A 55646-nucleotide genomic window follows, 5' to 3' on the forward strand; every position below is an offset into this window, starting at 1 on the left:
CGTTCCTTCAGGAACGGCACCAGCGCACGCGCACGGGCGCGGATCTCGTCCTCCGACGGAATGATGGTCTCGACTTCGCTCGTGCCGTCCATGGCTCGTCCCCGCTTTCCTTCCCCCGCCAGCTCGAGGCCGGCTGTTCTCATGTCGCCAAACTGCCCACACACACAAGTCAAGACATCGTCTATGCGGACTACGCGAAAGAAATTAACGGCGATTCGGGCATCATTATCTATTGCAGTTGCAATAATTTACTGCGGCGCAACATGTGAAATCGCAAATAAGCGCGTATATTTCGTGTATCATTTCACACGAATACACTGTCTTCCGGGTGCGTACCCGAAAGGGAGGCAATCGGCACAATGTTCCGGCCCGTCTTCGGGCCGTCCGTCAGCGTTCGACGAAGGCCCGCTCGTAGACGTAATCGCCGGCTTCGCCCACATGAGGCGAGACGGTGAAACCTTTCGCGTCCAGCATGGCACGCAGATCCTCGAGCATGGCGGGGCTGCCGCAGATCATGACCCGATCGGTTTCGGGGTTCAGTTGCGGCAGGCCGATATCGGCGGCCAGCTTGCCCGTCTCGATCACCTCGGTGATGCGGGCCCGGTTGGGGTGCGGTTCCCGCGTGACGAGGGGGTAGTAGATCAGCTTTTGCCGCGCCCATACGCCGAAGATCTCGTCCGCCGGCAGGTCGCGGGTGAAATAGTCGGCATAGGCCAGTTCGCTGGCGTAACGCACCCCGTGCATGAGCACGATCCGCTCGAAGCGCTCGTACATTTCGGGATCCTTCACCAGGGACATGAAGGGGGCGAGCCCGGTGCCCGTGCCCATGAGGTAGAGATGTCGGCCGGGCCGCAAGTCCGAGAGCAGCAGGGTACCGGTCGGCTTCTTGCCGACGATCACCTCCGAGCCCGGCTCGAGATGCTGAAGGCGCGAGGTCAGGCGCCCGTCCTGGACCTTGATGCTGAAGAATTCCAGATGATCCTCGTGGTTGGCGCTGGCGATCGAATAGGCGCGCAACAGGGGCTTGCCGTCGACCGGCAGGCCGATCATCACGAATTGACCGTTCTCGAAGCGCAGCCCCGCGCTGCGCGTGGTGCGGAAGCTGAACAGCGTGTCGTTCCAGTGACGGACGTCGATGACGCGTTCTGTGCCGAGGTTCGACATGGCGGTACCCTCAGAGACCGAAACCGCCGGAGACGTTGATCGTCTGTCCGGTGACATAGGCGGCGCGGTCCGACGCCAGGAAGACGGCGGCATGGCCGATCTCCTCGGGCCGGCCAAGGCGCTTGATCGACAGCATCTTCAAGGTCTCCTTGATCCAATGGTCGTCGAAGACGCCGCGCGCCTTCAGCTCGAGGAACATGCCGGCCTCGATGACGCCGATCAGGACCGAATTGGCACGTATGCCGTTACGCCCCTCCTCCCGCGCGATGCCCTTGATCAGGGCTTCGTTCGCCGCCTTGGGGGCGACCGACAGGCCGTCCTTGATCGGCCAGCGCATATGCCCGGCGGAACCGAGATGGACGAAGGAGCCGCCGCCCGCCGCGCGCATGTGGGGCACCACGGCCGAGACCACGTTGAAGAAGCCGAAGGTCTCGGTCTCGATCGAGCGGCGCCACAGATCCGGCGTCACATCGGCGATCGGCATCTGCTCCACCACCGGCCCGGCGGCGAAAACCACCGTGTGGATACGGCCGTGTTCCGCCGCCACGCCGGCCACCATGGCCCCGACGGAGTCCGCGTCCGTCAGATCGACCGCATGGCTGCTGCCCTTCCGGCCCATCGCATCCGCCTCGGCCGCGACCTCGGCCGCGACCTCGGCCTTGCGGCGATAGGTGACCGCGATGTCGCAGCCCGCTTCGGCGAAGCATTTCGCCACCGCCCGGCCAATGCCGCCGCTGCCGCCGACGATCAGCGCCACACCTTCGGGAAAATGCCCGTCCCCCATGAACCCCTCGTCTCCTCGAACCCGTCTTTCGTTGTCCGCCCGGCTCAATTGCCGTCCAGGCTTTCGATTTCAGCCCGCACCGCCGGCCGAAGATCGGTCCCGTCGTCGGTCAGCATGGCGACGGCGACGGCGGGGCGGCAGAACTGACGGACGAAATCCGCCATCACCCGGTCGATCACCGATCGATGATCCTCCACCATGCCGCCGGCGACCCAATTGGCCAGCCGCGTCTGTTGCAGCGCCAGCACCATGCGCGCCTGATCGGCGCCCTCGCCCGCCACCAAGAGGCCTTCGCGCACCCCCCAGCCAAGCACGTTCTCGATGGCGACGACGCCCTGCTCCCAGAGGCGCTGCTCCTCGGTCGTCGGCTGGGCGGCGGCGTGATACCAGGCGTAGCCTTCCTGCAGGATGAGGCGCAGGTAGTCCGGCCGTTCCAGCAGGAAGCCGAGATGAGCCTTCATCACCCAAAGCATCTGCGGCAGCGACTGGGGCCGGGCCAGCGCCGCCTGCACCTTGGACAGCACCGCCGCCACCATCTGCTGATGCCGGGCGATCAGGACGGCGCGATGCAGTTCCTTCTTGCCCGGATGAAACTGGTAGAGCGTCGCCAGCGAGATTCCGGCCTCCCGCGCCACATCCTGCATGCGGGCATTGGCGAAGCCGTGATCGGCGAAGACCCGTTCCGCCACTTCCATGATGTGCTCGCGCGACAGCGCATCCTTCGCGGCACGCAGCGCGGCCGCCGCCTGATTGCGCGGACGCGCCGCCGCGCGCAGGACCGGCGTCTCGTCCGCCCCGTCTTCGATCCGGATGCTGTCGTCGATCTGGGTCTTGGCTTCGGCACTCATCTGGCGTTCCGGCTTCTCTCGTTTCGCTCCCGGGCATCATTGCCGATCAGGCATCATTGACAATCAGAACCGCGCTTTTTAGTATGGTAATTGAAATTACTGAGTTTGCAAGAGTGATTACCGAGACGCCCCGGGGGAGGGCGGCGACAGGGCGGCAAGAACCGGCGGAAAGCCGGTGCCCCAGCAGAGGACCGGACAGGGATGGAGAGCGAAGGCTTCGACTATGTCATCGTCGGGGGCGGTTCCGCCGGCTGCGTCGCGGCGGCGCGCCTGGCGGCGGCCGGCTCCGTCCTGCTGCTGGAGGCCGGCGATCCGGCGACCGCGCATCCCGAGAGCCTGTCGTCCGACGGCTTCAAATATGCCTTCGCCAATGACGCCCTGATGTGGCACCGCATGTCCGCGCCCCAGGCCCATTGCGGCGGGCGTTCCGTCTTCATCGGCACCGGGCGCGGCATGGGCGGCAGCGGCTCTGTCAACGGCATGGTCTATACCAGGGGCGACCGGCGCGATTTCGACGCCTGGCCGAAGGACTGGCAATGGGACGACGTGGTGCCCGCCTTCGAGGCCGTCGAAGCCCGCCTGGGCATAAGCCCGCGTCCGCCCACCCCTTTCGCCGAAGCCTTTCTCTCCGCTGCGACCGACGCGGGGTTCGAGCGGCGCGATCACATGAACGACGGCGACCTGGGCGGTGTGGTCGGCTGCAACGACATGAATTACGCCGGTGATCAGCGCCGCAGTTCCTATCGCGCCTTCCTGCACGACGCCCCCGTCCCCGGCCTGACGATCCGGACCGGCGCCACGGCACGCCGTATCGTCTTCGTCGGTTCCCGCGCGATCGCCGTCGAATATGAGTCCGGCGGCAAGGTCACCACGGTCGCCGTGGGTCGCGAACTCGTGCTGGCGGCGGGCGCCCTGGTGACGCCTCATCTGCTGATGATTTCCGGCGTCGGTCCCAGGGCTGAACTCCAGGCCGCCGGCGTACCCTTGGTCCTCGATGCGCCGGGGGTCGGGCGTAACCTGCAGGACCATCCGAACGTCTGCATCTTCTATCGCGCCGATGCGCCGGTCGACTTCCAATATCCGCAAGTCTACGGCTTCGACGCCGCCCGCGCGCCCGAAGGCGGCCAGCGGGGTGAGACGCCGGACACCTGCTATGTCTGCTATGCGGCACCCGCCTCGCTGCAACAGTCGATGCAGCGCATGGTGCCGGTGCTGGCCCTGCCCGGCCGGCTCTATCATGCGCGGACATTACGGCGCCTGTTGCGGGGCATGGTGAACCTGGCCTTCCGCCTGCCGCCGCTGCGCCGCTTCGTCGGCTCGATCTTCGGCATCGTCGTCATCCTGGGCAAGCCGACGGCACGGGGCGCGATCCATCTCGCCTCCGCCGATCCCGCCGTGCCGCCCAGGATAGACCCCGCCTATTACGCGACCGAGGAAGACCGCGCCGTCATGCGCGCCGGGATCGGGCGCGCACACGCCATCGCCGCCAAGCCGGGCCTTCGCCGCGCCGGCGCCCGCCCCCTGTCCGCCGGCGCCAAACCCGTTTCGGAAAAGGCGCTTTGGAAATGGGTCCATGGCGCAACCATGACGACCTTCCATTTCTGTGGTTCGTGCCGCATGGGCGACGAGGCCGAAAGCCCGCTCGACACGCGGCTTCGGGTCAAGGGCCTCGCCAATGTCCGCGTCGCCGATGCCTCGGCCGTGCCGGAAATCCCGGTCTCCGCCCTCAATGCGCCCAGCATGATGATCGCCTGGCGTGCCGCCGATTTCATCCTGGCCGAGCAGGATGCGACCGCCACCGCCGATGTCCCTTCCTTCGAACAACCCCGCCGCATTCACGCAGGAGAACCGGCATGAGCATCGTCACCATTGCCGAGGCCAAGGCCAACACGGGCCCGCGCTCCTCCGCCAGCGTGATCCATTGCATCAATCCGGCGACCGGCGAGTCCCTGGGTGAAGTCCCCGTCGCCTCGCCGGACGACGTGCGCGCGGCGGTGGAACGCGCCCGTGTCGCCCAGGCCGCCTGGGGCAAGACGGATTTCGCCACCCGCCGCGCCGTCCTGCGCCATCTGCTGGACGTCGTCGTCGAGAAGATGGACGACATCTGCGAGGCGGTGGTGGAGGACAGCGGCAAGACCTTCGAGAATGCCCTCCTGGGCGAGGTCATGCCGGTCTGCAACAAGATCCGCTGGGTCATGAAGAACGGCGAGAAGCATCTGAGGCCGGAACACGTGCCCTCCGGCATGCTGATGCACAAGAAGGGGCGGATCGAATATCCGCCGCTGGGTGTCGTCGCCTGCATCGTGCCCTGGAACTATCCGTTCCAGAACATCTTCGGTTCCTTCGTCGCCCCCCTGATGGCGGGCAATGCGGTGGTCATCAAGGCCTCCGAAGCGGTCGCCTGGTCGACGGTCTTCTTCCAGAAGGTGATCGACGAGGCCCTGCGCCGGGCCGGCCAGCCGACCGACCTCGTGCAGATCATCAACGGCTTCGGCGAGACCGGCGCCGCCCTGGTGCGCGCGCGGGTACAGAAGATCCTGTTCATCGGCTCCGTCGGCAACGGAAGGCGCATCATCGAGGGCAGCGCCGAGCACCTGACCCCCGTGGTGATGGAACTGGGCGGCAAGGACCCGATGATCGTCTGCGACGATGCCGACCTGATGCATGCCGTCCATTCGGCGCTGGGCGGCTGTTTCATCAACCTCGGGCAGAATTGCATCGCCTCCGAGCGGATCCTGGTGATGGACGGCATCTACGACCGTTTCGTCCAGGAATTCGCCGGGCGCGCCGGGGCCATGCGCCAGGGCGTGCCCACGGCACCGGGCACCATGGACGTCGGTGCCATCAACACCCGCCAGCAGATGAAGGTGATCGACGATCTGGTGACCGATGCCATCGCATCCGGCGCCAGGGTGCTGACCGGCGGCCGCATCCCCGACGGGCCGGGGCAATTCTATCCCCCCACCGTGCTGGTCGACGTGACGCCCGAGATGCGCATCGCACGCGAGGAAGTCTTCGGCCCGGTCGCCCTGATCATGCGGGTGAAGGACGACGCCGAGGCGATCCGCATCGCCAATGGCACCGATTTCGGCCTGCATTCCTCGGTCTTCACCAGGGACGGGGCGCGGGGCGAGCGGATCGCCGCCGCGCTGGATGCCGGCGCGACCTGCATCAACGACTTCGGCCTCTGCTACCTCAATCAGGACCTGCCCTTCGGCGGCGTGAAATATTCCGGCTTCGGGCGCATGAACGGGCGCGACGGGTTGCGCGCCTACACCGACCCCAAGGCGGTGCTGAGCGACCGCCTGCCCTTCGCCATTCCGCCCAAACTCTATCCCGTGGGGCCCAGGGATTACGCCAGGGCGCGCCACACTATCCGTCTCATGTTCGCACGGGGCCTGGGCGCCAGGATCGGCGCCCTCTTCGGCCTGATGCGCTGACCGGTCACCGACGAGGCATCACCATGGACACCACATTCTTCATCATCTGGGGCGTGACGCTCGCCGTGAACGGCATGATCATGGCCACCTTCAACTGGATGTCGAACAACCACAGTTTCGACAAATACCGCATCCGCATCCCGAAAAGCCCGCAGATCCCGCCATTGCGCAAATGGATCAACGTCAGCCTGAACGGGATGTTCTCCACCCTGCTGATGATCGGGTTCTTCTATTTTTTCGGGAACGCCGTGATCTACAAGGGCCTGCCCGGGCCGGCGGCTTTCATCGGTGAGACCCTGGGCGTCCTCCTCCTCTATGATTTCATGTATTACTTCCTGCATCGCTTCATGCATTGGAAGCCGGTGCTGAAATATGTCCACCGCACCCATCACCTGATCCGCTTCCCCACGGCGCCCGAGAGCATCTATCTCCACCCGGCCGAGAATTTCGCCGGCCTCGCCTTGCTCCTGCTGGCGATGTGGATCCTGGGGCCGGTTTCGGGCGCGTCGTTCCTGATCGTGTTCTTCATCTATTCGGTCATCAACGTGCTGGTGCACACCAATTTCGTGTTCCCGCACGCGGCCTTCCGGCTGTTCAACTTCTGGACCACGAAGCACGACACCCATCACTTCCGCATGAACTACAACTACGCCTCCATCTTCCCGTTCTGGGACCAGGCCTTCGGCACCGACAAGTGAGCGCGACAATGAAGAAGAAGATTCTCATCACGGGAGGACAGGGCTTCGTCGGACGGGCCCTGGTGGACCGCTTCGCCGATCTCGGCCACGCGGTCACCTGCGGCGACATGAACGACCGGCCGTTCCGCGACGACGTGCGTTTCATCAAGCTCGACATCCGCGACAAGGGGGCGGTCGATGCGGCGCTGGCCGGCATGGACAGCGTGATCCACAACGCGTCCCTGGTGCATACCAAGCACAACCGGGTGGAAGACGTCTGGGCCGTAAACCTGGGCGGCACCGAGAACATCCTCGACGCCTGCGCCAAACACGGCATTCCCCGCCTCGTCTACATCTCGTCGGCAAGCGCCGTCTATGAGGGCGGCGACATCGAGAACGGTGACGAAACATTGCCCTATTCCTCGATCTCCCAGGCACCTTATGCCGACAGCAAGATCGCGGCGGAGAAGAAGGCGCTGGCCTTCAACGGCACGGGCGGCACGCTGACCTGCGCCATCCGCCCCCATGTCATCTTCGGGGCCGGCGACAACCGCTTCATCCCGGCGATCCTGGACAAGGCCAGGGCGGGCAAGCTGAACCGCGCCGTGGGCAATCGCGACAAGCTTTCGGACTTCACCTATATCGACAATCTGGTCGATGCGGTCGTGGCGGCCGAGGACAAGCTGGTGCCCGGCAGCCCCGCCGCCGGCCAGGCCTATTTCATCACCAATGGCGAGCCGATCGCCTTCTTCGACTTCATCGAGAAACTGATCCTCGAACTCGGCTATCCGCCGATCAAGGGCAAGGTTCCCTACTGGCTGGCTTACGGCGTCGCCGCGGCGGCGGAAGCGATCGACACCCTGAAGGGCGGCACGCTCAACGCCGAGAACGGTCTGACCCGTTTCTCGGTCCGTTACATGGTGACTCATCACTACTTCAACATCGCCAAGGCGAAGCGCGATCTGGACTGGTCGCCCAAGATCACATTGGCGGAAGGCATCAAGCTGACCGTGAACGAATTGGTGGCGCGCCAGCCCTCGCTCCGCGTCGCCTGAAATGACCGGCGCGGCCCTGGTCCTCGGGGCCTCCGGCTTCCTGGGCAGCCATGTCGTCCGCCATCTGGCGGGCGAGGGGCGAAGACTCCGCGCCTTCGCCCGCCAGACCAGCGACTGCCGCCTGATCGAGGGCCTGGCGGTCGAACGGGCGACCGGTGATATCAAGAACCGTGACAGTCTCGCCGCCGCCATGCAGGGCATCGACACGGTCTTTCACTGTATCGTCGATACCCGCGCCTGGCTGCGCGATGCAGCCCCCCTGATCGCCGTCAATATCGACGGCTTGCGCAATGCGCTTGAGGCCGCGCGCGACGCGGGCGTTCGGCGTTACGTCCTCACCAGTTCCTATTGCACGATCAAGCCTTGCGATGATCGCGCCTCGACCGAGGCGGATCACTTCGACGGCATCGCCCATCTGCCCGCCTATGTCCGAACCCGGATCGAGGCGGAACGCCTGTTCTTCGCCCTGACCCGGGAAATGGGCATGGAAGGTATGGCGCTTTGCATCGCCACGACCTATGGCGCCGACGATGTCGCGCCCACGCCCCAAGGCCAATTGCTGACCGACGTGCTGTCCGGCCGCCTGCGTTTCCATTGGGACGGCGGCGCCGCCAGCCTGGGCATCGAGGACGCCGCCGCCGGCATGGTCCTGGCCGCCGACCGGGGCCGGCCGGGGGAGCGCTACATCCTGTCGGAACGCTGGATCAGCTATCGCGAGCTATTCGAGGGGACTCTGGCCCGTGCCGGCATCCGGCGAAGACTGTGGCGTTTCCCGCCCGGCCTGATGAAAGCAGCCGCCATCGCGACCGAGGCCGTGGCCAGCCGCCTCGACCTCGAGAACCGCTTCAACGTCGACGCCATCCGCTGTTCCAACGAATTGGGCGATTGCCTGAACGACAAGGCAAAGGGCGAGCTGGGCTGGCAACCTCGCCCGCTGGACGCGGTGCTGGATGAAACGATCGCCTATTTCAAGGCGCGTCTGTAATCCCCAAGCCGTCATCCCGGCGAAGGCCGGGATCTTCATCAGGAAAAGGCGGCCTTCCGTCGAAAGGTCCCGGCCTTCGCCGGGACGACGCGTTTGTTTACGGCCTACAGCGATCCCACCCAATGGGCGGCGAAGTCGAGCAGGAAGAAGGTCAGCATGGATGCGGACAATCCGCCGGCCACGGTCTGCATCAGGGACCAGCGCCTGTCCCGGCGCTCGTCCAGGAAATAGTAGATCGGGAAGCTGGCGATGAAATAGGTGGCATAGATCGCCGAGCCATAGGCCAGCATGATCTCCAGCTTCTCGTAATAGAAGCTCTGGGCCATCATGGGATTGGCCATGGCCTTGGTCTCCAGCCAGGCCCAGAAATAGCCGATCACGAAGACGAAGACGGGGAACAGCAGCGCCATCCCCGGCAGGCCCGTGGTGCGCAGGCGGCGCAACACGATATTGGCCGTCGAATGATAGGTCATGAAATAGACGTGGGTGTAGAAATACATGATCAGCGGCACGGTCTGCTCGCCCCGGCCGACGATCGCGCTGTCCAGCACCGTCGTCGCGTGCGGATAGACATAGACCATGCCCAGCACGTCGAAGAAATATTCGGAACCGAAGTAGTTACCGAAGAAGCCGAAGACGAAGAGATAGACGTTCGCCTTGAACCAATAGGAATCCCACCACGGCCGATCGGTGAAGCGCCGCGCCACCAGCATGGGGATCAGCAGGGCCGGCGCCGCCGTCAGGGCGCCGTGCAGCAGCAGGGCGCCATCGCCCCAGGTCTTGTCCCAGCCGGTGAACATCATCATGGCCATGGAGGCCATCCACACCGGGGAATAGATCAGGAAGAATTTCTCGACCCAGGCCTTGTCCGGGTTGGAGGAGAACCAGCGTGCCCCGCCGGTCCCGGCGCGCACGCCCATCGCCACGCTGGTCATGGAGCCCTCACTTGCCGGTCAGGGCGATCTTGGCGATCGCGAAGGTGTTGCGCATCTTCTGGAACACGGAAGGCGCCGGATGCAGGCGGCGATGGCCGGGCAGCAGCTTGCCGCGCGCCTGTTCGTGGATCTTCTGCTTCACCACGGAACTGAGCACGCCGGCGCCCGCGAGCTGGAAGAACATGTCCTTGGCATTGCCGAAGTCGAAGAAGTCGCGCTGCCACTGCCATTGCCAGTCGCCGCCGTATTCGAACCAGGAGCCGCCGATGCCGGCGATCTCGTACCAGGTGCCGTCGGGGCGCTTGTAGGGGGCGCGCTGCTTCCAGAATCCGATCACCGTGCCGCGCGTCTCGTCGATGATGATGTCGTGATAGGGATATTCCCAATCCTCGAAACCCTTCATCTGGTAACCGATGGCGATATCGGCGATCTGCTGGCGGCCTTCGGCGACGAAATCCTCGTTGGGGCCGATGTTCCAGGAATAGACCGCGTCCTCCTTGTAGAAGGGGGTCAGATGGGTCTTCCAGTCGCCCGCCTTCTCGGCGTCGATATTGCCCTGAAGCCAGCGCTGCACCATCTCTTCCAGCTCGGCGCGGGGCCAGGCCCTGTTGGGCGGCGTGATCGAAGGCGACCTCTTGTCGGACATTGTTTTCCCTCCCCCTCAGTGGACCAGTTTTCCGGCGTATTTGGCTTCGAGATGGCCGGCCGCGACGAGCCAGCGAATGGTATCGCCATAGGTTTCCTCGCCCGGGCGGAAGACGAGCTTCGCCCGCGAGGCGATGCGCGAGGAATCGGCGAAGGCCCAGCGGGTGACATATTCCATGGCCTCGGCCGAGACCTGGGTCTCGAACGGTACGAGGCGGCGGAGCGCATCGACGCCGCGCCCCATCGCCCGCATCATCCATCCGGGCATGCGCGGTCCGGCGATGCGCCGCCCGGTGATCCGCTGCAGCAGGTCCCGGAACTCCGCCCAGGTGTAATAGGTGCCGCCGACGATATAGCGCGCCGTGGTGGCGTCGTTCGGCGCCTCGTTCTCGAGGAGGAAGCGATGGGCGAGCGCCAGATCGCGCACGTCGACGCCCTGGAAGCCGCTGGAGGTCTGCGGTACCACCTTCACGAAGGACGCCATGCCGTGATTGGCCTCGGACAATTTGGGATCGTCGGGCCCGAAGATGCCGGACGGATAGGTCATCTGGATCGGCAATCCGTCGGCCTGCATGCGCCGCACGTGTTCGTCGCAGTCGCGCTTCGAGCGGGCATAGGCATTGCCGGGATTGGCCAGCGGCACGCTCTCGTCGATCCGGGAAACGCCCGGCTGGAACAGCACGGAGAGGCTGGAGACATAGACCACGCGCCCGATGCCGAGACGGCAGGCGGTGCCGAGCACGGCGTCGATGCCGGCGACATTGTTGCGATAGATCTCGTCCGCGCGCTTCGGATCGACCGAGACCAGGGCGGCGGCGTGAAGGACGGCGTCACAGCCCCTCATCGCCCCGGCCACCAGGGGCTGGTCGCGCATGTCGCCCAGGACGAGGTCGTCGACCTTGTAGCCGTGGCGGGCGAAATAGTCGGTGACCGCCGCTTTGGACCGGACCAGGAGACGCACGTCGTGGCCCGCGTCCAGAAGGGCCCGCGCGCTATGGGCGCCGACGAAGCCGGTGGCCCCGGTGACGAAGATCTTCATCAGCCGTGCCGTTCGAGGCGCAGCGCCGCATTGGGGCAGTAGTTCACCGCCGATTGCACCGCCTGCATCTCCTCGGGCGAGACCGCCTGCCTGACGATCTTCAGCACGCCGTCGTCACCGACCTGGAAATGGGACGGCGCCTCGCCCATGCACATGGCATGGCCCTGGCACAGCCCGCGATCGACCACGACCGTGACCGAGGGCATCTCGGCCTTGGCCATGGCGGCGTGATCGACCGGGCATTTGGCGGCCGGCGGCTCGCCCCTGCCGTAGTCGCCGACCGAGGCATCGGCCTTGCGGCGGCGATAGCGCACGCGGCACGGCTCCACCGGCTGGACGATCATGTCCTTGTAGTTGTCGACATAATTCTCCGGCGGATCGACCAGTTCGAATTCGTAGCGGCGCAGCAGGATCGCGAAGATCGCCTTGATCTGGAACATCGCGAAGGCATTGCCCGAGCATTTGTGCTTGCCGCCACCGAAGGGCTGATAGGCCATCAGGTTGCGGTCCTCGCGCCGTTCGGGCGAGAAGCGGTCGGGATCGAAGGCGGTCGGATTGGAGAACAGGCGCGACAGGCGGTGGGTGACCGGCGGGCAGGCCCAGACCATGTCGCCCTTCTTGATCGTGTAATCCTTGAAGCGCAGATCCTCCGCCACCTGGCGCATCAGGATGATCAGCGGCGGATGCAGGCGCAGCACTTCCTTCAGCACATTTTCCAGCATCGGCATTTCGCGGAGACTGGCGAAGGTGACCTCGCCCCTGGTGCCCAGCAGATCGTCCAGCTCCGCCCGCGTCTCGCGCAGGATGGCGGGATGTTTCAGCAGTTCCAGCAGAACCCAGGCGGCGGTGCCCGACGAGGTGTGGTGACCGGCGAAGATGGCGCCGATCAGCATGCCCGTGATCTCGTTGTCGGACAGGCGGGTGCCGTCGTCGTAGCGCATGTCGATCAGGGACTGGAACATGTCGCTCGGCTTTTCGGCCTGGGCCTCGCGCTTCTTCACGATGCCGCCGACCAGTTCCTGCAGGCGTTTGCGGGCCTTGTCGCGCTTCCTGAACTTCGGGATCGGCAGATTGGGGAAGTGATAGGCGAGGGGATGAACGCCCTGTTCCAGATCGTGATAGATATGGGCGAATTCCTCGCTCAGCTCATAGCGGAACTCGCGCCCCAGCAGGCAATGGCTGGCGGTGTTGATGGTCAGCTGCTTCATGAAGTGGACGAGGTCGATCTCGCCGGCATCGCCCCAGTCGGCGATGATGTCCTCCACCTCCTGCACGATCTTGTGGGAATGCTCGCGCATCGCATCGACCCGGAGCGACGGCATGAGCATGCGCAACTGTTCGTTCTTGCGCTCGATCGGGGCGTCGAAGATCAGCCCTTCGCCGAAGATCGGCGTCATCAGCTTGTAGGCGGCGGACTGGTCGAGCTGTTCGTCGGAGGAGCGGTAGAACAGCTCGCTCGCCTCGTCGCCGGTCAGCAGGATGATGCGCTGGCCCATCAGGGTGAAGGAGACGATCTCCCCCCCTTCGCGGGCGATGCGCTCGACGAAGCGGAAGGGATTGCCGGCGAAAGACATCATATGGCCGAACCAGGGGATCCCCCCCTTGGCCGCCGGCGGCGTGCCGCCGCTTCCGGTCGCGCGCATGGATGCCTGCATGGTCATGCCGATCCTCCTCCCTCTTTATCGCTGCAAACTATACAATATTACTTATTATGTAAAGTCGTATTGCAGCGCGATGCCGAACCGGCCCCCGTCTGGGGCATGGCGGTCCTGGGGGAAGTGCATGTATGGTCCTCGATCGGACCCATTCCGGCCGCATCCCGGCCGGACCAAGCGAGTGCGCGTTATGAGCATGACGATCGGAACCCGGCCATGAGCGGCATCGAATCCGGCGACGATGCCGGGATGTTCGATCTCGCGCCGGTCTCCCTCTGGCTCGAGGATTTCAGCGCCGTGCGCCGCCTGTTCGACGACTGGCGCGCCGCCGGCGTGACCGACCTCGCCGCCCATCTGGCGGCGGATCCCGCGCGGGTCCGGGCCTGCGCCGAGCGGATCGTGGTCCTGAAGGTCAACGCCCGTACCCTGCGCCTGTTCGAGGCGGCGGATCTGGCGGAGCTGACCGCCAATCTGGGCAGGATCTTCCGCGACGACATGCTGGATCGCCACGCCGCGGAACTGACCGCGCTGTGGCAGGGCCGGACCGAATTCCTCAGCCATTCCGTCAACTACAGCCTGTCGGGGCGGCGCATCGACATCCAGATGACCGGCCGCGTCCTGCCCGGCCACGAAGAGAGCCTGGACCGCGTCCTCATCGCCATCGAGGACGTCACCGCGCGCGAGACGGCAAGGCGCGAGGCCGCCGCCAGCGAGAATTACGCCCGCGGCCTGTTCGAACATTCGCCCGTGTCGCTGTGGGTGGAGGATTTCAGTTCGATCAAGCGCCTGCTCGACGAGGTGCGCGAGCGCGGGATCGAGGATTTCCGCGTCTTCACCGACGTGCATCCGGAATTCGTGCAGCGCTGCATGAGCGAGATCCGCGTGCTCGACGTCAACCGCCAGACCCTCGAGATGTTCATGGCGCCCGACCGGGCGACGCTGCTGCGCCGGCTGGGTGACGTCTTCCGCGACGACATGGAACGGACCTTTCGCGAGCAATTGATCGACCTCTGGCACGGCAAGCTGTTCCAGCAGCGCGAGGTGGTGAACTACGCCCTGAACGGCAATCCGGTGCATGTCCTGTTGCAGCTTTCGGTCCTGCCGGGTCATGAGGACGACTGGTCCCTGGTGCAGGTCGCGCTGACCGACATCACCGCGCGCAAGAAGGCCGAAGCCTATCTCGAGTATCTCGGCACCCACGACGTGCTGACCAAGCTCTACAACCGGTCCTTCTATACCGACGAATTGAACCGCATCGAGCGCAGCAAGCTGCGGCCGGTCACGGTCATCCTGGCCGATCTGAACGGGCTGAAGGTCGCCAACGACACCATGGGCCACGCGGTCGGCGACGGCCTGTTGCGTCGGGCCGGCGAAGTGCTGGGCAAGGTGGTCGAGAAACCGTCCTGCGCCGCCCGCATCGGCGGCGACGAATTCGTCCTGCTGCTGCCCGGCGTCGACGCCCATGGCGCCAAACTGGTGATGGAGGAGGTCGAGCGCCTGACCGACCTGAACAACCAGTTCTATCCCGGCACCCGCCTGTCGCTCGCCATGGGGGTCGCCACCAGCCTGCCGGACGAGCGGCTGGAGGACGTGGTCCGCCGCGCGGATGCCGCCATGTATGAGGCGAAGCGCGACTTCTACGGCGATCTCGCCCAGGAAGCCTGACGCGATCCACGACGAATCCTGATTTTCGCCACGCTGGAAACGGGTTTCGACTCGACCTATTTCAATGCAATGTCGCGACATATTATTCTATGCTCGCACGACGTGATTCAGGGTTCGGGCGGGGTTGCATTGACAGGATCGGGAACGACGGAGACCGGACCGGCGGCCGCCGGATCGGCGGCTTCCGGACCGGACTTCGCCTGGGCCGCGCCGGCCCTGGCGACGGCCTGCCTGGTGCTGGCCGCGGCAATCGTTCTTCTGCGCCAGCGGCGGCATCGGCGTCGTGAAGCCGGCGGGCGGGCATAGACGACAGGCGCTCTCCTCCGCGCCCGGCGCCGCGGCGGCCCGCGGCGCGGGCGACGGCAATGGCCTGCTGGCCGGGCCCGTCGGCGACCGTCTGGTCGCGCGCCGCCTGATCGACCCCGACCGGCGCGAGGCGGCCCTGGATATCCTGCGGCATCGCGACGCCGATCCCGTGGATGTCCTGCTAGGCCTCGACCCCGCCGGCGACCGGGGCACGATCACCGACACCATCGCCGATACCCTTGATATTGCGCGCATCCACCCGGACCGGACGCCGCCCGACCCCGGCCTCGGCCGCCTCGAGGATCTGCCGACCTATTGCCGGCACCTGATCATGCCCTGGCACGTCGCGCCGGACGCCGCGACGGTCTTCGCCTGCACCGCGCCCGGCCCCGAACGGCTGGCGCTCGCCCGGACCATGGCCGATGGCCCCGTGAGGCTGGCCGTGATCCCCCGCCCCGACCTGATGACGGCCCTGGCCGCTGTTTTCGCCGACGCCCTGTCGGATGAGGCGCGGCACGGCCTGCTGCGCCGTGCGCCCCGGCTGTCCGCCGGGCAGCCGGCGCCGGCCTGGCAGCGCGCCCTGCCGACCGGCCTGGCGCTCGCCCTTGCGGCCGGTCTCGCGCTGGCGCCGACCACGACCCTGGGCATCATGGGGGGCGCCGTCGCCGCCTTTTATCTGGCCAATCTGGCGCTGCGGCTGGTGCTGGTCTTCGCGTCGCTGCCCGCCGAATCCGTCCCCGCGCCGCCCCTCCTTGCCGATGCCGATCTGCCGAGCTACACCGTCCTCGTACCGCTCTACGGCGAGCCGGAAGTGCTGCCGCTGCTGGCGGATTCCCTGTGCCGGCTGGACTATCCGCCGGATCGTCTCGACGTGAAGCTGATCCTCGAGGCGGACGACGGCCCGACCCGCGCGGCCGCGGCCGCCCTCGATCTCGACGGGCGCTTCGACATCGTCGTGGTGCCGCCGTCGATGCCGCGCACCAAGCCCAAGGCCTGCAACTACGCCCTGCCCCTGGCCAGGGGCGATCGCATCGTGATCTACGACGCCGAGGACCGGCCGGAGGCCGACCAATTGCGGAAGGCCGCCGCCGCCCTCGCCCATGGCCCGGCGGACCTCGCCTGTGTCCAGGCGCGCCTGAATTTCGACAATGCCCAGGAAAACTGGCTGACGCGCATGTTCGCGCTCGATTACGCGCTGTGGTTCGACTATCTGCTGCCCGGCCTCGGGCGGCTCGGCATGCCGGTGCCGCTGGGCGGGACGTCGAACCATTTCCGGCGCGACGCCCTGGAGGCGGTGGGCGCCTGGGATCCCTTCAACGTGACCGAGGATGCCGACCTCGGGCTGCGCCTCCATGCCGCCGGCTATCGCGTCGGCGTGATCGATTCGACGACTTTCGAGGAAGCGACCTGCACGCCCATGAACTGGCTGCGCCAGCGCAGCCGCTGGATGAAGGGCTACATGCAGACCTTCGCCGTGCAGATGCGCGATCCCGCCGGCCTTTGGCGCCGCGTCGGCCCCTTGGGTTTCCTGGGTGTCACCGCCTTCGTCGGCGGCACGGCGGCGTCGAGCCTGCTCAATCCCGTGGTCTGGGCGCTGTTCCTGATCTGGGCCGTGGCGCCCGGCGCCGGCTGGCTGGACCCGCTGTTTCCGCCGGCGGTCATGGCCATGAGCGTCGTCAGCTGGGGCCTCGGGAATTTCAGCCTGCTCTATCTCGCCATGATCGCGCCGTTCCGGCGGCGCTGGTTCGGCCTGTCGCCCTGGGCGCTCACCGCCGGGATCTACTGGGGCTTCGTTTCGGTGGCGGCCTATCGGGCTCTCTGGCAGTGGCGGCGCCGCCCGTTCCACTGGGAGAAGACCCGCCACGGCCTCAGCCGCCATTTCGGCGCGGCCCTCGCGCGGCACCGGCGGGATCCGTGACGGCGGCGCGGCGCTCCGCCGGTCTCGGGCGCCGCGCCGCGCCGCTGCTGGCACTGCCGCTTGTCTTCGCGCTGCTGCGCCTGATGGTGCCGCCGGGGGCGGAAACCATCGCCGTCGACGGGGGCCTGGGATCGGCGCTGACGGTCCGGCTGGCCGGCATGCTGGCGTTCTGGCCCGGGCCGAACGGCCCGTCGGGCGCGGACGGCATCGCCATTCTCGCCGCCCTCGCGACCGCCGCCCTGGTCGCGCCGTGGTCGTCGGCACGGGCGGCGGCGGGCCCCGCGATCGCGCTCGGCGCCCTGGCGGGGCCGGGAACGGCGTTGCTCACCCTGCTCTCGGTCGCGCTCTGGCGCGGCTTTCGCCATGCCGAGGGCCGAAGCCTTTCGGGCCGGAACGGGGTCGGCGGCCTGGCCGTCATGGGGATCGCGCTGGCCCTGATGCCGCTGGTCCATGGCGCGGGCGCGGCCCTGGTGGTGGCCCTGGCGCCCGTTCTCGCGCTGACCCTGCCGGCCCCCCTGATCGTCGGTCAGGCCCTGGCCGGGGTCGCGCTGATCCTGGGCTTTCCCCTGGCTGTCGCCGCCGCCGGCCACGGCTTTGCCTGTCTCGTCCATGGTTGTCAGATCCTGGCGCCGGTCGCCGGCCTTCTCGGCCTGACCTCGGCCGGGGTCGGCGACTGGCCGAGGGCGATGGCGGCGGGCGGCGCCGTCGCGCTGCCGGCGGTCGTCGCCGGGCTTGGCCGGCGACGCGCGGCGCCAGCCGCCCTGTTCGGCCTGACGCCCGTGGCGGCCGCGCTGATCCATGGTCTCGGCGGGGGTGACCCGACGCCGGCGCTGATGGTCGCCCCCGCGATCGCGATGGTCGCCGCCGCCGGCATCGAAGGGCGGCGCACGGCGCGGGTGGTCGCCCTGCTGACGGCGGTGGGGGCCATCCTGCTGATGGTGGAGCCCTCGTGGACGTCCTCGTGATTCCCGACGATCGCGCGGACGGCGCCGAATGGGCCGAAGGCCTGCGTGGCAACGGCTTCCTTGTCGCCGCCGCCGCCTGGCCGCCGGACGCGGCACGGCCCGCCGCCGTCGTGATCCTGGACCGTCCGGCACCCGAGATGCTGGGTCAGCGCCTCGCCACCCTCGCCGCCCATCCGGCCCTGGCCGAAGCGGTCGTCCTGGTCCGGACCGACGACGCGGACAGCCGCCGCCACTGCCGCCTGGCCGGCGCCTTTCCCCTGCCGGTCGGGGCGGGTGGCGACTGCGGCGCCGCCACCCTTCTCCTCGCCCTCCGCCTGTGGGGCGAGACCGCGCGGCGCCGGACCCTGGAGGACGATCGCCAGCGCCTGGCGGCGGAACGGGCGGCGCTGAGCGCCCTGGCCCCTTTCGCCGGTGCCGGCGAGATCCTCTCGCCCGAGACCGGACGCTACCGCGCCCGGCGCCTGCTGACCTACGGGCCGGCCACCGTCCTGGTCCTGGCGATCGACGATTTCGACGGCCTGCGCCGGGGTTTCGGCCTGGAGACGGCAGCCAGGGCCGAGGACGCGGTCGCCGCCCTGCTGGCCGAAACGCCGGCCCGTCTGGGCGACATGGCCTGCGGGCGGGGTCCCGGCCTCGGCTGGATCATCTGGCTGGCGGGCGATACGCGGGCAAGTGCCAGCGCCCTGGCCCATGCCCTGCTGGACCGGGTGCGCGCCGCCGGACTGACGGCGTCGCCGCTACGCGCCGAAGCCCGCATCACGATATCCGCCGGCATCGCCCCGGCCCCGGCCCGATCCGACGCGGAGGCGGCCGAAGAGGCGGCGGAGGCGGCGCTTCGCCTCGCCGCCAGCCTCGGCGGCGACCGCATCCGATGGGCCGGCTGACGCGGCCCGGGCGCGGGGTGGGGTTTCGCGCCTTGCACGTGCGCGGCCGGGCCGCCGCGGTTAATGTCGCGCCATGTCCGATGCCGCCAATTCCAACAGTCCCCATGGATCGACCGCGACACCGGCGCCGCTCGGCCGCCTCGGCCTGATCGCGCTGCTCGGCGCGCTGACCGCCTTCGCGCCGCTGTCGATCGATATGTATCTGCCGGCCTTTCCCGCCCTGCAGGCCCATTTCGGGGTCGGTCCGGGCGCCGTGCAGGCGACCTTGGCGGCCTTCTTCGTCGGCCTCGCCATCGGCCAGTCGATCCATGGCCCGCTGTCGGACCGGCTGGGCCGGCGCCTGCCGCTGATCGCGGGTGTTCTCGTCTATGTCGCGACCTCGATCGCCGCCGTCTTCGCGCCCGACGTCGAAACCCTGACCGTGCTGCGCCTCGTGCAGGGGCTGGGCGGCTGCGCCGGCATCGTCATCGCCCGCGCCATGGTGCGCGACCTGTTCGACGAGCGCGACTCGGCCCGGGTCTATTCCATGCTGATGCTGGTCATGGGGGTGGCGCCGATCCTGGCGCCGCTGCTCGGCGGACAATTGCTGACGGTCGCCGACTGGCGCTGGATCTTCGTCTCGCTCGCCCTGTTCGGGATCGCCTGCCTCGCGGCGGCACTCTTCGTCCTGCCGGAGAGCCTGCCGCCGGACCGGCGCCAGCGCGGTGGACCGGGGCCGGTGCTGCGGGCCTATGCCCGCCTCGCGCTCGATCGCGAATTCATGGGCTTCGCGCTCGCCAGCGGGTTCGTGCTGGCCGGCATGTTCGCCTATATCACCGGCTCGCCCTTCGTCTTCATCACCCTGCACGGCGTCAGTCCGCAGGATTTCGGCTTCCTGTTCGGCCTCAACGCGGCGGGTCTGATCGGCGCCAGCCAGCTCAACCTGCGCCTGCTGAGACGGTTCGAGGGGCGGCGCATCCTGACCTTCGCCCTGTTCGCCAACGGCGCCTCGGCGCTGGCGCTGGCCGCGGTGACCCTGTGGGACGGGGCGCCGCTGGCCGCCGTGCTGGGGCCGCTGTTCCTGACCATCGCCAGCCTCGGCTTCGTCACGGCGAACGCCATGGCGGCGGCGATGTCGCGCGCCGGCGCCCATGCCGGCGTCGCCTCGGCCCTGATCGGTCTGATGCAATTCGTTCTGGGAGCGGTGGCCGGCGGCCTGGTCGGCGCCTTCGAGGACGGCACCGCCGCCCCCATGGGCCTGACCATCGCCGGCTTCAGCCTGGCCGGCATCGCGGCGCACCGGCAATTGACCGGGCGCCGCGGGGACTGACGATCACGCCTCGTAGGCGGTCTTGTACTGATCGATCAGGTGACGGGTGTCCTTCTGCCAGGGGTGGAAGCCCGGCTTCAGGTAAGCCATGTAGTGGGGCAGCGTGCGCAGGAAGACGCCGGGGCTGACGAAGCTGAAGCGCAGCATGCCCAGCACCAGGTTGCGGAAGCCGCCGTAACCCCGCGCGCGCATGAAGTGGCGCGCGTTGAAGCGGGTGTGACCGACGAAGATCCGCGTCGCGAAGGCGAGCGCGCGCATCCGCATGGCATAGCCCTTCAGGCCCTTCGGCCCGACCGCGTTCCAGACGTCGAAGGCGACCGACTTGTGTTCCGCCTCCTCGATCGCGTGCCAGCGCCAGACCCGGGCGAATTCCGCCTCCGCCCCCTCGAAGAATTCGGGGTGCTCGAGCACATGCTCGGCCAGCATGGCGGTGAAATGCTCGAAGGCGCAGGTCACCGCCAGGCGATACTCGGGCGACTCGTCCCGGCGCAGCTTGTCGGCCTCGGCCGCGAGGCGGGCTTCGAGGGAGGCGACATTGCCGCCGAAGGCCTCGACCGCCTTGTTGTAGCGGCGATGCTCGCGCGAATGGATGCCTTCCTGCTGCTGGAAGCCGGTGATGTCGGCCTGGAGCTGCGGATCGGCGATCCGGTCGCGGAAATACACCACCGATTCGATGAAGAACGTCTCGCCGATCGGGAACAGCACGGACGCGCCATCCATGATGGCGGTGGCGACCGGATCGCCGGCGAACCAGTTGCGCTTGTCCTCGCCCGCCAGGGCGAACTTGATGTTGCGCGGAACGATTTCGTGAGCAGTCATCGTGTGAGCCCTTTTACCTTCAGGCCTCGTAGGCCGACTTGAATTTCTCGATCAGGTGGCGGTTGTCGTGCTGCCAGGGATGGAAGCCGGGCTTGAAATAGGCCAGATAGGCCGGCAGCGAGCGGCGCAGCACACCCGGCTTGATCAGCGAGAAATAGAGCACGCCGAGAACCGTGGTGCGGAACCCGCCGTAACCGCGGGCGCGCAGCAGGGCGCGGGCGTTGTAGCGGCTCTGGCCGACGAAGACGGAGGTCGCCTTCATCATGGCGCGAGCACGCATCCAGTAACCCTTCAGGCCCTTGGGCCCGACGACGTTCCAGACGTCGTAGGCGACCGACTTGTGCTCGGCTTCCTCGATCGCGTGCCAGTGCCAGATGCGCGAGAATTCGGGATCGGCGCCGGCCATGAAGTCCGGATGGGCCAGCAGGTCGTCCGCCAGCATGGCGGTGAAATGCTCGAAGGCGCAGGTCAGCGCCAGCTTGTATTCCGGCGAGGCGTTGCGGCGCTCCAGTTCGTCGATCTCGGCCTGCAGACGGCCTTCCAGCTCGGCGATGTTGCCGCCGAAGGCTTCGACCGCCTTGTTGTAGCGGCGGTGCTCGCGCGAATGGATGCCTTCCTGCTGCTGGAAGCCGGTGATTTCGGCCTGGAGCTGCGGGTCGGCGATCCGGTCGCGGAAATGAACCACGGACTGGATGAAGAAGGTCTCGCCCAGCGGGAACAGGATGGAGGCGCCGTCCATGATGGCGGTCGCCACCGGATTGCCGGCGAACCAGTTGCGCTTGTCCTCGCCCGCCAGGGCGAACTTGATGTTGCGCGGCTTGATTTCTGCCAGGCTCATGTTCGTTTCTCCTCGCAAGGCCACGGGGCTCAGGGCCGTGCCGTGGCGGCGTTGGTGTTCTTGTTCTTCGCCCCCCGCGCGACGCCACCGAAGGCCATGCGCACGAGCGAGGCGTAAGCAACAGGCAACAGGCGCGCGAGACCCGAGATCACCCGGGCGTCGGGGCCGATGAGGATCCGGGGGGAGCGTTTCTCGATGCCCCGGATGATGGTCGCGGCCGCCTGCGCCGGCGTGGTGCGGGCGACTTCCTCGAAGCGGCGCGCGATGGCCTCGGCCGATTCGGCGCCTTCCGGCAGTTCGATCACGCGCGCCGACTTCGCGATATTCGTCTTGATGCCGCCGGGATGGACGCAGCCGATATGGACGCCCGATCCGTGCATCTCCTGGCGCAGGGTCTCGGTGAAGCCGCGCACGGCGAATTTCGCCGCGCAATAGGCGCCCTGCCCGGGCACGCCGATCAGGCCGAAGACGCTGGAGACATTGACGATGGAACCGGCCTTCCTTTCCGTCATATGGGGCAGGAAAGCCTTGGTGCCATGCACCACGCCCCAGAAATTGATGCCCATCAGCCAGTCGATCTGGTCGATCGGCAGGCTGGCGATGGAGCCGACCAGGGCGACGCCGGCATTGTTGATCACCACGTCCGCGCCACCCATCTCGCCGATCACCTTGTCGGCATAGGCGAAGAAGGCGTCACGGTCGGCGACGTCCAGGCGATCGGCCAGGACGGTGGCGCCGCCGCGCCGCAACTCTTCGGCCAGAGTGTTCAGACCGTCGATGTTCACGTCGGAGAGGGCGAGCTTCGCGCCGCGGCGGGCGAAGTCCCGGGCGAGCGCCTGACCGATGCCGGAAGCGGCGCCGGTGACGACCACGACCTTTCCCTCGAACATATCCTGAGCCATCCGTCTCTCCCTTTATGGCGATGTTTTCTCACCTGACCAAACTTATGTCAATCGACAAATAAAACCATTTTGCGGCGAATGCTTGAACCCACCGGGGCCTTGACGCATTGTGCCCGGGAACTGGAAAGCAAACGGAGTGGCGGTGTCGCGTCCCGTCTTCGATGACCTGCAGGCCCGCCTGCGCTCGCTGGCGCGGGGCGATCTGCCTTCGGCGGTGGCCCTGCCGGGCAGCCGCGCCGAACGCTCGGCGGCGCTGCGCGCCCGCATCATCGAGGTCGCGAAGGCCGAATTCGCCGCCAAGGGCTATGACGGTGCCTCGGTGCGGGGCATTGCCGCCACGGCCGGCATCGAACAGGGCCACCTCGGCTATCATTTCAAGACGAAACGCGCGCTTTGGGAAGCGACCGTCGATGTCGTCTTCGCCGATTTCCCGGAAACCGTGCAGGAAATGCCGGTACCGCGCACCTATGACGACGCCCGCATGGTCATGCGCGCCATGCTGCAGAATTACGCGACCTATTGCATCGCGGCGCCCGAGCACGCACGCTTCGTCTTCAACGAGGCCTCGGCCGGCGGCGAGCGCCTGGAATGGATGGTGGAGCGCCACATCCGCAAGCGGGTGAAGGCGATGGAGCCGGTCTTCCGCGCCGCGCGCGACCGGGGCGCGGTGGCCGCGACGTCGTTCGAGGCCTTCATGGTCTCGTTCCTCGCCGCCTTCGGCCTCACCTATGCGCTGCACACCTTCCAGGCCGCGATCTTCGGCCCGCCCGGCGCCGATCCCGGCACGATCCCGCCCGTGCCGATCGACGAGATGATCGCCCTCTTCGTGAAATAGGCCGGAACCGCCTCAGGACGCCTGCGCGACCGGCATCAGGCCGCCCGCCCGCTCGATGAAGGCGGCGATGTCGGCGACCCCGTCGCCCTTGGCCGCGCGGGCGAAGACGAAGGGTTTCTCTCCCCGCATCAGTTTGGCGTCCCGGTCCATCACGCCGAGGTCGGCGCCGACCAGGGGCGCCAGATCGGTCTTGTTGATGACCAGGAGATCGGAGCGGGTGATGCCCGGGCCGCCCTTCCGCGGGATCTTGTCGCCCGCCGAGACGTCGATGACGTAGATCGTCAGGTCGGCCAGTTCGGGGCTGAAGGTGGCGGCCAGATTGTCGCCGCCGGATTCGATCAGCACGAGATCGAGATCGGGGAAGCGCCGCCGCATCTCCGCGACCGCCGCCAGATTGATCGAGGCATCCTCGCGGATCGCGGTATGGGGACAGCCGCCGGTCTCCACCCCCAGGATCCGGTCCGGCGAAAGACTGCCGGCGCGGGTCAGGAATTCCGCGTCTTCCTTGGTGTAGATGTCATTGGTGATGGCGGCGATGTCGTAGCGCGCCCCCAGGAGCTTGCACAGCTTGTCCATCAGCGCCGTCTTGCCCGAGCCGACGGGCCCGCCGACGCCGACACGCAGGGGACCATGGGGGTTTCGGTTACTCGTCATCGGGCACATCCAACAGAAATCGCGGGCAGCCGAAAGAGTAGCGGGGTTTCGCCGGCCCAGGCAACAGGACCGCCGTTCCCAAAAAATGCGCCATGCTGTCGGCACCGGCCCGCCGGCCGCGTCGTATCGACGGAAAGGGCGACGGGCCCGAGCGAAGGAGAGCGACATGCGCGTGATGGTGATCGTCAAGGCCACGGCGGACAGCGAGGCGGGCGTCATGCCCCCGACCGAACTGATGGAAGCCATGGGCCGTTTCAACGAGGCGCTGGTCGATGCCGGCGTCATGCTGGCCGGCGAAGGCCTGCACCCGTCTTCGCGCGGCAAGCGCGTGGTCTTCGAGGGCGAGGGCCGGGAGGTGGTCGACGGCCCCTTCGGCGCGGCCGAGGATCTGGTGGCCGGCTTCTGGCTGTGGCAGGTGAAGGACATGGACGAGGCGCTGGCCTGGGCGCGCCGCTGCCCCAATCCGATGCTCGGCCGGGGCGTCCTCGAAATCCGCCCGCTGTTCGAGATGGCGGATTTCGGCGACGCCATGACCCCCGAGATCGCCGCCCAAGAGGAACGCCTGCGCGAAAAGCTCGGGAGCTGAACCTCAGGTTCGGAAATTCAGGTCCTGAACAGGCGGGTGTATTGCGTCTCGTGGCGCATGGCGCAGATGTCGGAGACCAGGGTGGCGCCGCCCAGGTGATCGAAGGCATCGGCCGTGGGATCGAGGGCCAGCGCCCGTTCCGTCACCGCCTCGACCGTCGACATCAGATCGGCGATCGCCTTCTGCCCGTCGGTCTGGCCCAGCGGCACGAGGCGCTGCGCCGCCGACACCAGATTGGCGGCGAAGGCGTGGAGATAGGCGGTCAACGCCGGCGCCACGGGAATGCCATGCGCCGCCGCCAGGGCGCCGACCGCGACCGGATAGGCGACGTCGGCGGGCAGCGCCGCCTGCCCTTCGACGGGCCAGCTCGATTCCGAGATCAGGCGGAAGGCCGTGCCCTGGGCCATGGTCTCCACCCGCCGTTCCCGGGCCGGGGCATTGGCCCGCGCCAGATCGTTCAGCGCGGCCAGCCGCCCGGCGTCGCCGCCGGCACCATGGGCATGGACGAAGATCACCGCATCGTTCCAGCCGCTGCCCGCTTCCAGCAGCCGGCTCAGCCAGTCCACCAGGGCGGCGCGGTCACGCACCCAGCCCATTTCCACCGCCCATTCGAGACCGTGGGAATGGCTGAAGGCGCCGACCGGATAGGACGGCGACAGCCAGGCCATCAGGCGATAGAGCGCACCCTCAGTGGTCATGCCCGCAGCCGGGGCCGTGGACGTGACCGTGGTCGTGGTCGTGATCATGATCATGGTCATGGTGGTGATCGTGCCCGTGATCATGGCCGCAGCAGGCGCCATGCCCGTGATCGTGGTCATGGTCATGGTCATGATCATGGCCATGATCATGATGGCCGTGGCCGCCGGCATAGGCCCCGCCCTCGGGATCGAAGGCGGCGTCGATCTTGGTCACCGTGGCGCCCAGACCGACCAGCATGTCCTCGATCACATGATCCGGGCGGATGCGCAGGGCGTCCGGCATGAGCTGGGTCGGCAGGTGACGGTTGCCCAGATGCCAGGCGATGCGGACCAGGTCGGCCCGGCTCTTGGCGGTGATTTCGACCAGCCGCTCCGGCGCCGCCAGCACCTTGATCACGCCGCCGCCGTCGAGGGCCAGACCGTCGCCGTCGTTCAGCGGCACCAGTTCCGGCAGGTCCAGCAGGAATTGCTGGCGCCCGGCCGACAGCACCGCCCGGCGCCGCAGCCGGGCCTCGGAATCGAGCACCACCTCACCGACGACGGCGTCATCGGCGAAGGAGCCCCTGGGCAGGACGGCGGAAGCACGCTTCATGGTTTCGGATCCTCGAGGAAAAGCACATCCCCGTTCTTACGCCCCAAGGCGAAGAACGTCACGCCCCCTCGCCTCGCTTGCGGGGAGAGGGTGGGGTGAGGGGAAACCCCTCAGAACAGGAAATAGCGCTGGGCCATGGGCAGGACCTTGGCGGGTTCGCAGGTGAGCAATTCGCCGTCGGCGCGGACTTCGTAGGTTTCGGGGTCGATCTCGATCACCGGGCAGGCATCGTTCAGGACCATGGCCGCCTTGGCCGCCTTCATGCGGGTATTGTCGACCGCCGCCAATTGCCGGCGCAGGCCGAGCTTTTCGCCGATGCCGAGGTCGAGGGCGGCCTTGGAGACGAAGGTCAGGCACGAGGCATCGAGCGCCCGGCCGAAGGCGCCGAACATGGGCCGGTAGTGGACCGGCTGCGGCGTCGGGATCGAGGCGTTGGGATCGCCCATCAGGGCACAGATGATGGTGCCGGCCTTCAGCACCATATCGGGCTTCACGCCGAAGAAGGCGGGCGACCACAGCGCCAGATCGGCCAGCTTGCCGACCTCGATCGAGCCGACATGGGCGCTGATGCCCTGGGCGATCGCCGGGTTGATCGTGTATTTGGCGACATAGCGGCGCGCCCGGTAATTGTCGTTGCCCGGCCCGTCGCCGGAAAGGGCGCCGCGCTGGACCTTCATCTTGTGCGCCGTCTGCCAGGTGCGGGTGATGACCTCGCCCACCCTTCCCATGGCCTGACTGTCGGACGAGATGATGGAGAGCGCGCCGAGGTCGTGGAGGATGTCTTCCGCCGCGATCGTCTCGCGCCGGATCCGGCTCTCGGCGAAGGCGACGTCCTCGGGAATGCTGGAATCGAGATGATGGCAGACCATGAGCATGTCGAGATGCTCGTCCAGCGTATTCACCGTGAAGGGGCGGGTCGGATTGGTCGACGACGGGATGACGTGGGGCAGGCCCGCCACCTTCATGATGTCCGGGGCATGGCCGCCGCCCGCGCCCTCGGTGTGGAAGGCGTGGATGGTGCGGCCCTTGAAGGCGCCGATCGTATCCTCGACGAAACCCGACTCGTTCAGCGTGTCGGTGTGGATCATCACCTGGACGTCGTAATCGTCGGCGACAGAGAGGCAGCAATCGATGGCGGCCGGCGTGGTGCCCCAGTCCTCGTGCAGCTTGAGCGCCCCGGCGCCGCCCTCGATCTGCTCCACCAGGGCGGCGGGGTTGGAGGCATTGCCCTTGCCGGCGAAGAGCAGGTTCATGGGCAGGCCGTCGGCCGCCTGCAGCATGCGCGCCATATGCCAGGGACCGGGCGTGCAGGTGGTCGCATTGGTGCCCGTCGCCGGGCCCGTGCCGCCGCCGATCATGGTGGTGACGCCGGAGGCGAGCGCATCCTCCACCTGCTGCGGGCAGATGAAGTGGATGTGGCAGTCGATGCCGCCGGCGGTCAGGATCTTGCCCTCGCCCGCGATCACCTCGGTCCCCGGGCCGACGATGATGTCGACGCCCGGCTGGGTATCCGGATTGCCCGCCTTGCCGATCCGCGCGATGCGCCCGTCCTTGATGGCGACATCGGCCTTCACGATGCCCCAGTGATCGAGGATCACGGCATTGGTGATGACGGTATCGACGGCGCCCGCCGCGCGCGTGACCTGGGACTGGCCCTGGCCGTCGCGGATCACCTTGCCGCCGCCGAATTTCACCTCCTCGCCATAGGTCGTGTAATCCTTCTCGACCTCGATCAGCAGGTCGGTATCGGCGAGACGGACACGGTCGCCCACGGTCGGGCCGAACATGTCGGCATAGGCGCCGCGGCTCATCTTCATCGGCATGTCAAAGCCCCCCCATCACCAGGCCGCGGAAGCCGACGGCGCGGCGCAGGCCCCGCATCGGGACCAGCGCGACCTCGCGGGTCTGGCCCGGCTCGAAGCGGACGGCGGTGCCCGCCGGAATGTCCAGGCGGTAACCATGGGCGGCCTTGCGGTCGAACGACAGGCCGGCGTTGGTTTCCGCGAAATGATAGTGGCTGCCGACCTGGACCGGCCGGTCGCCCGTGTTGGCGACCTCGAGGGTGATCGCCTCGGCGCCTTCGTTCAGCACGATCTCGCCCTCGGCGGGAATGATTTCACCGGGAATCATCGGCGCCTCCTCAGCGGATCGGTTCGTGAACGGTGACCAGTTTGGTCCCGTCCGGGAAAGTGGCCTCGACCTGGACGTCGTGGATCATCTCGGCGATGCCGTCCATCACCTGATCGCGGCTGATCACCGTGGCACCCGCCGCCATCAGGTCCGCGACCGAGCGCCCGTCCCTTGCCCCTTCGACGACGAAATCGGTGATCAGCGCCACCGCTTCCGGGTAGTTCAGCTTCACGCCCCGCTCCAGACGCTTGCGCGCCACCATCGCCGCCATGGCGATCAGCAGCTTGTCCTTCTCACGCGGTGAAAGATTCATGGTTCGGTCCCTCAGACGCCGGGCGGCAGCATCCGCCGCCTTGGCTCGCTGGTTTATTGTTTGCCCTCAAGTGCCGGGTGGTCGCATCCGCGACCTTGGCTCGCTTCGCTAAAGCTCCGCGGGGCCTCAATGGCCCGGTTGGAGTTGGTTCTAAAGTCGTCATCCCGGCGCAGGCCGGGATCTTTCGACCAGATGGCCCTTTCCGGCGGAAGGTCCCGGCCTGCGCCGGGGCGACGAGAAAAACGCCGGTAATCATATCTGCCATACTCTCGGCACCGGGCGGCCGTCGCGCAAGGGGGCCAGCGCCGCGAGTACCATGGGGCGGAGATGCGCGCCGGTTTCGGCGAGCAGGCGGATGATCAGCATATCGTCGTCGGCGCTGGCACCCCAGAGGGCAAAGTGACCGAGGGCATTACGCACTTCTCCCAGCCGGTCGCCGGCCCCCGGCGCGACATGGACGATGCTGGCCGTCGCCACCATGCCCTGGCCGGTCGCCCTCGCCGCGAGTGTTTCCTGCATGTCGCCCGAAAGCGCGAAGACGTCGGCATAGAGCAGGCGGCCGTCGCGGCGGATGCGCCAGGCGTCGCGGAATTGGCCGCCGCGCACCACCTCGCCCCGCGCCGTCCGCCCGAACACCACCTGTTCGAGGCCGGTGAAGACCGCGTCGCCCGCGACCGCGACCTCCAGATCACGCTGCAGGGCGGCGCCGTCGAACAGGATCGTTTCCTGCGGCAGCCATTCGGCCCGTGCCCCGGCGCCGACCGTGAGCCGGGTCGAGAGCCGGGCCGGCACCGGGCCCATGGCGCGATAGGCGCGCTCCGCCGCCTGCGAGGCGACGGTGGCCGCCGTGCCCGCGCCCCATTCGATGCTGGTGGCGATCCGGTCGCCGTCGGTCAGGCCGCCGGACGTGTTGAGGGTGACGGCGGTCGAGAACGCGCCCGCTTCCCGCTTCGGAAACCGGGCCTTGGCGCAGCCCTGCTGATAGAGATGATCGAGAACCGTCAGGTCGCCCCGGCGCCGAAAACGGATATCGAGGGCACCCTCCGCCCGGGCGAGGCCCGGAGGGAACGGCGCGGGTTCCGCGATCTTCGGCGTCTCGTCCTCAGACCATGACGTGGCGGCGAACCTCGGCTTCATCCAACTGGTCCTTGAGCCCCGACAGGACCACCTCGCCCCGGTCCATGACCGCGAGCGTCTGACCGAGTTCATGGGCGAAATCGAAATACTGCTCGACCAGAAGGATGGCCATTTCGCCCCGGTCCCGCAACAGTTCGATGACCTTGCCGATATCCTTGATGATGGAGGGCTGAATGCCTTCCGTCGGCTCGTCGAGGACCAGAAGCCGGGGTTTCATGACGAGCGCGCGGCCGATCGCCAATTGCTGCTGCTGGCCGCCCGACAGATCGCCGCCGCGCCGGCGCAGCATGGACTTCAGCACCGGGAACAGGTCGAAGATCTCGTCCGGCACCTTGCGCTCGGATCGCGGCAGCACGGCGAAGCCGGTCTCCAGGTTCTCGCGCACCGTCAGCAGGGGGAAGATGTCGCGGCCCTGGGGGACATAGCCGATGCCGCGGCGCGCGCGCTCGAACGGCTTCAGATGGGTGATGTCGTCGCCTTCCCACATGATCCTGCCGCGCTTCACCGGCTGATTGCCGGTGATGGCGCGCAGCATGGAGGTCTTGCCGACGCCGTTGCGGCCGAGGAGGCAGGTGACCTTGCCGACCTCGGCTTCGAGGGAGACGGAGCGCAGCGCCTGGGCGGCGCCGTAGAAGAGGTCGATCTTTTCGACAGACAGCATGACCGCGCCCCTCAGCGACCGAGATAGACTTCGATGACCCGCTCGTTGGCCTGCACCTGATCGAGCGGACCTTCCGCCAGCACCGAGCCTTCGTGCAGCACCGTGACCTTGACGCCCAGCGCCTTCACGAAGGTCATGTCGTGTTCGACGACGACGACGGAATGGGTCTTGTTGATTTCGACCAGCAGTTCGGCCGTCTCCTCGGTCTCGGCGTCGGTCATGCCGGCGACCGGTTCGTCGACCAGGAGGAGGGCGGGTTCCTGCGCCATCAGCATGCCGATCTCCAGCCATTGCTTCTGGCCGTGGGAGAGATCGCCCGCCATGCGGTCGACGGCTTCCGTCAGCTTGGTCAAGACCAGAAGCTCGTCGATCCGCTCCTTCTCCTTCGCCGTCTCCCTGGCGAAGAGCACCGCGAAGGGTTTGCGCAGGCCCGCCAGGGCCAGCTGCAGATTGTCGCGCACCGTATGGCTTTCGAACACGGTGGGCTTCTGGAACTTGCGCCCGATGCCCAATTGGGCGATCGCCGCCTCGTCCATCTTGGTCAGGTCGACGTCGCCGTTGAAGGCGACGGTGCCGACGTCGGGCCGGGTCTTGCCGGTGATGACGTCCATCATCGTGGTCTTGCCGGCGCCGTTCGGGCCGATGATGGCCCGCATCTCGCCCGGCGCGATCACCAGGGAGAGATCGTTGAGCGCGCGGAAGCCGTCGAAGGTGACGGTGACGCCGTCGACATAGAGGATGGGCTTCGGGGAAATGTCGCCGATCAGCATGGGATGTCTCCTATTCCCCCGCGCCCTTGGGCGCATCCGCCGACGGCGGCGCATCCGGCGCCTTTTCGGCGACCGCGTTCTGGGCCCTTCGGTTGCGCGCCATCTCGAGAAGCTGCGGCACGGTGCCGAGAATGCCCTTCGGCATCAGGAGCGTGACGAAGACGAAGAGACCGCCGAGCGCGAAGAGCCAGAGATCCGGCAGCCAGCCGGTGAACAGGGTCTTGCCCAGGTTGACCACGATGGCGCCGATGGCGGCCCCGACCAGGGTGCCGCGCCCGCCGACCGCGACCCAGACCACCGCCTCGATCGAATTCTGCGGCGCGAATTCGCCCGGGTTGATGATGCCGACCTGGGGCACATAGAGGGCCCCGGCCAGCCCGGCCATGATGCCGGACAGGGTGAAGGCCGCGACCTTGTAGCCCTCCACCCGATAGCCCATGAAACGCGTCCGGCTCTCGGCGTCGCGAATGGCGATCAGCACCTTGCCGAAGCGCGACAGGGTGATCCAGCGGCACAGCAGATAGCAGGCGGCGAGCAGGATGCCGGACGAAACGAAGAGCGTCACGCGCATGCCGTCGGTCTGCAGGTTGAAGCCGAGCAGGTCCTTGAAGTCGGTCAGGCCGTTGTTGCCGCCGAAGCCCATGTCGTTCCTGAAGAAGGCGAGCAGCAGGGCATAGGTCATGGCCTGGGTGATGATCGACAGATAGACGCCGGTCACCCGCGAACGGAACGCCAGATAGCCGAAGACGAAGGCGAGCAGCGCCGGCACCAGCGCGACCATGAACATGGCGAAGAAGAAATTGTCGAAGCCGAGCCAGTACCAGGGCAGTTCCTTCCAGTTCAGGAACACCATGAAATCCGGCAGGATCGGATCGCCATAGACGCCGCGCGGGCCGATCTGGCGCATCAGATACATGCCCATGGCATAGCCGCCGAGGGCGAAGAAGGCGCCATGCCCGAGCGAGAGGATGCCGACGTAACCCCAGACGAGGTCGATCGACAGCGCCAGGATCGCATAGCACAGATATTTGCCCATCAGCGCCACCGCGTAGGTGGGCACGTGGAAGGCGGAATCCGGCGTCGTCGCCAGGTTCAGCACCGCGACCAGCGCCAGGACGCCGAACAGGATGCCGAGGAACCAGAGCGTGAGCCGGTCGTTGCCGAAGATACGCTTCGTGATCATCTCTCGACCGCCCTGCCTTTCTGGGGGAACAGCCCGCGCGGCTTGCGCTGGATGAAGAGGACCAGGGCGACCAGCACGATGATCTTGCCGAGGACGGCGCCCGCGACCGGCTCCAGCAGCTTGTTGGTGATGCCGAGGGTGAGGGCGCCGACGAGCGTACCCCAGAGGTTACCCACGCCGCCGAACACCACCACCATGAAGCTGTCGATGATGTAGCCCTGGCCGAGGTTGGGGCTGACGTTGTCGATCTGCGACAGCGCCACGCCCGCGATGCCGGCGACGCCGGAGCCGAGGCCGAAGGTCAGGCTGTCCACCCAATTGGTGCGGATGCCCATGGAACCGGCCATGCGCCGGTTCTGGGTGACGGCGCGCATCTGCAGGCCGAAGGCGGTGCGCCTCAGCACCACCATCAGGATCGCCAGCACGACGAAGGCGAAGACGATGATCCACATGCGGTTGTAGGTCAGCGTCAGCCCGCCGAGATCGAAGGCGCCCGACATCCAGGAGGGATTGCCGACCTCGCGATTGGTCGGCCCGAAGATCGTCCGCACCGCCTGCTGCAGCACGAGGGACAGGCCGAAGGTGGCGAGCAGGGTTTCGAGCGGGCGGCCGTAGAGAAAGCGGATGATGCCGCGTTCGATGGCGACGCCGACGGCGCCCGCGACCAGAAAGGCCAGCGGCAATGCGATCGCCAGCGAATAGTCGAACAGGAAGGGCGCCGAATTGCGGATCACCTCCTGCACCATGAAGGTCGTATAGGCGCCGATCATCACCATTTCGCCATGCGCCATGTTGATCACGCCCATCACGCCGAAGGTGATGGCGAGGCCGATCGCCGCGAGAAGGAGGACGGAGCCGAGCGAGATGCCGTAATAGACGCTCTGCACCCCCGACCAGATGGCGAGACTGCTCTCGATCGCGTCCTGGGCCGAGGAGATCGCCTCGGCCATGGCCGGCGTCGGCTCGGGCACGCCGACCAGGGTCGCCAGGGCATCCTGATTGCCCATGTCGGCGATCACGTCGATCGCTTCGAGCTTGGCCGTCTCGTCGGCGTCGCCATAGAGGGTGAGCGCGGCGAGAGCCTGCTGCAGGGCGCGCTTGACCTTGCCGTCCTGTTCCGTCTCGAGCGCGCTCCTGACCAGCGGCAGGGACGCCTGGTCGCGCGACTTGAAGACCGAAAGAGCGGCGTCGTAACGCTTGCCGGCATCGGCGCTCATCAGGGTGAGCTGGCCGAGGGCGGCGTCGACCGCGCGGCGGATCCGGTTGTTGGCGCGCACCGCCTTGGCGCCCGCCGGCTCGCCGTCGAGGGCGGCGCCGGTGAGGGCGTCGTGCCAGGTGCCGGCCGCGTCCTCGAAGACGATGGCATCGCCGGCGACATGGAGCCGGCGGTCGCCGAGGGCCGAAAGAATGTCGATCGCCTGGGGATGGCCGCTGGCGGCCAGATCGGCGATGCCCTTCTCGATGTCGTCGTAGGATTTGGACGCGAACAGCGCCAGCGCGTCACCGGCGGCGTCGGCCCGCGCGGCGGGTGCCGCGGCCATGAGGCCCGCGAGCACGAAGGCGGCCGCCATGACGGCCGCGAGGACCGGGGCGGCGAGCGGCCGCAGGCAGCGAAGGAAAAGCGAACGCATCATGGGGTGAGCGCCTCTCGCAGGGTGCGCAATTCCGGTTGATCCCGAAAAAACACCCGGGCGGACGATGCCGCCCGGGCTTGCAAGTCGAGGGAGGAGACCAGAAGGAATGGATGACCGGCCATGGAACGCGGCCGGTCACCCGCGGGCATTACTCGCCCGAACCACCGCACTTGCCGGTGGCGACGTTGAAGTTGCCGCAGGACAGCGGCGCGCGCCAGTCGGAGATCAGATCCTTGGAACCTTCGAGGTAATCCGACCATTCGTCGCCCATGATCAGACCCGAGGTCTGGGAGACGATGTTGAACTGGCCGTCGGCCTCGATCTCGCCGATCAGCACCGGCTTGGTGATGTGGTGGTTCGGCATCATGGTCGAATAGCCGCCCGAGAGGTTCGGGACCGAAACGCCGATCAGGGCGTCGATCACCGCGTCCGGATCGGTGGTGCCGGCCTTCTCGACCGCCTTCACCCACATGTTGAAGCCGATGACATGGGCTTCCATGGGATCGTTCGAGACGCGCTTCGGATTCTCGGTGAAGGCCTGCCACTTCTCGATGAACTCGGCGTTCTCGGGCGTGTCGACCGACATGAAGTAGTTCCAGGCGGCCAGGTGACCGACCAGGTTCGAGGTGTCGAGACCGGCCAGCTCTTCCTCGCCGACCGAGAAGGCGACGACGGGAATGTCGGTGGCGGCGATGCCCTGGTTGGCCAGTTCCTTGTAGAACGGCACGTTGGCGTCACCATTGATGGTCGAGACCACGGCGGTCTTCTTGCCGGCCGAGCCGAATTTCTTGATGTCGGCGACGATCGTCTGCCAGTCGGAATGACCGAACGGCGTGTAGTTGATCATGATGTCGTCGGCGGCGACGCCCTTGGCCTTCAGATAGGCCTCGAGGATCTTGTTGGTGGTGCGCGGGTACACATAGTCGGTACCGGCCAGCACCCAGCGCTCCACGCCTTCCTCTTCCATCAGGTAGTCGACGGCGGGAATGGCCTGCTGGTTCGGCGCGGCGCCGGTGTAGAAGATGTTGCGCGAGGATTCCTCACCCTCGTACTGCACCGGGTAGAACAGGATGCTGTCCAGTTCCTCGAACACCGGCAGCACCGACTTGCGCGACACCGAGGTCCAGCAGCCGAAGACGGCCGAGACCTTGTTGACGGAAATCAGTTCGCGGGCCTTTTCGGCGAACAGCGGCCAGTCGGACGCCGGATCGACCACGACGGGCTCGAGCTTCATGCCCAGAACGCCGCCCTTCTTGTTCTGCTCCTCGATGAGCATGAGCATCACGTCTTTCAGCGTGGTCTCGCTGATCGCCATGGTGCCCGAGAGCGAATGCAGGACGCCGACCTTGATCGTGTCCTCGGCCTTGGCACCGGCGGTCGCGCCGACCATCGCGGTCGCGCCGAGCACCGCTCCGGCCAACCATTTCGTGAACCTCGTCGACATTTCGATTAACCCCCACCCCTGTAGGATCCGGATGAGACCGCGGAGCCGCGGCCAGGCAAGGCGTATCCCGGGACTGGCCCCCGAAGCCGCCCGCCCCTTCACTGGCAAGGAGCGTGCCAACATGGTTTCCTTCGGGTGAATCACTGCTTTAGTGGAGTTTTCAGCGACTCTCGGCAATCTCCCCCGTGGGGGCCGTAAAAACTTTCTTTGGTTAAATTTAAGGCATCAATACGCATATCGACGCAGCAAAAGCCTAAAATGTGACCATATCGCCGCGGGGCCGCGGGCCGGCCGCATCATGGTACCGGCCCGCGCAATCCGCCCTCGCCGCGATCAGGCGACGATCAGGTCGACCTTGATGTTGCCCCGCGTGGCATTGGAATAGGGGCAGACCACATGGGCCTTCTGCACCAGGTCTTCCACCACCGCGCGGTCGACGCCGGGCACGGTGACGGTCAGCGCCACCTCGATGCCGAAGCCGGTCGGGATCGGGCCGATGCCGACGGCGCCGGCGATCGTGGTGTCGTCCGGCAGCGCCACCTTGGCCTGGCGGGCGACGAACTTCAGGGCGCCGAGGAAACAGGCGGAATAGCCGGCGGCGAAGAGCTGTTCCGGATTGGTGCCGGCGCCGTCGTCGCCGCCGAGCCCCTTGGGCACGGAGAGTTTCACGGCGAGACGGCCGTCGTCGGTGGCGGCGGAACCGTCGCGGCCGCCGGTGGCGGTGGCATGAGCGGTATAGAGGATCTTGTCGGGCATGGTCTTGAACTCCGGTTGCGACGGGGTTTAGATAGCGTCAAATTTCATTGTGTACAATATATACTCGCCGCAGAGCCGTCATGCGCCCCCTGCAAGCCGACGCCGGAAGGCAACCGTGGCATCGCGCAGCGCCCGCACCTCATCGCCCGTGGAGCCGAGATTGCAGACCAGGATCTCGTAGTGGCGCCGCGCCTCCGCTTCCAGGGCGCGGCCGGCATCGCTGAGACGGACGCGCACCTGGCGTTCGTCAGCCGGATCGCGCCGGCGCTCGACGAGGCCGAGGGCTTCGAGCCGCTTGAGGAGCGGCGTCAGCGTGCCGGAATCGAGGAACAGCCGCTCGCCCAGGGCGCCGACGGTCAGATCGTCCGCTTCCCACAGCACCAGCATGGCCAGATATTGCGGATAGGTCAGGCCCAGCGCGCCCAGCATGGGCCGATAGGCCCGCGTCATCAGATGCGACGCGGAATAGAGCGCGAAGCAGAGCTGGTCGTCGAGATGGAGGGAGAGCGCGGGCGCCTTGGCCCCAGCCTTCTTCACCGCGGATTTCTTCGTATCGCTCGCCATCGCTGCACCTCTTTCGGTCCGAACGACCATATATATGGTGCGCGATGGGCTTGCGCACGAGAAAACATGCGCAAGCCCCGAGGTGTCGATCCGGGCAAGCCGGCCGGCGGTCGCCGCCTGCCTACCAGTGCAGGCCCTTGGTCAGGGCGGCGAGCGCCACCGCCTCGGTCGAGGGCGCGCCTTCGACATCAGCCGTCTTCTCGCCCCTGGCCGCCGCCGAATCCGGGAACAGGCGGAAGGTGGTGTTGAACAGGATGTTGGTGACGTCCGGTGCCGCCGCCCACAGCAGTTCGCCCATGGTGCCGAGGCGGGTCGCGATCCGCTTCGGCTTCTCGACGATGCCGCGCACGATCAGATTGGCCGCATCGTCCGGCGAGAGCGTCGGGATGTGGTCGTACATCTTGGTCGGCGCGATCATCGGGGTGCGGACCAGCGGCATGTAGATATTGGTGAAGGTGACGTTGCGGTGATGGAATTCCGGCGCCGCGCAGCGCGAGAAGGCGCCCAGCGCCGCCTTCGACGCGACATAGGCGGAGAAACGCGGCTGGTTCACCTGCACCCCGATCGAGAGGATGTTCACGATGTGGCCGGACTTCCGCGACGACATCACGGGCAGGAAGCCCATGATCAGGCGCAGCGCCCCGAAGTAGTTGACCGCCATGGTGCGCTCGAAATCATGGAAGCGGTCGTAGGAGAGGTTCACCGAACGGCGGATGGAACGCCCGGCGTTATTGACCAGAACGTCGACGTGGCCGTGGTCCTTGAGGACGGCGGCGATGAAGCGATCGCAGCTCTCCATCTCCGCGACGTCGACCGAATAGGCGTGGACGTCGCCGCCGGCCGCGCGCAATTCGGCCTGCACCGCGTCCAGTTCCTCTTGCTTGCGGGCGCAGATGATGGTCCTGGCGCCCGCCGCCGCCACCTTCCTCGCGGTCTCGAGACCGATGCCCGAGGTGGCGCCGGTGATCACCACCACCTTGCCGCCGACCGAACCGGCCAGCGAGCGGTCGCGGTGCAGTTCCGGGTTCAGGTGACGTTCCCAATAGTCCCAGATGAAGCCCGCGTAGTCCGCCAGCGGCGGGCAGGCGATGCCCGAGCCCTTCAGGGCCTTGGCGGTATCGCGATTGTCGAATTTGGTCGGATAGTTGAAGAACTTCAGGGCCTGGCGCGGAATGCCGTAGCCGCCCAGCACCGTGTCGATGATCGAGCGGATGGGCGGCAGATTGGCCAGCATGGCGCGCATGCCGCCCGGAATGAAACCGAACACCCGGCTGTCGACGCGGAGCGAGAATTGCGGCGCCCCCGCCGCCTTGGCGAAGATATTGACCACCTCGCCGACCCGATTGTGCTTCGGGTTGGTCAGGTGGAAGGCCCGGCCCTCCAGCCCCGGCTTGTGACCGATATGGTCCATGGCGCGGGCGACGTAGTCGACCGGCACGATGTTCAGCAGACCGCCCTCGATGCCCAGCAGCGAGATCCACTGCGGGATGGCGCGGCGCAGCTGCAGGATCAGGTTGAAGAAGAAATAGGGCCCGTCGATCTTGTCGATCTCGCCGGTCTCGGAATGGCCGACGACGATGCCGGGACGATAGATGCGCCAGGGAATGGAACATTCCTCGCGCACGATCAGCTCGCTGTCGTGCTTGGTGCGGTAATAGGGGTGATCGTCCGCCGCCCATTCCTCGAACATGTCCTCGCGCCAATAGCCTTCGTAGAGGCCGGCGGCGGCGATCGACGAGGTATGGTGGAACTGCTTGGCGCCCACGGCCTCGGCGAAGGTCACGGCATTGCGCGTGCCCTCCACATTGGCCTTCACCTGGGCTTCCTGATCCTCGTTGGTCAGGTCGTAGATGGCGGCGAGATGGAAGACATGGGCGATCTTGCCCGCCAGTTTCTCCATGTCCGCCTTGGAGACGCCGAGGCGCTTCTTGCCCAGGTCGCCGGTGATGCCGACGATGCGTTCCGCGTCGCGTTCCCAGCGCTCTTCCTTCAGGGCTTCCAGTTTCTTCCTCGATCCCGCCCGCACCAGGACATAGATGGTGCCGTCACGTTTCAGCAGGGCGTCGATCAGATTGCGGCCCAGAAACCCCGTGCCGCCGGTGACGAAATAGCTCATGCCTCTCCCCCGGTTCTCCCTGTCGCCGGCCTTTTCTCCGGCCGTGCGTCGCCGCCAGTCTAGACACCATTACACGGATAAGGGGAGAGGGAATCGCTTTCCCTTAAGGTCAAGCGAAGCGCTTCGCCCGCCGTGGGAAACGCCGGCTTCGACCGGGCCTTCGGCCGGCGCCACATAAAAAATCGTACACAATTTAATTGCGCGTATTGACAGCCTCGTCCGACGGGATTATTTAGTTGTACACAATCTAATTGCCGGCAAACGATGGAGCCCGCCGATGACCGACCAACCCAATACCGGAACCACCCGCCGCCTGGTGCTTGCCGCCGGCGGACTTCTCGGGATCGGGCTTTCCCTTCCCCGGGCCTTCGCGGGCCCTCTTTCCAGCAGCGATGAAACAGGAGTGACGACCATGACCACCTTCACCACCACCGACGGCACCGAAATCTTCTACAAGGACTGGGGCTCGGGCCAGCCGATCGTCTTTTCCCACGGCTGGCCGCTGAGCGCCGATGCCTGGGACGCCCAGATGCTGTTCTTCGCCGAGAACGGCTATCGCGTGATCGCCCACGACCGGCGCGGCCACGGCCGCTCGGCCCAGCCCTGGGCCGGCAACGACATGGACCGCTATGCCGACGACCTGGCGGAACTGATCGAGCATCTGGACCTGAAGGACGTGATCCTGATCGGCCATTCGACCGGCGGCGGCGAAGTCGCCCATTACGTCGGCCGTCACGGCAACAGCCGGGTCGCCAAGGTGGTGCTGGTCGGTGCCGTGCCGCCCCTGATGCTGAAGACCGAGGCCAATCCGAACGGCACCCCGATCGAGGTCTTCGACGGCATCCGCAAGGGCACGGCGCTGGACCGCTCGCAGTTCTTCATGGACCTGACCCTGCCGTTCTACGGCTTCAACCGCGACGGCGCCGCCGTGAACCAGGGCCTGCGCGACAGCTTCTGGCTCCAGGGCATGGCCGGCGGCATCAAGGGCCAATACGACTGCATCCATGAATTCTCGGAAGTCGACTATACCGCCGACCTGAAGGCGATCGCGGTGCCGACCCTGGTGATCCACGGCGACGACGACCAGATCGTGCCGATCGACGCCTCGGGCCGGCTCAGCGCCGCGATCGTGAAGGATGCCCGGCTCCTGGTCTATCCGGGCGCGCCCCACGGCCTGGCCCAGACCGAGCCCGAGAAATTCAACGCCGACGTCCTCGCCTTCATCAAGGCGTGAGTCCGAAAGGCGGGCGGGATCACCCCGTCCGCCTTGCCTCTCTCCCCATTGTCCCCGGCGCCACTTCGGCCTAAACAGCAGCGATCCCCCAGTCGGAGACTTGCCTTGAGCCAAACGGCCCTACGCCGATCCCCTTCGCCCGACGCCGAACAGGCGGCACTGAATGCCGCCTATGGCGTTCTGGCCGGAGAGGCGCGGCTGCTGCCGATCAAGGTGACCGGCTTCTATGCCGAGAAGCTGGCGGCGGAAGCCGCGGCCCTGGGCCACACGCGGGGGCCCCTGCACCGGGTGGTCTATCCGAGCCGCGAGCGGCTGGACCAGCGCGCGCCGGGCGAAGTGGCGGATTTCGTCGACGACCGCAGCAACATGAAGACCGCGTCCCGCGCCATCGTGCAGAAGTATGCCGACCGGGTGCTGTTCCTGGTCACGCCGCGCTGCGCCGCCCATTGCCAATATTGCTTCCGCCAGGACGTGCTGACCGAAATGCAGGGCGACGACCCGGCGGATCTGGACGAGACGCTGGCGGCCCTGACCGATCACGTCCGCGCCGATCCCGCGATCCGCGAGGTGATCCTGTCCGGCGGCGATCCCCTGACCCTGTCACCCGCCGCACTCGACAGGGTGTTGAGCCGCCTCCGCGCCCTGCCGCAACTCGATTCCATCCGGCTGCACACGCGCTGCGCCGTCTTCGCGCCCCCGTTCTTCGACAAGGGCGACAAGATCGGCCTATTGGCCGAGGCCGGTGTCCGCCTCGTCCATCACGTGGTGCATCCCTATGAGATCTGCGACCGGGTGGCCGACCTGTTCCACCGCCTGGACCGGGCCGGGATCCGGCAATACAACCAGTTCCCGATCCTGCGCGGCGTCAATGACGATGCCGGCCTGCTGGCCCGCCTGCTGCTGCGGCTGGACGAGGCGCGGGTGCGCAATCTCTCCCTCTTCGCGCCGGACCCGATCCATCATTCCGCCGCCTTCCGCCTGACCCTGGACCGTCTGTTCGCGATCCACGACCGGCTTTCGGCCGAAACGCCGAGCTGGATCAACGCGACGGCCCTGACCTTCGACAGCCCGCTCGGCAAATTCCGCCGCGAACATCTGGTCGCGCGCGACCGCACCGCCGGCACCGCCCTGTTCCGCCATCGCGGGCAGGACATCCCCTATCACGACCTGCCGGCGGAAATGGATGTCCCGGGCAATCCCGCCGTCATGCTGTGGCGGGGCTGATCCGCCCGGAAGCGACGCTTCACCCCTCGGCCCGTTCGGGGTGAGGGGGGGCAGATCAGGCCAGCAGTTCGCCGAGCAGGCCGTTGAGCACGGCGCGGCCCCTGTCGGTCGCGGTCAGGACGCCCTCCGCCATCGACAGAAAGCCGCCGGCCACCAGCCGCTCGACGCGCCAGGGCGCGATCAGCTCGGCGAAGGGGCGGCCGCCCAGGCGTTCGAGACGGGCAATGGGCACGCCCTCGGCGAGGCGCAGGCCCATCATGACCGCTTCGTCGACGCGGGTTTCGGGATCGAGGGACGTGATGCTCTCGGTGCCGTCGCCCCGGCCGGCGGCTTCCATCCAGGTCTCGGGCTTGCGGTAGGCCGCCGTCGCGACGGCGCCACCATCGAGGCACAGACGGCCATGGGCGCCGGGGCCGATCCCGGCGTAATCGCCATAGCGCCAATAGGTCAGATTGTGACGGCTCTCGTTCCCCGGCCGGGCGTGGTTGGAGATTTCATAGGCGGGCAGGCCGGCGGCGGCAAGGATGTCCCCCGTCGCCTCGTAGAGCGCGGCCTGGGTATCCTCGTCCGGGGGCGACCAGTCGCCCCGGCGGACGGCGGCGTGAAAGGCGGTGCCTTCCTCGATCGTCAATTGATAGACCGACAGATGGTCGGGTCCGAAGGACAGCGCATGGTCGAGTTCCGCCGCCCAGCTTTCCACGGTCTGGCCCGGCCTTGCATAGATCAGGTCGAAGGAGACCCGGGGGAAGACCGCGCGGGCTTCCGCGACCGCCGCCATCGCCTCCGCCGCCGAATGCTGGCGGCCGAGGAAGCGGAGATCCTCTTCCGCCAGGGACTGCACGCCGAGGCTGGCGCGATTGACCCCTGCGGCCCGAAAATCGCGCAGCTTGCCCGCCTCGACCGAGGTCGGATTGGCTTCGAGGGTAATCTCGATGTCGGGCGCGAAAGTCCAGGCCCGGTCCGCCGCCGCGATCACCGCGTCCACGGTCGCGGGCGCCATCAGGGACGGCGTACCGCCGCCGAAGAAGATCGAGGTCAGCACCCGGCCCGGCGCCTGCGCGGCCACCCGTTCCACCTCCGCCACCAGGGCGCGGGCCCAGGCGGCGTGATCCACCGCATCGCGGACATGGCTGTTGAAGTCGCAATAGGGGCATTTCGACTTGCAGAACGGCCAATGGACGTAGAGCGCGATTGCGCCCGGATCGCCGGCACGGGGAGAATGCGGCGCCGGCGCCATCTCAGCCCTTCAGGCTGTCGACCAATTGGGCGAAGGCCCGCGCGCGGTGGCTGATGGCGTGTTTCGCCGCCGGTTCCATCTCGCCGAAGGTCACGTCCATGCCGTCGGCCTGGAACACGGGATCATAGCCGAAGCCGTTGGTGCCGCGCGGCGGCCAGACCAGATGGCCGTGAACCTCGCCGACGAATGTGGTGCAGGTGCCGTCGGGCCGTGCCAGCGACAGGGCGCAGGTGAACCAGGCGCGCCGCGCGTCGGGCGTCAGCGCGCCTTTTTCGCGCAGCAGGGCCTCGATCTTCTCCATGGCGACGGCGAAATCCTTGGACGGGCCGGCCCAGCGCGCCGAATAGACGCCGGGATCGCCGCCCAGGGCCTCGACCGAGAGACCCGAGTCGTCGGCCAGCGCCGGCAGACCCGACGCCAGCGCCGCCGCCCGCGCCTTCAGTTCGGCATTGCCGGCAAACGTGGTCTCGGTCTCTTCCGGTTCGGGCAGGCCGAGGCTGCCGGCCGAGACCGGCGCGATCCCGAAGGGAGCGAGGAGATCGCCGATCTCCCGCACCTTGCCCTTGTTGTGGCTGGCGACCACCAGCCGGCCCGACAGTTTCATCAATAGAGCCCCAGCGCCTGGCGCTGATAGGTGGTGAGCCGCGTGATGCCGTTCTGCGCCAGCGCGAAGAGATTGGCGAATTGTTCCGCCGTGAAGGGGGCGGCTTCGGCCGTGCCCTGGATCTCGACGATCTCGCCCGTGCCGGTCAGGACGAAATTGGCATCCGCCTCCGCCGTGCTGTCCTCGGAATAATCGAGGTCGAGCAGCGCCTTGCCGCCGACGAGACCGCAGGAGACGGCCGCGACCTCGGTCCTTATCGGGTTTTCCTTCAGCGTGCCCTTGTTCATCAAGAGTTCGATCGCCTGATGAAGTGCCACATAGGCCCCGGTGACCGAGGCGGTGCGGGTGCCGCCGTCGGCCTGGATCACGTCGCAGTCGATCTTGATCGAGACCTCGCCCAGTTTTTCGAGGTCGATGGCGGCGCGCAGTGCCCGGCCGATCAGGCGCTGGATCTCCTGGGTGCGGCCCGACTGCTTGCCCTTCGCCGCCTCGCGGTCGTTCCGGCTGTGGGTGGAGCGGGGCAGCATGCCGTATTCGGCGGTGACCCAGCCCCGGCCCTGGCCGCGCAGCCAGGACGGCACCTTCTCGTCGATCGAGGCGGTGCAGAGCACATGGGTGTCGCCGAAACGCACGAAGCAGGAGCCTTCGGCATGCTTGGAGAAACCGGGTTCGAGGCTGATGGGCCGCAGCTGGTCGGCCTCGCGGCCATGGGCGCGCATGAGATTTTCCTCAACAAGGGACTGTTCCGGCCGCCCTTTTAGCCTCTCGGGCGCGGCCTTGCACGCGCCGCGTCGCGAATCAGACCGGCCGGAACGAACGGATCAGCGCCAGCGCCGCGTCCGACGCCCAATCGGCCGTGCCGAGAACGGTGCCGCGCATATTGCCCTCGGCGTCGATGATCACGGTCGTCGGCAGGCCGCGCACGGAAAGACTGCGCGCCACCGCCATGCCGTCGTCGCGATAGACCGCCAGATTGCCGGCCTCGTTCTTCGCCAGAAAGGCGCGCACCGTCTCGTCCGGCAGGTCGGTCTGATCGGCCGAAAGCGCCAGGACTTCGATCCCCTCGGCCTCGCCGATCTCGGCCAGGCGGCCGAGGGACGGCATTTCCTCGACACAGGGCGCGCACCAGGTGGCCCAGAAATTCACGACCAGCACCTTGCCCTTGAAATCGGCCAGGGTCAGGCGCTCGCCCTTCGCATCGCGGAAGGCCGTGTCGGGTGCTGGCTTCGGCGCATCGCTCGGGCTAAAGTTCGCGATCCCGGCCGCCCGGGTGGCTTCGGGAGCCGGACTCACGAGCCCCTGGACGGCGACCGCCCCGGCCACCGCGACGACGGCGGCCACGATCGCGACAACCGGCAGCAGTTTCATGTCTTCTCTCCCGTGATGCTGTGCCGCTCCCGAGCCCCAGGTACCAAAGTCAGTTTCCTTCGATGCCCGACCAAGACAGCAAGACTTCCGTCCCCGCCCCCGCCACCTCCAACCAGATGTGGGGCGGGCGCTTCGAACGCGGCCCGGCCGAGATCATGGAGCGCATCAACGCCTCCATCGATTTCGACCGCAAGCTCTACGCCCAGGACATTGCGGGGTCAAAGGCCCATGCCCGCATGTTGGTCGCGACCGGCATCCTGACAAGGGAGGACGGCGAAAAGATCCAGGCCGGCCTCGACGCCGTGAAGGCGGAGATCGAGGAGGGCCGCTTCGCCTTCCGCAAGGACCGCGAGGACATCCACCTGAACGTCGAGGCCCGGCTGGCCGAGCTGATCGGCCCCGCCGCCGGCCGCCTGCACACCGGGCGGTCGCGGAACGATCAGGTGGCGACCGATTTCCGCCTCTGGGTGCGCGATGCGATCGACCGCCTGGGGGCCGGCGTGCGGAAACTCCTGGGCGCGCTTCTCGATCAGGCGGACGCCCATGCCGAGGTGGTGATGCCCGGCTTCACCCATCTCCAGGTCGCGCAGCCCATCACCTTCGGCCATCACATGATGGCCTTCGTCGCCATGCTGGAACGGGACCTGGGCCGCCTGACCGACGCCCGCGCGCGGCTGAACGAATGTCCGCTGGGCGCCGCCGCCCTGGCCGGCACCTCCTTTCCCATCGACCGCCACATGACGGCGGCCGACCTCGGCTTCGACCGGCCGACGGCCAATTCGCTGGACAGCGTGTCGTCGCGCGATTTCGCGCTCGAATACATGGCCGCCGCCTCGATCCTGGGCGTGCATCTGTCGCGCCTGGCGGAAGAGATGGTGATCTGGACCAGCGCCCAGTTCCGCTTCGTTTCCTTCACCGACGCCTTCACCACCGGTTCCTCGATCATGCCGCAGAAGCGCAATCCGGATGCGGCGGAACTGAGCCGGGCCAAGGTCGGCCGGGTGATCGGCGCCCTGAACGCCCTGCTGATCGTCATGAAGGGCCTGCCGCTGGCCTATGCCAAGGACATGCAGGAAGACAAGGAACCGGTCTTCGACGCCGCCGACTCGATCGAACTGGTGGTCGACGCCATGGCCGGCATGGTCGCCGACCTGACACCCAACGCCGAGGTGCTGAAGGCCGCCGCCGGCACCGGCTTCTCGACCGCGACCGATCTCGCCGACTGGCTGGTCCGGGCGCTGAACATGCCGTTCCGCGAGGCCCATCACGTCACCGGCCGGATCGTCAAGCTGGCGGAGACCCGGGGCATCGACCTCGACGCGCTCTCGCTCGCGGACATGCAGGGCGTCGAACCGCGGATCACGCAGGCGGTGTTCGACGTGCTTTCGGTCGACAATTCGGTCGCCAGCCGCATCAGCTTCGGCGGCACCGCGCCCGAGAGCGTGCGCTTCCAGATCCGGGCGGCGCGCGGCCGTCTCGGGCTTTGAGGGCCAGGAAATGGTAGGGATGAGGAATGGCGATGCGTAAGGTCCTGACCCTGGCCCTGGTGGCCGCCGCCCTGCTCGGCACCGCGGCCTGCGGCAAGCGCGGCGATCCCATGCGCCCCGACACCGGCCAGACCGTCAACCTGCCGGAGACGACCCAGCCGCGCCAGCACGGCACCTACGAGAGCAATACCTCCGGCACCACGCCGCAGCCGATCTTCTGACGGACCCGCCATGAATCATTTCGAGTATCGCGACGGCCGGCTGTTCGCCGAGGACGTCTCGGTCGAGGCGATCGCCGCCGCCGTCGGCACGCCCTTCTACTGCTATTCGACGGCGACCCTGCAGCGCCATTTCCGCGTCTTCGCCGATGCCTTCGCCGACCAGAAGGCATTGGTGTGCTATGCCCTGAAGGCCAATTCCAACCAGGCCGTCATCGCCACCCTGGCGCGCCAGGGCGCCGGCGCCGACGTCGTCTCGGGCGGCGAGTTGAAGCGGGCGCTGGCCGCCGGCGTGCCGGCTTCGCGCATCGTCTTTTCCGGCGTCGGCAAGACCGCCGAGGAGATGGCCATGGCGCTGGATGCCGGCATCCATCAGTTCAACGTCGAATCGGAACCGGAGCTGGAGCGCCTGTCGGCGGTCGCGGCGGGCAAGGACATGGTGGCGCCCATCACCATCCGCGTGAACCCGGACGTCGACGCCATGACCCACGCCAAGATCTCGACCGGCAAGGCCGAGAACAAGTTCGGCATCGCCTGGGAGCGGGTGCGCGAGGTCTATGCCCGCGCCGCCGCCCTGCCGGGGATCCGCGTCGTCGGCGTCGACGTCCACATCGGCAGCCAGCTCACCGCCCTCGAACCCTTCGAGGCCGCCTTCCGCAAGGTCGCCGAACTGGTGGCGGTGCTGCGGGCCGACGGCCATGCCATCGACCGGCTCGACCTCGGCGGCGGGCTCGGCATTCCCTACGAGGAAAACCGCCTGGTCCCGCCCGAGCCGACCCATTACGCCGACATCGTGAAAAGGGCGACGGGACATCTCGGCTGTGGCATCATTCTGGAGCCGGGTCGCCTGATCGTGGGCAATGCCGGGGTGCTGGTCACCCGCGTGCTCTATGTGAAGAAGGCGACGGCGAAGACCTTCGTGATCGTGGATGCGGCCATGAACGATCTGCTCCGCCCGACCCTCTATGATGCGTACCACGGCGTCCTGCCGGTGGTGGCGGCGGGACCGGACGCGCCGGTCGCCCCGGTCGACATCGTCGGCCCGGTGTGCGAGACGGGCGACTTCATCGCCCTGGGCCGCCCCATGCCGCCGCTGGCGGAAGACGATCTGATCGCCGTGCTCTCGGCCGGCGCCTATGGCGCGGTCATGGCCTCGACCTACAACACGCGGCCGCTGGTGCCCGAGGTGCTGGTGGACGGCGGCCAATTCGCGGTGGTGCGGGAACGCATGCCGGTCGATACCGTCATCGGCCTCGACCACCTGCCGCCCTGGCTCGGGGCGAGCTGATATGGCGGGCGGCGCCACGGCGAGGGGGGGCGATCGGGCCTTTCGGCGCCGGCTGACCGCCGCCCGCGTCGTCCTGACCCTCGAGACCCTGGGGCCGGCACTGCTGCCCGGGCTCGGCGTCGCCGCCGTCTTCGCGGCCCTCGCCTTCGCCGGCTTCTTCGACATCCTGCCCGGCACTCTCCATGCCATCCTCCTCGGCCTGTTCGGGCTGGCCCTCATCCTCGGCTGGCGCCGGGTGCCGGCGGCGCTGCGCCTGGCGCCGGAAGCGGCGGCGCGGCGGCGCCTCGAGGTCGACAACAAGGTGCCCCACCGCGCCCTCGAAGTACTGGAGGACGATCTGGCCGCCGGCGCGGAAGACGACATGACGGCGGCATTGTGGCGCCTGCACCGCGAACGCGCGGCGCGGAATGCCGGGCGCCTTTCGGTCCATGGCCCGCGCCCGCAGATGGCGCGGCGCGATCCCTGGGCCCTCAGGGCACTGGTGGTGCCGGCGCTGGTGGTCGCGGCCGTGGCCGCCGGGCCGGAAGCCGTGCCCCGCCTGACGGACGCCCTGATGCCGCGCTTCGGCAAGACGGGTCCGGCCCCGGCGGGCGCGACGACGGATTTCACCGCCTGGATCACGCCGCCCGCCTATACCCGGCTGCCGCCGCTCTATCTCGGGGCGCAGGGACTGACGCCCGGGCAGGCGCTGCGGGTCGCCGCCGGCTCCACCGTGGTCGCCCGGCTCTATGGCGTCGAGGCGGGCCGGATCGGCTTCGGCGAGGCGCGCGTCGCCCTCGACCCGGTCGAGGAAGGCAGTTTCGCGGGCGAGGTGCCGGTCCAGGCCGGCACGACCCTGCGCCTGCTGGACGGCGACGATGAAATCGCCGCCTGGCCCCTCGAAGTCGTGGCCGACACGCCCCCCGAGGTCGCCTTCACCGCCCCCCTGAGCGCCACCGAACGCCGCGTGCTGCGCATCGCCTACGAGGCGGAGGACGATTACGGCATCGCCGCCGTCGCCCTCGAACTGCGCCTGCCCGACCGGCCGGACGTGCTGAGCGTGCCGCTCGGCGGCGGCACCGGCCGGGCCGAGGCCAAGGGTGTGGCCTTCCGCGACCTGACCGCCCATCCCTGGGCCGGGCTGGAGGTGGCGGCGGTGCTGACCGCCAGGGATGCCCTGGACCAGACCGGCCTGTCCGATCCGGTCACCATCACCCTGCCCGAGCGCGAGTTCCGCCATCCCGTCGCCCGCGCCATCGTCGCCGCCCGGAAGCACCTGGTGTCGCATCCGCGCGAAAGGCGCAAGGTGGCCGACACATTGGCCGACATCGCCAGCGTCCCCGGCGCTTTCGGCGAGCGGATTTCGGTCTATCTGGGGCTGGTGACCTCGGTCTTCTCGCTCTATCGCAACACGGACGCCGAATCGGATGCGCGGGTGGTCGATCTCCTGTGGGAAATCGCCCTCGACCTCGACGAGGGACGCGTGCCGTCGGCCCTGGCCAGTCTTCGCGAAGCCCAGGAGGCGCTGGAGGAAGCCCTGGAATCCGGCGCCTCGGATGCCGAGGTCGCGCGATTGATGGACGAGTTGCGCCGGGCCATGGCGGAATATCTCCAGGCGCTGGCGATGGAGGCGCAGCGCTGGGGCGGCAATCTGCAGGAACTGCAGCCGATCCCCGGCGGGCGCCTGCTGACCGACCGCGACCTGCAGCGCATGATCGACGAGGCCCAGCGCGCGGCCGAGGCCGGATCGCGCGAGGCGGCGCGCCAGACCCTGCAGAACCTGCGCGAAATGCTCGAGAACCTTCAGGCCATGCAGGGCCTGATGCAGGACAATCCGGCCGCCCGCGCCATGGACCAGGGCATGCAGCAATTGAGCGACATGCTGCGCCGCCAGGGCGAATTGCGCGACCAGGCCTTTTCCGAGCAGCAGCGGCGACAGGGCGGCGCCATGCCCGGCGGACAGAACGGCCAGCCCCGCCCCGCTCCCGGCGGCGACATGAGCGGGCTGGCCCGCGACCAGGAAGACCTGCGCCGGCAATTGGGCGAGATGCTGCGCCAATTGGGCGAGGCCGGCCTGCCCATGCCCGATTCGCTGACGGAAGCCGAACGGGCCATGGACCGGGCCCGCGGCGCTCTCGAAGGCGACGATCCGGCCGCCGCCGCCGAGGCCCAGGGCCAGGCCCTGTCGGCGCTGCGCGAAGGCTTGCAGGATCTCGGCGAGCAGATGGCGCAGCAACTGGGCTTGCGGCGCGGCCAGGGCCAGGGCGCGGGTCAGGAACCGGGTGACGAGCGCGACCCCCTGGGCCGGCCCCGGCCCGGCCGCGAATTCGGCTCCGGCAACGACGTCCGCGTGCCGACGGAGGCGGAGGCGAAGCGCGTGCGCGAAATCCTGAACGAATTGCAGCGCCGCGCCGGCGACCGCACCCGCCCGGCGGAGGAACTGGACTACATCCGCCGCCTGCTCGACCGTTTCTGAGCACCGAATCCGAGATTTTTCGTCATCCCGGCGCAGGCCGGGATCTTTCGACGGAAAGGGCGCCTCTTCCGGATGAAGGCCCCGGCCTTCGCCGGGGCGACGAGTATATTATTCTATATAATTCAGGCATTCCGCGCCGACAGCGCGGCCGCCACGGCGGCCAGCAGATCGGCCATCGAAAAGGGCTTCTGGAGGACGCCCGAGACGAAACCGGCGAGATCGTCCGCCCGTTCCCGTTCGCTGGCGAAGCCCGTCATGAGCAGGACCGGCAGGTCCGGCCGGTCGGCGCCCAGCGCCAGCGCCAGCGCGACGCCGTCCATCACCGGCATCCGGACGTCGGAGAGAAGGAGATCGAAATCCTCGGCCAGCGCGAGGCGCCAGGCGGCGGCACCATCGGCGGCGACGGTGGCCTGATGACCTGCCGCCGTCAGGGCACGGCGGATGAATTCGGCGATCGCGCTTTCGTCCTCGGCCACCAGGATGCGGGCCATGGCACGCTCTTTCCCCGATTCGTCGGGCCCCGATTCGTCAGGTTTCGACGACGCCGATGAAGGGCAGTTCCCGGAAGCAGTTGGCGACGTCCATGCCGTAGCCGACGACGAAACGTTCCGGGCATTCGAAGCCGACGAAATCCGATTCGAGGGCGTTCTCGCGCTTCTTCGGCTTGTCGAGGAGGACGCAGAGCTGCACGTCGGCGCCACGCGCCGCCATCAGGTCCTTGGCGAAGGAGAGCGTGCGGCCCGATTCCAGAATGTCGTCCACCAGCAGCACTTTCTTGTCGCGCACGATGATGGAAATGTCGCGCTGCACCGTCACCTGGCCGGAACTGGTGGTGCGGTCGCCATAGGACGACAGGATGACGAAATCGACCTCGACCAGCGCGCCCTCGGCATGGAGCGCGCGCAGAAGGTCGGCGGCGAACATGAAGCTGCCCTTCAGGATGGGCACGACGACGAAATTCGTGCCCAGCCGGGCGACGATCTCCTTGGCCAGTTCCTTCACGCGGGCGTCGATCACCGGGGCGTCGAACAGGGTACGAACGGTCTTGCCCTCGACAACCGGGCGGGTCATGGCGCTTCTCCGAAAGTCACGGCGACCCTCGTCGCCTCCGTTGGCGGGGCGGCGAAGCGCACCCGGTAGCGGGCCTCGCCGCCGGGCGGCAGCAGCGCCGGTTCCGCCGTCGTCATCTCGCGGCGCAAGACGCGGCCGCTGTCGTCCAGGAGGCTGATCCAGATCGGCGGTACCGGCCGCTCGCTCTCCAGGGTGGAGCGGACGATGCCGGTGACCGAGACGATTTCCGCCCCGCCCTCGGTCGAACGCTCGCTGACGGGATCGGACAGGGTCAGGCCGTATTCGGCGACCGGCAGCCCCGCCAGCTCGAACAGTTTGGCGGACGGCGGCCAGGCCTCGACGATCCGGTCGCGATAGACGGCGGCCGCCCCCAGGGCGCCGCCCAGCACCAGCACGAACAGGATCCAGCCGACGGCGCCGGAGCGGCGCCGGGGTTGCGCCGCCGTGGCCGGCAGATTGCGCGGCCGGTCCATGTCGGCGGCGAGGCCGGCGGCGCCATGGGCGCGCACCGGCTCCGTCAGGTCGACGGTGCGGGGCATGTCCGCCGGCGGGGCCTGGAACCAGGCGTGTCCGCAGCGTGCGCAGCGCACCTCGCGCCCCGCCGGTGCCAGGGCGGCGGGCGGCAGCAGATAGCGGGTGCTGCAGGAAGGACAGGTGATGATCATGCGTGACGGATCGAATGAAGACGTAGCGGCCTTTATAGGCGGAGTCGCCGCCGCCTGCCAGCCTTTGCGGGGTACGGCGCGCCGACGCCGGGGGCTTGGCCTCGGGTCCCGCTTCATGCCATGGTGCCGGTTCCACCAACAGGCAGCGGTCATGGTACGGTTCGACAATGTCGGGATGCGCTATGGCGTCGGCCAGGAAGTGTTGCGCGACATCTCCTTCGACTTGCCACGCGGCTCCTTCACCTATCTCACCGGGGCGAGCGGGGCCGGAAAATCCTCCCTGCTCAAGCTCATGTTTCTCGCCCATCGGCCATCGCGCGGCATGATCGAGATCCTGGGCCGCGACCTGTCGCGCCTGCCGCGCCAGGCCCTGCCCGAACTGCGGCGCCAGATCGGCGTCGTCTACCAGGATTTCCGCCTGATCGACCACATGACCGTCTTCGACAACGTCGCCCTGCCGCTGCGCCTTTCCCGGACCGCCGAAGCCGAGGTGCGCGCCCATGTCGACGAATTGCTCGGCTGGGTCGGGCTGGCGGACCGGACCGGCGCCACCCCGCCGGAGCTTTCGGGCGGCGAACAGCAGCGCGTCGCGATCGCGCGCGCGGTGATCGCCAGGCCCCGCCTGCTGCTCGCGGACGAGCCGACGGGCAGTGTCGACCCCGACATGGGCGACCGGCTGATGCATCTGTTTCAGGAGCTGAACCGAATCGGCACCACGATCGTCATCGCCACCCACGACATCGCCATGATGGAACGCCACCGCGCCGCCGTGCTGCGGCTGGTGCGGGGCGAGCTGAGCGCCGGCCCCCTGACCGCTGCCGGCTTCGGGAGCACCGGCTTCGGGGGGCGCCCGCACTGATCATGTTTTTGCGCAGCCTGCATCTTCTGCCGCGCGGCGCGCTGTCGAGCCGCCTGGTGCCCGCGATCATCGCCACCATGGTGCTGCTGCTGACCCTGGCGTCGGCGGCCGCGATCGGCATCGAGCGTTCGCTGGCCAGCTTCCAGAGCGAACTGGCCGGGCGCTATACGGTCGAACTGCCGACGGCCCAGACCGGCGCCGTCGACGACGAGACCGTGGCCCGGGTCGTCGACCTCCTGGCCGAGACCGAAGGCGTGATCGCCGCAGAGGTCGTCCCCGCGCAGACCATGCAGACCCTGCTGGAGCCCTGGCTGGGGCGCGATGCCGCCGTCGGCGACCTGCCCCTGCCGGTCCTGATCGACATCGTCGCGACGCCGGGCATGACCCTCGATCCCGCGGCCCTGGCCGAGCGGATCGGCAAGCTGGTCAAGGGCGCGCGGGTCGAGGCCGCGGTCGAGAGCCTGGACGAGATCGGCGAGATCGCGGGCGCGGTCGAGCTTTCGGCCTATTGCGTCGTCGCCCTGGTCGCCTTCTGCCTGGCGGCCGTGGTGGTCTTCGCCACCGGCGCCGGCCTCGCCGCCCATCACGGCATCATCGAGATCGTGCATCAGATCGGCGCCCGCGACCGGATCGTGGCCCGCGAATTCGAGCGCCGCTTCCTCATCCTCGGCTTCGTCGGCGGATTGATCGGGGTGGCGGTCGGGGCCGTCGCCGTCTACGGCTTCGCGCTCTATGCCCAATCCCTCGATTCGCCCTTCCTGCCGGCGATGGGCGATTTCATGCGGGCGCTGGTGCCCCTTCTCGCCATTCCGCCGCTGGTCGCGGCGCTGACCACGGCGACCGCCGGCCTGACCGTGAACCGCGCCCTGAGGCGGCTGGCCTGATGCGCGCGCTTCGCCTGCTCGGCTTCCTGCTCTGCTTCGTCTTCGGCGCCTATGGCTGGTTCCTGGGCCGCATCCCGGTCGCGGTGGCGGAGCCGGAGCGCGCGACCGACGGCATCGTCGTCTTGACCGGCGGTGCGCTCCGCCTCGACGAGGCGGCGGCGGTGATGGCCAAGGGCCTCGCCGGGCGCCTGCTGGTCTCGGGCGTTTCGACCGATTCGGGGCCGGAGGACATCCGCGCCCGGCTGGCGGCGTTGCCGGACGCCATGTTCAACTGCTGCGTCGATCTCGGCTATCAGGCGCGCAACACCATCGGCAACGCGGACGAGGCGGCGGCATGGGCCCGGGCCCACGGCATGGCGACACTGCGGGTGGTGACCGCCGCCTATCACATGCCCCGGGCGCTGGCCGAATTGAACCGCGCCCTGCCCGAAGTCGTGCTGCTGCCCCATCCGGTGTTCCCCGAGCGCAGCTTCGACAGCGGCACCCTGCCGGCGGTGACGGCACCGCTCGAATTCGCCAAATACACCGCGGCCCTGGTCCGCCAGCGCCTGGCCGAGATCGCGCCCGAGACGGCCGGCACGGTCGAGGCGCCGATCGCCGAGGGCACGGCCCCCGCATCACCCAGGACCGAGCAACTGTCGCCCGCCGAGGCGGGCGGCGCGCCACCGAAGGACACCCCATGAGACCGCTGCTGTGGCTGCGCTCGGCCCTGTTCAACCTGTTCTTCTATGTCTGGACCGCCCTGGTCGCGATCCTGATGCTGCCGGCGCTGGCCATGCCCCGGACCCTCGGCCTCTTCGCGGCCCGCTTCTGGATCGCCGGGGTGAACCTGGGCCTGCGCCTGATCTGCGGCGTCAGGATCGAGATCAAGGGCCGACATCACCTGCCCGACGGCCCGGTGCTGATCGCGGCCAAGCATCAGTCGGCCTGGGATACGATCGCCCTCCTCGCGATTTGCGGCATGCCCGCCGTCGTCCTGAAGCGCGAGTTGACCTGGATCCCCTTCTACGGCTGGTACATCCTTTCGACCGGCAATATCCCGATCGACCGCGGCGCCGGCGCCAAGGCCCTGAAGGACATGGTGAAACAGGCCAAGGCCCGGATCGCCGAGGGGCGCGCCGTCCTGATCTTTCCCCAGGGCACCCGCGTCGCCGTCGGCGCCAAAATGCCCTATCAGCCGGGCGTCGCCGCGATCTACGGCCAGTTGGGCGTGCCCTGCGTGCCGGTCGCGCTGAATTCCGGCATCGTCTGGCCGCGCCGCGCCTTCCGTCGTCCGCCCGGCACCATCACCGTCGAGTTCCTGGCCCCGATACCACCGGGATTGCGCCGCGAGCCCTTCATGACGACACTGGAAGCCAAGATCGAGGCGGCCTCGGACGCCCTGGCCGCGGTCGGCCGTCGGCCCCAAGATATGGCACCATAGACGAATCGAGAACATTTGGGTCGCCACAACATCTGGATTGTGGATAACTGGTCATCCACGAATTGTTGAATCTGGGGATAAGTGGAATTCCTCAGGAAAATCAGCATTTTGTGATTTGGCCACCTGTGGAAACAAATCGAGAACGAAACCTTGACCGGGGTTTGACCGGCTGCCACTCTGTCGAGCCCGCCGTTCCGCCCCGCTCTCGGGGAAGCCCCTTGAGAATGAGGACCGCCATGGTGTCGATCGCGCCGATCAGCCAGCAGATCTGGGACATGAAATACCGCCTGAAGGATGCGGAAGGCCGGCCCCTGGATGCCACGGTGGAAGAGACCTGGGACCGCGTCGCCGCCGCCCTGGCGGCGCCCGAGACGGCGAATCGCGCGGTTCACGAGGCGGCGTTCCGCGACGCCCTGCAGGATTTCCGCTTCATGCCGGCGGGAAGGATCATGGCGGGTGCCGGCACCGACCGGAAGGTGACCCTGTTCAACTGCTTCGTCATGGGCACGATCCCCGACGACATGTCGGGCATCTTCGAGCACCTGCGCGAGGCGGCGCTGACCATGCAGCAGGGCGGCGGCATCGGCTACGACTTCTCGACGCTGCGGCCCAAGGGCGCGCCGGTGAAGGGCGTCGGCGCCGACGCCTCGGGCCCCCTGCCCTTCATGGACGTCTGGGACAGCATGTGCCGCACCATCATGTCGGCGGGCTCGCGCCGGGGCG

The 55646-nt window shown here is 67.7% G+C and carries 55 protein-coding genes (1 of these 55 running past the window's edge); 23 read left to right on the top strand and 32 right to left on the bottom strand.

Going from position 1 to position 55646, the window contains the following annotated elements:
- Positions 1 to 387 precede the first annotated feature (387 nt).
- Genes L2U69_RS13590 through L2U69_RS13600 form a run of 3 tightly spaced genes read right to left on the bottom strand, consistent with a single transcriptional unit; the run spans position 388 to position 2796 of the window.
- Positions 388 to 1164: a ferredoxin--NADP reductase gene (locus L2U69_RS13590; RefSeq protein ID WP_236107666.1), complete on the bottom strand. Its 777-nt coding sequence runs from the start codon at positions 1162 to 1164 to the stop codon at positions 388 to 390.
- A 10-nt stretch (positions 1165 to 1174) separates the two neighbouring features.
- Complete coding sequence (locus L2U69_RS13595) at positions 1175 to 1948, bottom strand: SDR family NAD(P)-dependent oxidoreductase (protein WP_236107667.1); 774 nt, start codon at positions 1946 to 1948, stop codon at positions 1175 to 1177.
- Positions 1949 to 1992: 44 nt separating this feature from the next.
- Positions 1993 to 2796, bottom strand: a complete 804-nt coding sequence (locus L2U69_RS13600) for a TetR/AcrR family transcriptional regulator (protein WP_236107668.1) — start codon at positions 2794 to 2796, stop codon at positions 1993 to 1995.
- 201 nt (positions 2797 to 2997) lie between these two features.
- Here L2U69_RS13600 and L2U69_RS13605 point away from each other — a divergent pair, with 201 nt between their 5' ends.
- The 5 genes from L2U69_RS13605 to L2U69_RS13625 are packed head-to-tail and all read left to right on the top strand — an operon-like array spanning position 2998 to position 8953.
- Positions 2998 to 4653 carry a GMC family oxidoreductase gene (locus L2U69_RS13605; protein WP_236107669.1) on the top strand — a complete coding sequence of 552 codons (1656 nt, stop codon included), beginning with the start codon at positions 2998 to 3000 and terminating at the stop codon, positions 4651 to 4653.
- Entirely contained in the window at positions 4650 to 6236 is a 1587-nt protein-coding gene (locus L2U69_RS13610) for an aldehyde dehydrogenase family protein (RefSeq protein WP_236107670.1), read from the top strand. The genes L2U69_RS13605 and L2U69_RS13610 overlap by 4 nt, the downstream gene beginning before the upstream one ends.
- A 23-nt stretch (positions 6237 to 6259) precedes the next feature.
- Positions 6260 to 6934, top strand: coding sequence for a sterol desaturase family protein (locus L2U69_RS13615; RefSeq protein WP_236107671.1), 675 nt, complete (start codon positions 6260 to 6262; stop codon positions 6932 to 6934).
- An 8-nt stretch (positions 6935 to 6942) separates the two neighbouring features.
- Positions 6943 to 7968, top strand: coding sequence for an NAD-dependent epimerase/dehydratase family protein (locus L2U69_RS13620; protein WP_236107672.1), 1026 nt, complete (start codon positions 6943 to 6945; stop codon positions 7966 to 7968).
- Position 7969: 1 nt separating this feature from the next.
- A complete protein-coding gene (locus L2U69_RS13625; RefSeq protein ID WP_236107673.1) occupies positions 7970 to 8953 on the top strand; it encodes an NAD-dependent epimerase/dehydratase family protein in 984 nt (327 codons plus the stop codon).
- 104 nt (positions 8954 to 9057) lie between these two features.
- Here the strand turns inward: L2U69_RS13625 and L2U69_RS13630 are convergent, their stop codons facing one another.
- Genes L2U69_RS13630 through L2U69_RS13645 form a run of 4 tightly spaced genes read right to left on the bottom strand, consistent with a single transcriptional unit; the run spans position 9058 to position 13233 of the window.
- Entirely contained in the window at positions 9058 to 9888 is an 831-nt protein-coding gene (locus L2U69_RS13630; protein ID WP_236107674.1) for a hypothetical protein, read from the bottom strand.
- A gap of 7 nt (positions 9889 to 9895) precedes the next feature.
- Positions 9896 to 10534 (bottom strand): Cif family virulence factor, encoded by a 639-nt coding sequence (locus L2U69_RS13635; protein ID WP_236107675.1) that lies wholly within the window; start codon positions 10532 to 10534, stop codon positions 9896 to 9898.
- Between the two features lie 15 nt (positions 10535 to 10549).
- Positions 10550 to 11572 (bottom strand): NAD-dependent epimerase/dehydratase family protein, encoded by a 1023-nt coding sequence (locus L2U69_RS13640; RefSeq protein WP_236107676.1) that lies wholly within the window; start codon positions 11570 to 11572, stop codon positions 10550 to 10552.
- Positions 11572 to 13233 (bottom strand): cytochrome P450, encoded by a 1662-nt coding sequence (locus tag L2U69_RS13645; protein WP_236107677.1) that lies wholly within the window; start codon positions 13231 to 13233, stop codon positions 11572 to 11574. Before L2U69_RS13645 ends, L2U69_RS13640 begins: the two co-directional genes overlap by 1 nt.
- A gap of 210 nt (positions 13234 to 13443) precedes the next feature.
- Here L2U69_RS13645 and L2U69_RS13650 point away from each other — a divergent pair, with 210 nt between their 5' ends.
- The 5 genes from L2U69_RS13650 to L2U69_RS13670 all read left to right on the top strand — a co-directional run bounded on the left by L2U69_RS13650 (position 13444) and on the right by L2U69_RS13670 (position 20274).
- Positions 13444 to 14892, top strand: coding sequence for a sensor domain-containing diguanylate cyclase (locus L2U69_RS13650; protein WP_236107678.1), 1449 nt, complete (start codon positions 13444 to 13446; stop codon positions 14890 to 14892).
- Positions 14893 to 15175: 283 nt separating this feature from the next.
- Positions 15176 to 17116 carry a glycosyltransferase family 2 protein gene (locus L2U69_RS13655; protein WP_236107679.1) on the top strand — a complete coding sequence of 647 codons (1941 nt, stop codon included), beginning with the start codon at positions 15176 to 15178 and terminating at the stop codon, positions 17114 to 17116.
- Positions 17113 to 18081, top strand: a complete 969-nt coding sequence (locus tag L2U69_RS13660) for a hypothetical protein (protein WP_236107680.1) — start codon at positions 17113 to 17115, stop codon at positions 18079 to 18081. Before L2U69_RS13655 ends, L2U69_RS13660 begins: the two co-directional genes overlap by 4 nt.
- Positions 18066 to 18965, top strand: a complete 900-nt coding sequence (locus L2U69_RS13665) for a hypothetical protein (RefSeq protein WP_236107681.1) — start codon at positions 18066 to 18068, stop codon at positions 18963 to 18965. The genes L2U69_RS13660 and L2U69_RS13665 overlap by 16 nt, the downstream gene beginning before the upstream one ends.
- A gap of 73 nt (positions 18966 to 19038) precedes the next feature.
- Complete coding sequence (locus L2U69_RS13670) at positions 19039 to 20274, top strand: Bcr/CflA family multidrug efflux MFS transporter (RefSeq protein ID WP_236107682.1); 1236 nt, start codon at positions 19039 to 19041, stop codon at positions 20272 to 20274.
- Between the two features lie 3 nt (positions 20275 to 20277).
- Here L2U69_RS13670 and L2U69_RS13675 read toward each other — a convergent pair whose 3' ends face one another.
- The 3 genes from L2U69_RS13675 to L2U69_RS13685 are packed head-to-tail and all read right to left on the bottom strand — an operon-like array spanning position 20278 to position 22833.
- Positions 20278 to 21093, bottom strand: coding sequence for a metal-dependent hydrolase (locus tag L2U69_RS13675; RefSeq protein WP_236107683.1), 816 nt, complete (start codon positions 21091 to 21093; stop codon positions 20278 to 20280).
- A 19-nt stretch (positions 21094 to 21112) separates the two neighbouring features.
- Entirely contained in the window at positions 21113 to 21931 is an 819-nt protein-coding gene (locus tag L2U69_RS13680) for a metal-dependent hydrolase (protein ID WP_236107684.1), read from the bottom strand.
- 29 nt (positions 21932 to 21960) lie between these two features.
- Positions 21961 to 22833, bottom strand: coding sequence for an SDR family NAD(P)-dependent oxidoreductase (locus L2U69_RS13685; protein WP_236107685.1), 873 nt, complete (start codon positions 22831 to 22833; stop codon positions 21961 to 21963).
- 142 nt (positions 22834 to 22975) lie between these two features.
- Here L2U69_RS13685 and L2U69_RS13690 point away from each other — a divergent pair, with 142 nt between their 5' ends.
- Positions 22976 to 23668 carry a TetR/AcrR family transcriptional regulator gene (locus L2U69_RS13690; protein WP_236107686.1) on the top strand — a complete coding sequence of 231 codons (693 nt, stop codon included), beginning with the start codon at positions 22976 to 22978 and terminating at the stop codon, positions 23666 to 23668.
- 12 nt (positions 23669 to 23680) lie between these two features.
- On the opposite strand, the gene ureG is transcribed toward L2U69_RS13690, so the two are convergent.
- Positions 23681 to 24322 carry an urease accessory protein UreG gene (gene ureG / locus L2U69_RS13695; protein WP_236107687.1) on the bottom strand — a complete coding sequence of 214 codons (642 nt, stop codon included), beginning with the start codon at positions 24320 to 24322 and terminating at the stop codon, positions 23681 to 23683.
- 166 nt (positions 24323 to 24488) lie between these two features.
- Here ureG and L2U69_RS13700 point away from each other — a divergent pair, with 166 nt between their 5' ends.
- Positions 24489 to 24908, top strand: a complete 420-nt coding sequence (locus tag L2U69_RS13700; RefSeq protein ID WP_236107688.1) for a YciI family protein — start codon at positions 24489 to 24491, stop codon at positions 24906 to 24908.
- A gap of 17 nt (positions 24909 to 24925) precedes the next feature.
- Here L2U69_RS13700 and L2U69_RS13705 read toward each other — a convergent pair whose 3' ends face one another.
- The 14 genes from L2U69_RS13705 to L2U69_RS13770 form a co-directional block, all read right to left on the bottom strand.
- Complete coding sequence (locus tag L2U69_RS13705) at positions 24926 to 25708, bottom strand: urease accessory protein UreF (protein ID WP_329605411.1); 783 nt, start codon at positions 25706 to 25708, stop codon at positions 24926 to 24928.
- Positions 25596 to 26198, bottom strand: coding sequence for an urease accessory protein UreE (locus L2U69_RS13710; RefSeq protein ID WP_236107689.1), 603 nt, complete (start codon positions 26196 to 26198; stop codon positions 25596 to 25598). The genes L2U69_RS13705 and L2U69_RS13710 overlap by 113 nt, the downstream gene beginning before the upstream one ends.
- A gap of 110 nt (positions 26199 to 26308) precedes the next feature.
- Complete coding sequence (ureC, locus tag L2U69_RS13715; protein ID WP_236107690.1) at positions 26309 to 28021, bottom strand: urease subunit alpha; 1713 nt, start codon at positions 28019 to 28021, stop codon at positions 26309 to 26311.
- Position 28022: 1 nt separating this feature from the next.
- On the bottom strand, positions 28023 to 28328 hold the full coding sequence (locus tag L2U69_RS13720; RefSeq protein ID WP_236107691.1) for an urease subunit beta: 306 nt from the start codon (positions 28326 to 28328) through the stop codon (positions 28023 to 28025).
- A 10-nt stretch (positions 28329 to 28338) separates the two neighbouring features.
- Positions 28339 to 28641 carry an urease subunit gamma gene (locus L2U69_RS13725; RefSeq protein ID WP_236107692.1) on the bottom strand — a complete coding sequence of 101 codons (303 nt, stop codon included), beginning with the start codon at positions 28639 to 28641 and terminating at the stop codon, positions 28339 to 28341.
- 252 nt (positions 28642 to 28893) lie between these two features.
- Positions 28894 to 29778, bottom strand: coding sequence for an urease accessory protein UreD (locus L2U69_RS13730; protein ID WP_236107693.1), 885 nt, complete (start codon positions 29776 to 29778; stop codon positions 28894 to 28896).
- On the bottom strand, positions 29744 to 30439 hold the full coding sequence (urtE, locus tag L2U69_RS13735) for an urea ABC transporter ATP-binding subunit UrtE (RefSeq protein WP_236107694.1): 696 nt from the start codon (positions 30437 to 30439) through the stop codon (positions 29744 to 29746). The genes L2U69_RS13730 and urtE overlap by 35 nt, the downstream gene beginning before the upstream one ends.
- Positions 30440 to 30450: 11 nt before the next feature.
- Positions 30451 to 31209, bottom strand: coding sequence for an urea ABC transporter ATP-binding protein UrtD (urtD, locus tag L2U69_RS13740; RefSeq protein WP_236107695.1), 759 nt, complete (start codon positions 31207 to 31209; stop codon positions 30451 to 30453).
- Positions 31210 to 31219: 10 nt separating this feature from the next.
- The gene (urtC, locus tag L2U69_RS13745) at positions 31220 to 32392 is read right to left on the bottom strand and encodes an urea ABC transporter permease subunit UrtC (protein WP_236107696.1); all 1173 of its coding nucleotides are present in this window, start codon (positions 32390 to 32392) and stop codon (positions 31220 to 31222) included.
- Positions 32389 to 34026, bottom strand: a complete 1638-nt coding sequence (gene urtB, locus L2U69_RS13750) for an urea ABC transporter permease subunit UrtB (protein ID WP_329605404.1) — start codon at positions 34024 to 34026, stop codon at positions 32389 to 32391. Before urtB ends, urtC begins: the two co-directional genes overlap by 4 nt.
- Positions 34027 to 34174: 148 nt before the next feature.
- A complete protein-coding gene (urtA, locus tag L2U69_RS13755; protein ID WP_408065817.1) occupies positions 34175 to 35470 on the bottom strand; it encodes an urea ABC transporter substrate-binding protein in 1296 nt (431 codons plus the stop codon).
- A gap of 333 nt (positions 35471 to 35803) precedes the next feature.
- Positions 35804 to 36226 (bottom strand): organic hydroperoxide resistance protein, encoded by a 423-nt coding sequence (locus tag L2U69_RS13760; protein WP_236107697.1) that lies wholly within the window; start codon positions 36224 to 36226, stop codon positions 35804 to 35806.
- Between the two features lie 78 nt (positions 36227 to 36304).
- The gene (locus tag L2U69_RS19275; protein WP_456243236.1) at positions 36305 to 36790 is read right to left on the bottom strand and encodes a MarR family winged helix-turn-helix transcriptional regulator; all 486 of its coding nucleotides are present in this window, start codon (positions 36788 to 36790) and stop codon (positions 36305 to 36307) included.
- 121 nt (positions 36791 to 36911) lie between these two features.
- Positions 36912 to 38906 (bottom strand): SDR family oxidoreductase, encoded by a 1995-nt coding sequence (locus L2U69_RS13770; protein WP_236107698.1) that lies wholly within the window; start codon positions 38904 to 38906, stop codon positions 36912 to 36914.
- A gap of 412 nt (positions 38907 to 39318) precedes the next feature.
- On the opposite strand from L2U69_RS13770, the gene L2U69_RS13775 reads away from it, so the two are divergent.
- Both L2U69_RS13775 and L2U69_RS13780 read left to right on the top strand, forming a co-directional pair.
- Positions 39319 to 40140: an alpha/beta fold hydrolase gene (locus tag L2U69_RS13775; RefSeq protein WP_236107699.1), complete on the top strand. Its 822-nt coding sequence runs from the start codon at positions 39319 to 39321 to the stop codon at positions 40138 to 40140.
- A gap of 105 nt (positions 40141 to 40245) precedes the next feature.
- The gene (locus L2U69_RS13780; protein ID WP_236107700.1) at positions 40246 to 41364 is read left to right on the top strand and encodes a radical SAM protein; all 1119 of its coding nucleotides are present in this window, start codon (positions 40246 to 40248) and stop codon (positions 41362 to 41364) included.
- 55 nt (positions 41365 to 41419) lie between these two features.
- Here L2U69_RS13780 and hemW read toward each other — a convergent pair whose 3' ends face one another.
- The 4 genes from hemW to L2U69_RS13800 all read right to left on the bottom strand — a co-directional run bounded on the left by hemW (position 41420) and on the right by L2U69_RS13800 (position 44573).
- On the bottom strand, positions 41420 to 42601 hold the full coding sequence (hemW, locus tag L2U69_RS13785) for a radical SAM family heme chaperone HemW (protein WP_236107701.1): 1182 nt from the start codon (positions 42599 to 42601) through the stop codon (positions 41420 to 41422).
- Between the two features lies 1 nt (position 42602).
- On the bottom strand, positions 42603 to 43205 hold the full coding sequence (gene rdgB, locus L2U69_RS13790) for an RdgB/HAM1 family non-canonical purine NTP pyrophosphatase (RefSeq protein ID WP_236107702.1): 603 nt from the start codon (positions 43203 to 43205) through the stop codon (positions 42603 to 42605).
- Positions 43205 to 43924 carry a ribonuclease PH gene (rph, locus tag L2U69_RS13795; RefSeq protein WP_236107703.1) on the bottom strand — a complete coding sequence of 240 codons (720 nt, stop codon included), beginning with the start codon at positions 43922 to 43924 and terminating at the stop codon, positions 43205 to 43207. Before rph ends, rdgB begins: the two co-directional genes overlap by 1 nt.
- A 79-nt stretch (positions 43925 to 44003) precedes the next feature.
- Positions 44004 to 44573 (bottom strand): TlpA family protein disulfide reductase, encoded by a 570-nt coding sequence (locus L2U69_RS13800; RefSeq protein ID WP_236107704.1) that lies wholly within the window; start codon positions 44571 to 44573, stop codon positions 44004 to 44006.
- 62 nt (positions 44574 to 44635) lie between these two features.
- Here L2U69_RS13800 and argH point away from each other — a divergent pair, with 62 nt between their 5' ends.
- The 4 genes from argH to L2U69_RS13820 are packed head-to-tail and all read left to right on the top strand — an operon-like array spanning position 44636 to position 50021.
- Entirely contained in the window at positions 44636 to 46060 is a 1425-nt protein-coding gene (gene argH, locus L2U69_RS13805; protein WP_236107705.1) for an argininosuccinate lyase, read from the top strand.
- A gap of 26 nt (positions 46061 to 46086) precedes the next feature.
- Positions 46087 to 46281 (top strand): hypothetical protein, encoded by a 195-nt coding sequence (locus L2U69_RS13810; protein WP_236107706.1) that lies wholly within the window; start codon positions 46087 to 46089, stop codon positions 46279 to 46281.
- A gap of 10 nt (positions 46282 to 46291) precedes the next feature.
- A complete protein-coding gene (gene lysA, locus L2U69_RS13815) occupies positions 46292 to 47566 on the top strand; it encodes a diaminopimelate decarboxylase (protein ID WP_236107707.1) in 1275 nt (424 codons plus the stop codon).
- 1 nt (position 47567) lies between these two features.
- Positions 47568 to 50021 (top strand): TIGR02302 family protein, encoded by a 2454-nt coding sequence (locus L2U69_RS13820; RefSeq protein WP_236107708.1) that lies wholly within the window; start codon positions 47568 to 47570, stop codon positions 50019 to 50021.
- Positions 50022 to 50143: 122 nt separating this feature from the next.
- Here the strand turns inward: L2U69_RS13820 and L2U69_RS13825 are convergent, their stop codons facing one another.
- Genes L2U69_RS13825 through L2U69_RS13835 form a run of 3 tightly spaced genes read right to left on the bottom strand, consistent with a single transcriptional unit; the run spans position 50144 to position 51757 of the window.
- Positions 50144 to 50512: a response regulator gene (locus L2U69_RS13825; protein WP_236107709.1), complete on the bottom strand. Its 369-nt coding sequence runs from the start codon at positions 50510 to 50512 to the stop codon at positions 50144 to 50146.
- Between the two features lie 37 nt (positions 50513 to 50549).
- Positions 50550 to 51092, bottom strand: coding sequence for a hypoxanthine phosphoribosyltransferase (gene hpt, locus L2U69_RS13830; protein ID WP_236107710.1), 543 nt, complete (start codon positions 51090 to 51092; stop codon positions 50550 to 50552).
- Entirely contained in the window at positions 51089 to 51757 is a 669-nt protein-coding gene (locus L2U69_RS13835) for a DUF3426 domain-containing protein (protein WP_236107711.1), read from the bottom strand. Before L2U69_RS13835 ends, hpt begins: the two co-directional genes overlap by 4 nt.
- Before the next feature lie 151 nt (positions 51758 to 51908).
- On the opposite strand from L2U69_RS13835, the gene ftsE reads away from it, so the two are divergent.
- The 5 genes from ftsE to L2U69_RS13860 form a co-directional block, all read left to right on the top strand.
- Positions 51909 to 52616, top strand: coding sequence for a cell division ATP-binding protein FtsE (ftsE, locus tag L2U69_RS13840; RefSeq protein WP_236107712.1), 708 nt, complete (start codon positions 51909 to 51911; stop codon positions 52614 to 52616).
- A 2-nt stretch (positions 52617 to 52618) separates the two neighbouring features.
- On the top strand, positions 52619 to 53500 hold the full coding sequence (locus tag L2U69_RS13845) for a cell division protein FtsX (protein ID WP_236107713.1): 882 nt from the start codon (positions 52619 to 52621) through the stop codon (positions 53498 to 53500).
- Positions 53500 to 54183, top strand: a complete 684-nt coding sequence (locus L2U69_RS13850) for a YdcF family protein (protein WP_236107714.1) — start codon at positions 53500 to 53502, stop codon at positions 54181 to 54183. Before L2U69_RS13845 ends, L2U69_RS13850 begins: the two co-directional genes overlap by 1 nt.
- Positions 54180 to 54923 (top strand): lysophospholipid acyltransferase family protein, encoded by a 744-nt coding sequence (locus L2U69_RS13855; RefSeq protein WP_236107715.1) that lies wholly within the window; start codon positions 54180 to 54182, stop codon positions 54921 to 54923. The genes L2U69_RS13850 and L2U69_RS13855 overlap by 4 nt, the downstream gene beginning before the upstream one ends.
- A 236-nt stretch (positions 54924 to 55159) precedes the next feature.
- Positions 55160 to 55646, top strand: the start of a protein-coding gene (locus tag L2U69_RS13860) for an LAGLIDADG family homing endonuclease (RefSeq protein WP_236107716.1). The gene runs 2978 nt beyond the window's last position; only the first 487 of its 3465 coding nucleotides appear in the window; the start codon lies at positions 55160 to 55162; the stop codon falls past the right edge of the window.

This window comes from Zavarzinia marina, assembly GCF_021568905.1.
Classification (GTDB): domain Bacteria; phylum Pseudomonadota; class Alphaproteobacteria; order Zavarziniales; family Zavarziniaceae; genus Zavarzinia; species Zavarzinia marina.

Bases quoted from the DNA above. Each gene is read 5' to 3' on its own strand.
- lysA (WP_236107707.1), top strand. From the start codon at position 46,292: ATGAATCATTTCGAGTATCGCGACGGCCGGCTGTTCGCCGAGGACGTC.
- hpt (WP_236107710.1), bottom strand. From the start codon at position 51,092: ATGACCCGCCCGGTTGTCGAGGGCAAGACCGTTCGTACCCTGTTCGAC.
- L2U69_RS13615 (WP_236107671.1), top strand. From the start codon at position 6,260: ATGGACACCACATTCTTCATCATCTGGGGCGTGACGCTCGCCGTGAAC.
- urtB (WP_329605404.1), bottom strand. From the start codon at position 34,026: ATGATGCGTTCGCTTTTCCTTCGCTGCCTGCGGCCGCTCGCCGCCCCG.
- ureG (WP_236107687.1), bottom strand. From the start codon at position 24,322: ATGACGAGTAACCGAAACCCCCATGGTCCCCTGCGTGTCGGCGTCGGC.
- L2U69_RS13845 (WP_236107713.1), top strand. From the start codon at position 52,619: ATGTTTTTGCGCAGCCTGCATCTTCTGCCGCGCGGCGCGCTGTCGAGC.
- rph (WP_236107703.1), bottom strand. From the start codon at position 43,924: ATGCGCGCCCATGGCCGCGAGGCCGACCAGCTGCGGCCCATCAGCCTC.
- L2U69_RS13710 (WP_236107689.1), bottom strand. From the start codon at position 26,198: ATGAAGCGTGCTTCCGCCGTCCTGCCCAGGGGCTCCTTCGCCGATGAC.
- L2U69_RS13705 (WP_329605411.1), bottom strand. From the start codon at position 25,708: ATGGCGCCTGCTGCGGCCATGATCACGGGCACGATCACCACCATGACC.
- L2U69_RS13640 (WP_236107676.1), bottom strand. From the start codon at position 11,572: ATGAAGATCTTCGTCACCGGGGCCACCGGCTTCGTCGGCGCCCATAGC.
- L2U69_RS13700 (WP_236107688.1), top strand. From the start codon at position 24,489: ATGCGCGTGATGGTGATCGTCAAGGCCACGGCGGACAGCGAGGCGGGC.
- L2U69_RS13730 (WP_236107693.1), bottom strand. From the start codon at position 29,778: ATGAAGCCGAGGTTCGCCGCCACGTCATGGTCTGAGGACGAGACGCCG.
- L2U69_RS13675 (WP_236107683.1), bottom strand. From the start codon at position 21,093: ATGACTGCTCACGAAATCGTTCCGCGCAACATCAAGTTCGCCCTGGCG.
- urtC (WP_236107696.1), bottom strand. From the start codon at position 32,392: ATGATCACGAAGCGTATCTTCGGCAACGACCGGCTCACGCTCTGGTTC.
- L2U69_RS13775 (WP_236107699.1), top strand. From the start codon at position 39,319: ATGACCACCTTCACCACCACCGACGGCACCGAAATCTTCTACAAGGAC.
- L2U69_RS13645 (WP_236107677.1), bottom strand. From the start codon at position 13,233: ATGACCATGCAGGCATCCATGCGCGCGACCGGAAGCGGCGGCACGCCG.
- L2U69_RS13680 (WP_236107684.1), bottom strand. From the start codon at position 21,931: ATGAGCCTGGCAGAAATCAAGCCGCGCAACATCAAGTTCGCCCTGGCG.
- L2U69_RS13850 (WP_236107714.1), top strand. From the start codon at position 53,500: ATGCGCGCGCTTCGCCTGCTCGGCTTCCTGCTCTGCTTCGTCTTCGGC.
- L2U69_RS13600 (WP_236107668.1), bottom strand. From the start codon at position 2,796: ATGAGTGCCGAAGCCAAGACCCAGATCGACGACAGCATCCGGATCGAA.
- L2U69_RS13820 (WP_236107708.1), top strand. From the start codon at position 47,568: ATGGCGGGCGGCGCCACGGCGAGGGGGGGCGATCGGGCCTTTCGGCGC.
- L2U69_RS13800 (WP_236107704.1), bottom strand. From the start codon at position 44,573: ATGAAACTGCTGCCGGTTGTCGCGATCGTGGCCGCCGTCGTCGCGGTG.
- L2U69_RS13855 (WP_236107715.1), top strand. From the start codon at position 54,180: ATGAGACCGCTGCTGTGGCTGCGCTCGGCCCTGTTCAACCTGTTCTTC.
- L2U69_RS13770 (WP_236107698.1), bottom strand. From the start codon at position 38,906: ATGAGCTATTTCGTCACCGGCGGCACGGGGTTTCTGGGCCGCAATCTG.
- L2U69_RS13810 (WP_236107706.1), top strand. From the start codon at position 46,087: ATGGCGATGCGTAAGGTCCTGACCCTGGCCCTGGTGGCCGCCGCCCTG.
- L2U69_RS13685 (WP_236107685.1), bottom strand. From the start codon at position 22,833: ATGGCTCAGGATATGTTCGAGGGAAAGGTCGTGGTCGTCACCGGCGCC.
- L2U69_RS13630 (WP_236107674.1), bottom strand. From the start codon at position 9,888: ATGACCAGCGTGGCGATGGGCGTGCGCGCCGGGACCGGCGGGGCACGC.
- argH (WP_236107705.1), top strand. From the start codon at position 44,636: ATGCCCGACCAAGACAGCAAGACTTCCGTCCCCGCCCCCGCCACCTCC.
- urtA (WP_408065817.1), bottom strand. From the start codon at position 35,470: ATGTCGACGAGGTTCACGAAATGGTTGGCCGGAGCGGTGCTCGGCGCG.
- L2U69_RS13725 (WP_236107692.1), bottom strand. From the start codon at position 28,641: ATGAATCTTTCACCGCGTGAGAAGGACAAGCTGCTGATCGCCATGGCG.
- L2U69_RS13625 (WP_236107673.1), top strand. From the start codon at position 7,970: ATGACCGGCGCGGCCCTGGTCCTCGGGGCCTCCGGCTTCCTGGGCAGC.
- L2U69_RS13650 (WP_236107678.1), top strand. From the start codon at position 13,444: ATGAGCGGCATCGAATCCGGCGACGATGCCGGGATGTTCGATCTCGCG.
- L2U69_RS19275 (WP_456243236.1), bottom strand. From the start codon at position 36,790: ATGGCGAGCGATACGAAGAAATCCGCGGTGAAGAAGGCTGGGGCCAAG.
- L2U69_RS13670 (WP_236107682.1), top strand. From the start codon at position 19,039: ATGTCCGATGCCGCCAATTCCAACAGTCCCCATGGATCGACCGCGACA.
- ureC (WP_236107690.1), bottom strand. From the start codon at position 28,021: ATGCCGATGAAGATGAGCCGCGGCGCCTATGCCGACATGTTCGGCCCG.
- urtE (WP_236107694.1), bottom strand. From the start codon at position 30,439: ATGCTGTCTGTCGAAAAGATCGACCTCTTCTACGGCGCCGCCCAGGCG.
- rdgB (WP_236107702.1), bottom strand. From the start codon at position 43,205: ATGAAACTGTCGGGCCGGCTGGTGGTCGCCAGCCACAACAAGGGCAAG.
- ftsE (WP_236107712.1), top strand. From the start codon at position 51,909: ATGGTACGGTTCGACAATGTCGGGATGCGCTATGGCGTCGGCCAGGAA.
- L2U69_RS13605 (WP_236107669.1), top strand. From the start codon at position 2,998: ATGGAGAGCGAAGGCTTCGACTATGTCATCGTCGGGGGCGGTTCCGCC.
- urtD (WP_236107695.1), bottom strand. From the start codon at position 31,209: ATGCTGATCGGCGACATTTCCCCGAAGCCCATCCTCTATGTCGACGGC.
- L2U69_RS13610 (WP_236107670.1), top strand. From the start codon at position 4,650: ATGAGCATCGTCACCATTGCCGAGGCCAAGGCCAACACGGGCCCGCGC.
- L2U69_RS13760 (WP_236107697.1), bottom strand. From the start codon at position 36,226: ATGCCCGACAAGATCCTCTATACCGCTCATGCCACCGCCACCGGCGGC.
- hemW (WP_236107701.1), bottom strand. From the start codon at position 42,601: ATGGCGCCGGCGCCGCATTCTCCCCGTGCCGGCGATCCGGGCGCAATC.
- L2U69_RS13595 (WP_236107667.1), bottom strand. From the start codon at position 1,948: ATGGGGGACGGGCATTTTCCCGAAGGTGTGGCGCTGATCGTCGGCGGC.
- L2U69_RS13720 (WP_236107691.1), bottom strand. From the start codon at position 28,328: ATGATTCCCGGTGAAATCATTCCCGCCGAGGGCGAGATCGTGCTGAAC.
- L2U69_RS13620 (WP_236107672.1), top strand. From the start codon at position 6,943: ATGAAGAAGAAGATTCTCATCACGGGAGGACAGGGCTTCGTCGGACGG.
- L2U69_RS13590 (WP_236107666.1), bottom strand. From the start codon at position 1,164: ATGTCGAACCTCGGCACAGAACGCGTCATCGACGTCCGTCACTGGAAC.
- L2U69_RS13835 (WP_236107711.1), bottom strand. From the start codon at position 51,757: ATGATCATCACCTGTCCTTCCTGCAGCACCCGCTATCTGCTGCCGCCC.
- L2U69_RS13635 (WP_236107675.1), bottom strand. From the start codon at position 10,534: ATGTCCGACAAGAGGTCGCCTTCGATCACGCCGCCCAACAGGGCCTGG.
- L2U69_RS13825 (WP_236107709.1), bottom strand. From the start codon at position 50,512: ATGGCCCGCATCCTGGTGGCCGAGGACGAAAGCGCGATCGCCGAATTC.